The organism is Alphaproteobacteria bacterium, from assembly GCA_017308135.1.
Lineage (GTDB): Bacteria > Pseudomonadota > Alphaproteobacteria > CACIAM-22H2 > CACIAM-22H2 > Tagaea.
Map to the genome: position 1 here is coordinate 457,080 of JAFKFM010000010.1, position 57,097 is coordinate 514,176.

General features: G+C 64.6%; 53 protein-coding genes (2 of these 53 only partly in view). 30 read left to right on the plus strand and 23 right to left on the minus strand.

Annotated features, from left to right (window positions below; all coding sequences use genetic code 11):
* The 4 genes in view from J0H39_19015 to J0H39_19030 are tightly spaced (at most 25 nt apart) and all read right to left on the minus strand, a layout consistent with a single transcriptional unit that may run on beyond the window.
* Positions 1–321 carry the start of a carbohydrate ABC transporter permease gene (locus J0H39_19015; GenBank protein MBN9498849.1) on the minus strand. 522 nt of this gene lie to the left of the window's left edge, so only the first 321 of its 843 coding nucleotides appear in the window; the start codon lies at positions 319–321; its stop codon lies beyond the left edge, outside the window.
* Positions 318–1,205, minus strand: a complete 888-nt coding sequence (locus J0H39_19020) for a sugar ABC transporter permease (protein ID MBN9498850.1) — start codon at positions 1,203–1,205, stop codon at positions 318–320. Before J0H39_19020 ends, J0H39_19015 begins: the two co-directional genes overlap by 4 nt.
* Positions 1,202–3,229, minus strand: a complete 2,028-nt coding sequence (locus J0H39_19025; GenBank protein MBN9498851.1) for an FAD-dependent oxidoreductase — start codon at positions 3,227–3,229, stop codon at positions 1,202–1,204. Before J0H39_19025 ends, J0H39_19020 begins: the two co-directional genes overlap by 4 nt.
* 25 nt (positions 3,230–3,254) lie before the next feature.
* Positions 3,255–4,526: an extracellular solute-binding protein gene (locus J0H39_19030; protein MBN9498852.1), complete on the minus strand. Its 1,272-nt coding sequence runs from the start codon at positions 4,524–4,526 to the stop codon at positions 3,255–3,257.
* A 315-nt stretch (positions 4,527–4,841) separates the two neighbouring features.
* Between J0H39_19030 and J0H39_19035 the strand changes: the two genes are divergently transcribed.
* From J0H39_19035 to J0H39_19090, 12 genes are all read left to right on the plus strand, one after another.
* Positions 4,842–5,369, plus strand: coding sequence for a hypothetical protein (locus tag J0H39_19035; protein MBN9498853.1), 528 nt, complete (start codon positions 4,842–4,844; stop codon positions 5,367–5,369).
* A 69-nt stretch (positions 5,370–5,438) separates the two neighbouring features.
* Positions 5,439–6,335 carry a LysR family transcriptional regulator gene (locus J0H39_19040; protein ID MBN9498854.1) on the plus strand — a complete coding sequence of 299 codons (897 nt, stop codon included), beginning with the start codon at positions 5,439–5,441 and terminating at the stop codon, positions 6,333–6,335.
* 94 nt (positions 6,336–6,429) lie between these two features.
* Positions 6,430–6,873 carry a formate dehydrogenase subunit gamma gene (locus J0H39_19045; protein MBN9498855.1) on the plus strand — a complete coding sequence of 148 codons (444 nt, stop codon included), beginning with the start codon at positions 6,430–6,432 and terminating at the stop codon, positions 6,871–6,873.
* Positions 6,870–8,387 carry a formate dehydrogenase gene (locus J0H39_19050; protein MBN9498856.1) on the plus strand — a complete coding sequence of 506 codons (1,518 nt, stop codon included), beginning with the start codon at positions 6,870–6,872 and terminating at the stop codon, positions 8,385–8,387. Before J0H39_19045 ends, J0H39_19050 begins: the two co-directional genes overlap by 4 nt.
* Before the next feature lie 10 nt (positions 8,388–8,397).
* On the plus strand, positions 8,398–11,244 hold the full coding sequence (fdhF, locus tag J0H39_19055) for a formate dehydrogenase subunit alpha (GenBank protein MBN9498857.1): 2,847 nt from the start codon (positions 8,398–8,400) through the stop codon (positions 11,242–11,244).
* On the plus strand, positions 11,241–12,068 hold the full coding sequence (gene fdhD / locus J0H39_19060) for a formate dehydrogenase accessory sulfurtransferase FdhD (GenBank protein MBN9498858.1): 828 nt from the start codon (positions 11,241–11,243) through the stop codon (positions 12,066–12,068). The genes fdhF and fdhD overlap by 4 nt, the downstream gene beginning before the upstream one ends.
* Positions 12,058–12,264 (plus strand): formate dehydrogenase subunit delta, encoded by a 207-nt coding sequence (locus tag J0H39_19065; GenBank protein ID MBN9498859.1) that lies wholly within the window; start codon positions 12,058–12,060, stop codon positions 12,262–12,264. The genes fdhD and J0H39_19065 overlap by 11 nt, the downstream gene beginning before the upstream one ends.
* Positions 12,265–12,342: 78 nt before the next feature.
* On the plus strand, positions 12,343–13,512 hold the full coding sequence (locus tag J0H39_19070) for a mandelate racemase/muconate lactonizing enzyme family protein (GenBank protein ID MBN9498860.1): 1,170 nt from the start codon (positions 12,343–12,345) through the stop codon (positions 13,510–13,512).
* A 3-nt stretch (positions 13,513–13,515) separates the two neighbouring features.
* A complete protein-coding gene (locus J0H39_19075) occupies positions 13,516–14,013 on the plus strand; it encodes a nucleoside deaminase (GenBank protein ID MBN9498861.1) in 498 nt (165 codons plus the stop codon).
* Between the two features lie 175 nt (positions 14,014–14,188).
* Positions 14,189–15,211: a flagellar motor switch protein FliG gene (fliG, locus tag J0H39_19080; GenBank protein ID MBN9498862.1), complete on the plus strand. Its 1,023-nt coding sequence runs from the start codon at positions 14,189–14,191 to the stop codon at positions 15,209–15,211.
* Between the two features lie 182 nt (positions 15,212–15,393).
* A complete protein-coding gene (locus J0H39_19085; protein MBN9498863.1) occupies positions 15,394–16,479 on the plus strand; it encodes a DUF2336 domain-containing protein in 1,086 nt (361 codons plus the stop codon).
* Between the two features lie 201 nt (positions 16,480–16,680).
* The gene (locus tag J0H39_19090) at positions 16,681–17,286 is read left to right on the plus strand and encodes a TetR/AcrR family transcriptional regulator (GenBank protein ID MBN9498864.1); all 606 of its coding nucleotides are present in this window, start codon (positions 16,681–16,683) and stop codon (positions 17,284–17,286) included.
* Here the strand turns inward: J0H39_19090 and J0H39_19095 are convergent.
* The 4 genes from J0H39_19095 to J0H39_19110 are packed head-to-tail and all read right to left on the minus strand — an operon-like array spanning position 17,283 to position 21,057.
* Positions 17,283–18,236, minus strand: coding sequence for a 2-dehydropantoate 2-reductase (locus J0H39_19095; protein ID MBN9498865.1), 954 nt, complete (start codon positions 18,234–18,236; stop codon positions 17,283–17,285). The genes J0H39_19090 and J0H39_19095 overlap by 4 nt on opposite strands.
* A gap of 13 nt (positions 18,237–18,249) precedes the next feature.
* Complete coding sequence (locus tag J0H39_19100) at positions 18,250–19,332, minus strand: extracellular solute-binding protein (protein ID MBN9498866.1); 1,083 nt, start codon at positions 19,330–19,332, stop codon at positions 18,250–18,252.
* A gap of 34 nt (positions 19,333–19,366) precedes the next feature.
* Complete coding sequence (locus tag J0H39_19105; protein MBN9498867.1) at positions 19,367–20,206, minus strand: ABC transporter permease; 840 nt, start codon at positions 20,204–20,206, stop codon at positions 19,367–19,369.
* Complete coding sequence (locus J0H39_19110; protein ID MBN9498868.1) at positions 20,203–21,057, minus strand: ABC transporter permease; 855 nt, start codon at positions 21,055–21,057, stop codon at positions 20,203–20,205. Before J0H39_19110 ends, J0H39_19105 begins: the two co-directional genes overlap by 4 nt.
* A 137-nt stretch (positions 21,058–21,194) precedes the next feature.
* On the opposite strand from J0H39_19110, the gene J0H39_19115 reads away from it, so the two are divergent.
* Both J0H39_19115 and J0H39_19120 read left to right on the plus strand, forming a co-directional pair.
* The gene (locus J0H39_19115) at positions 21,195–22,406 is read left to right on the plus strand and encodes an aromatic ring-hydroxylating dioxygenase subunit alpha (GenBank protein MBN9498869.1); all 1,212 of its coding nucleotides are present in this window, start codon (positions 21,195–21,197) and stop codon (positions 22,404–22,406) included.
* Between the two features lie 415 nt (positions 22,407–22,821).
* The gene (locus J0H39_19120) at positions 22,822–25,446 is read left to right on the plus strand and encodes a molybdopterin-dependent oxidoreductase (protein MBN9498870.1); all 2,625 of its coding nucleotides are present in this window, start codon (positions 22,822–22,824) and stop codon (positions 25,444–25,446) included.
* Here J0H39_19120 and J0H39_19125 read toward each other — a convergent pair.
* From J0H39_19125 to J0H39_19155, 7 genes are read right to left on the minus strand one after another with little or no spacing between them, the layout of a single operon-like run.
* On the minus strand, positions 25,443–26,798 hold the full coding sequence (locus J0H39_19125; GenBank protein MBN9498871.1) for a Rieske 2Fe-2S domain-containing protein: 1,356 nt from the start codon (positions 26,796–26,798) through the stop codon (positions 25,443–25,445). The two genes, J0H39_19120 and J0H39_19125, sit on opposite strands and share 4 nt — an antisense overlap.
* Positions 26,795–27,700 (minus strand): polysaccharide deacetylase family protein, encoded by a 906-nt coding sequence (locus J0H39_19130; protein MBN9498872.1) that lies wholly within the window; start codon positions 27,698–27,700, stop codon positions 26,795–26,797. The genes J0H39_19125 and J0H39_19130 overlap by 4 nt, the downstream gene beginning before the upstream one ends.
* Positions 27,697–28,164: an ureidoglycolate lyase gene (locus J0H39_19135; GenBank protein ID MBN9498873.1), complete on the minus strand. Its 468-nt coding sequence runs from the start codon at positions 28,162–28,164 to the stop codon at positions 27,697–27,699. Before J0H39_19135 ends, J0H39_19130 begins: the two co-directional genes overlap by 4 nt.
* Entirely contained in the window at positions 28,161–29,534 is a 1,374-nt protein-coding gene (locus J0H39_19140; protein MBN9498874.1) for an MmgE/PrpD family protein, read from the minus strand. The genes J0H39_19135 and J0H39_19140 overlap by 4 nt, the downstream gene beginning before the upstream one ends.
* Positions 29,531–30,532, minus strand: a complete 1,002-nt coding sequence (locus J0H39_19145) for an isopenicillin N synthase family oxygenase (protein MBN9498875.1) — start codon at positions 30,530–30,532, stop codon at positions 29,531–29,533. The genes J0H39_19140 and J0H39_19145 overlap by 4 nt, the downstream gene beginning before the upstream one ends.
* Positions 30,533–30,546: 14 nt before the next feature.
* Positions 30,547–31,611, minus strand: a complete 1,065-nt coding sequence (locus tag J0H39_19150) for an ABC transporter ATP-binding protein (protein ID MBN9498876.1) — start codon at positions 31,609–31,611, stop codon at positions 30,547–30,549.
* Entirely contained in the window at positions 31,611–33,983 is a 2,373-nt protein-coding gene (locus tag J0H39_19155; protein ID MBN9498877.1) for a xanthine dehydrogenase family protein molybdopterin-binding subunit, read from the minus strand. The genes J0H39_19150 and J0H39_19155 overlap by 1 nt, the downstream gene beginning before the upstream one ends.
* A gap of 168 nt (positions 33,984–34,151) precedes the next feature.
* Between J0H39_19155 and J0H39_19160 the strand changes: the two genes are divergently transcribed.
* Complete coding sequence (locus tag J0H39_19160) at positions 34,152–35,177, plus strand: succinylglutamate desuccinylase/aspartoacylase family protein (GenBank protein ID MBN9498878.1); 1,026 nt, start codon at positions 34,152–34,154, stop codon at positions 35,175–35,177.
* Here J0H39_19160 and J0H39_19165 read toward each other — a convergent pair.
* Positions 35,174–36,721, minus strand: coding sequence for an ABC transporter substrate-binding protein (locus J0H39_19165; GenBank protein ID MBN9498879.1), 1,548 nt, complete (start codon positions 36,719–36,721; stop codon positions 35,174–35,176). The genes J0H39_19160 and J0H39_19165 overlap by 4 nt on opposite strands.
* Positions 36,722–36,994: 273 nt before the next feature.
* Between J0H39_19165 and J0H39_19170 the strand changes: the two genes are divergently transcribed.
* The 6 genes from J0H39_19170 to J0H39_19195 are packed head-to-tail and all read left to right on the plus strand — an operon-like array spanning position 36,995 to position 42,233.
* Positions 36,995–37,798 (plus strand): amino acid ABC transporter permease, encoded by an 804-nt coding sequence (locus tag J0H39_19170; protein MBN9498880.1) that lies wholly within the window; start codon positions 36,995–36,997, stop codon positions 37,796–37,798.
* A gap of 34 nt (positions 37,799–37,832) precedes the next feature.
* Positions 37,833–38,666 (plus strand): transporter substrate-binding domain-containing protein, encoded by an 834-nt coding sequence (locus tag J0H39_19175; GenBank protein ID MBN9498881.1) that lies wholly within the window; start codon positions 37,833–37,835, stop codon positions 38,664–38,666.
* A gap of 17 nt (positions 38,667–38,683) precedes the next feature.
* A complete protein-coding gene (locus J0H39_19180; protein MBN9498882.1) occupies positions 38,684–39,574 on the plus strand; it encodes an amino acid ABC transporter permease in 891 nt (296 codons plus the stop codon).
* The gene (locus J0H39_19185; GenBank protein ID MBN9498883.1) at positions 39,571–40,818 is read left to right on the plus strand and encodes an FAD-binding oxidoreductase; all 1,248 of its coding nucleotides are present in this window, start codon (positions 39,571–39,573) and stop codon (positions 40,816–40,818) included. Before J0H39_19180 ends, J0H39_19185 begins: the two co-directional genes overlap by 4 nt.
* 18 nt (positions 40,819–40,836) lie before the next feature.
* The gene (locus tag J0H39_19190) at positions 40,837–41,445 is read left to right on the plus strand and encodes a peroxidase-related enzyme (GenBank protein MBN9498884.1); all 609 of its coding nucleotides are present in this window, start codon (positions 40,837–40,839) and stop codon (positions 41,443–41,445) included.
* Positions 41,446–41,459: 14 nt separating this feature from the next.
* Positions 41,460–42,233 (plus strand): creatininase family protein, encoded by a 774-nt coding sequence (locus J0H39_19195; protein ID MBN9498885.1) that lies wholly within the window; start codon positions 41,460–41,462, stop codon positions 42,231–42,233.
* Here the strand turns inward: J0H39_19195 and J0H39_19200 are convergent.
* Together J0H39_19200 and J0H39_19205 are read right to left on the minus strand one after the other, a co-directional pair.
* Positions 42,230–42,964: an amino acid ABC transporter permease gene (locus J0H39_19200; protein ID MBN9498886.1), complete on the minus strand. Its 735-nt coding sequence runs from the start codon at positions 42,962–42,964 to the stop codon at positions 42,230–42,232. The two genes, J0H39_19195 and J0H39_19200, sit on opposite strands and share 4 nt — an antisense overlap.
* A 32-nt stretch (positions 42,965–42,996) precedes the next feature.
* Complete coding sequence (locus tag J0H39_19205; protein ID MBN9498887.1) at positions 42,997–43,821, minus strand: transporter substrate-binding domain-containing protein; 825 nt, start codon at positions 43,819–43,821, stop codon at positions 42,997–42,999.
* 159 nt (positions 43,822–43,980) lie between these two features.
* Here J0H39_19205 and J0H39_19210 point away from each other — a divergent pair, with 159 nt between their 5' ends.
* From J0H39_19210 to J0H39_19225, 4 genes are read left to right on the plus strand one after another with little or no spacing between them, the layout of a single operon-like run.
* Complete coding sequence (locus J0H39_19210) at positions 43,981–45,228, plus strand: FAD-dependent oxidoreductase (protein ID MBN9498888.1); 1,248 nt, start codon at positions 43,981–43,983, stop codon at positions 45,226–45,228.
* A gap of 2 nt (positions 45,229–45,230) precedes the next feature.
* Positions 45,231–45,431: a sarcosine oxidase subunit delta gene (locus J0H39_19215; GenBank protein MBN9498889.1), complete on the plus strand. Its 201-nt coding sequence runs from the start codon at positions 45,231–45,233 to the stop codon at positions 45,429–45,431.
* A complete protein-coding gene (locus J0H39_19220; GenBank protein ID MBN9498890.1) occupies positions 45,428–48,064 on the plus strand; it encodes a (2Fe-2S)-binding protein in 2,637 nt (878 codons plus the stop codon). The genes J0H39_19215 and J0H39_19220 overlap by 4 nt, the downstream gene beginning before the upstream one ends.
* A gap of 4 nt (positions 48,065–48,068) precedes the next feature.
* Positions 48,069–48,395 (plus strand): hypothetical protein, encoded by a 327-nt coding sequence (locus tag J0H39_19225; GenBank protein MBN9498891.1) that lies wholly within the window; start codon positions 48,069–48,071, stop codon positions 48,393–48,395.
* Here J0H39_19225 and J0H39_19230 read toward each other — a convergent pair.
* Entirely contained in the window at positions 48,370–49,353 is a 984-nt protein-coding gene (locus J0H39_19230) for an isopenicillin N synthase family oxygenase (GenBank protein MBN9498892.1), read from the minus strand. The genes J0H39_19225 and J0H39_19230 overlap by 26 nt on opposite strands.
* Before the next feature lie 101 nt (positions 49,354–49,454).
* On the opposite strand from J0H39_19230, the gene gcvA reads away from it, so the two are divergent.
* On the plus strand, positions 49,455–50,381 hold the full coding sequence (gene gcvA, locus J0H39_19235; protein MBN9498893.1) for a transcriptional regulator GcvA: 927 nt from the start codon (positions 49,455–49,457) through the stop codon (positions 50,379–50,381).
* Here the strand turns inward: gcvA and J0H39_19240 are convergent.
* The 3 genes from J0H39_19240 to hisC are packed head-to-tail and all read right to left on the minus strand — an operon-like array spanning position 50,371 to position 52,567.
* The gene (locus tag J0H39_19240) at positions 50,371–50,934 is read right to left on the minus strand and encodes a thiamine pyrophosphate-binding protein (protein ID MBN9498894.1); all 564 of its coding nucleotides are present in this window, start codon (positions 50,932–50,934) and stop codon (positions 50,371–50,373) included. The two genes, gcvA and J0H39_19240, sit on opposite strands and share 11 nt — an antisense overlap.
* The gene (locus J0H39_19245; GenBank protein ID MBN9498895.1) at positions 50,931–51,452 is read right to left on the minus strand and encodes a decarboxylase; all 522 of its coding nucleotides are present in this window, start codon (positions 51,450–51,452) and stop codon (positions 50,931–50,933) included. Before J0H39_19245 ends, J0H39_19240 begins: the two co-directional genes overlap by 4 nt.
* On the minus strand, positions 51,449–52,567 hold the full coding sequence (gene hisC, locus J0H39_19250) for a histidinol-phosphate transaminase (GenBank protein MBN9498896.1): 1,119 nt from the start codon (positions 52,565–52,567) through the stop codon (positions 51,449–51,451). The genes J0H39_19245 and hisC overlap by 4 nt, the downstream gene beginning before the upstream one ends.
* A gap of 151 nt (positions 52,568–52,718) precedes the next feature.
* Between hisC and J0H39_19255 the strand changes: the two genes are divergently transcribed.
* Both J0H39_19255 and J0H39_19260 read left to right on the plus strand, forming a co-directional pair.
* Entirely contained in the window at positions 52,719–53,405 is a 687-nt protein-coding gene (locus J0H39_19255; GenBank protein ID MBN9498897.1) for a hydrolase, read from the plus strand.
* Positions 53,406–53,407: 2 nt separating this feature from the next.
* Positions 53,408–55,270, plus strand: coding sequence for an amidohydrolase (locus tag J0H39_19260; GenBank protein MBN9498898.1), 1,863 nt, complete (start codon positions 53,408–53,410; stop codon positions 55,268–55,270).
* Here the strand turns inward: J0H39_19260 and J0H39_19265 are convergent.
* Positions 55,267–56,151, minus strand: a complete 885-nt coding sequence (locus J0H39_19265; protein ID MBN9498899.1) for a LysR family transcriptional regulator — start codon at positions 56,149–56,151, stop codon at positions 55,267–55,269. The two genes, J0H39_19260 and J0H39_19265, sit on opposite strands and share 4 nt — an antisense overlap.
* A gap of 235 nt (positions 56,152–56,386) precedes the next feature.
* Between J0H39_19265 and J0H39_19270 the strand changes: the two genes are divergently transcribed.
* Together J0H39_19270 and J0H39_19275 are read left to right on the plus strand one after the other, a co-directional pair.
* On the plus strand, positions 56,387–56,917 hold the full coding sequence (locus J0H39_19270; protein ID MBN9498900.1) for an N-acetyltransferase: 531 nt from the start codon (positions 56,387–56,389) through the stop codon (positions 56,915–56,917).
* A 159-nt stretch (positions 56,918–57,076) separates the two neighbouring features.
* Positions 57,077–57,097: part of a filamentous hemagglutinin N-terminal domain-containing protein coding region (locus J0H39_19275; GenBank protein ID MBN9498901.1), annotated on the plus strand (this coding region is incomplete at its 3' end). The annotated region continues 368 nt past the right edge of the window; the window shows 21 of its 389 annotated nt.

Here is a 57,097-nt window from a genome sequence, read left to right on the forward strand (position 1 = left end):
TTTGCCGACCCCGCCATGCTGGGACATTCGCGAAAAGGCCCAAGCGGCGGGCAGCGACACGGCGAGAACGAGGGCGATCGAGCCGATCGTCACGGCAAGCGAGTTGATCAAGCCGTCCGTGAATTTCGGCCAGTTGCGGAACAGATCGGTGTAATTGCCGAACGTGGGTTCGAAGATCACGATCGGCTTGTAGGAGAAGATGTCGCGCGGCAGCTTGAACGACGACACCGCGACCACGATGATCGGGAAGATCGCCAGCAACACGAAGAAGGCGATCGTCGCGAGCTGCCACGGCGTGGCGCGTTCGGCTTGGTCGTTCATGCGGCTTCCTTCGGGGCGAAGGATTCGCGATAGAGCCGCACCATCGCCCAGGACGACACCACGGCGGTCAGCAGCAACATCAACCATGCGATCGATGCGGCGCGGCCGAACTCCCAATAAACGAAACCGATCTTGTAGAGATGCACGGACAGGATTTCCGACGCGTCCACCGGACCGCCTTTGGTCAGGATCCACACCACGCCGAAAGCACGGAAGGTGATGATGATGCGGAACACGACGGCGATCAAAAATGCGGGCCGGATCATCGGCCAGGTCAGATAACGGAAACGCTGGAACGGCGTGGCGCCGTCGATCTCGCCCGCCTCGTAGATCTCGCGCGGGAAGGCGGCGCGCACGGGATAGAGCATGACCAGCACATGCGGCATGCCCGCCCAGAACTCGATCAGTGCCACGACGATCAGTGCCGTGCCCGCCTCGGTGAGCCACGGGATACGGCCCAAGCCCATCAGATTGGTGACGTAGTTCACCGGGCCGACATTGAAGTCGAGCAGATAGGCCCAGATCGTCGCCGTGACTGCGTGGCTCATCGCGATGGGCGCGATCAGGCAGGCGATGGCAAGCCCGCGCATCGGAATGCGGCGGATCAGCAGGCAGGCGAGCAGCAAGCCGACCGCGGCCTCGAGCACCACGGCGATGGCGACGAAGATCAGCGTGCGCAAGGCCGCCGCCCAGAACGAGGCGGAGCCCAGCGTGCGCATGTAATTCACTTCGCCGATCCAGCGCGGATCGCGGCCGATCGAGTAATCGGTGAAGCTCAGCGCCAGTGCCACGATCTCCGGCAACGCCACGATCGCGGCGAGCAGGGCGTAAAGCGGGGCGACCAGCGCCCACGCGTGCAAGGCTTTGGACGGTGCTTTGATCACGAGGCGGCGAGGATCAGATGATCTTTATAAGGCCGGCCTTTGAGGTCGGCGGCGGTCGGCTGCGGCGCCTGCGGAATGGCGAAGCGCTCGATCGGGCCTTCCCAGAAACGCGTCGATCCATTGGCCAGGCGATAAACGATCGCCACACCGACCGATGTGGCGAAGCAGGCGGGTTCCGACGACAAATCGGCTTGGTCCGCGATACGGGCCAGCAGCAATGCACCCCGCTGCCGGGCGAGGGCGACAAGCCCGTCCGCCAAGAAGGCAAGGCGGATCGATTCGCCGTCGTTCAACGTGCAATGCGCCGCCGTCAATCGCTGGAATCCGGAGAGCGTGACGGCATCGGGAAATTCCGGCGCGGCGGTCTGCGTCATTTGGCCGGGCACGAACTTGGCGGCGATCGGCGACGCGGCTTGCGCATCACGCGGCGGAAGTACGGCTTCCAGCGTGCCCCAGGCGCCATCGATCGTTTGGGCGGCGATGCGCAGATCCGCACCAAGATGCATGGCGGCGAGGGGCGTGTCGCTGGTCAGCGCCGCCCAGCTTTTCCACTTCGTGCGGCGGCGCAGGGCAAGCTCGATGCGCGCCGGCGTCGTCAAACGCGCCACGACGAAATTGCCGTCGCGCGTTTGCGCCAAAGCGAGATCGCGACGCGGCGCGTTGGCGCCTTGCGGAACGCTTTGCGCGGGCAGCGGCAATGCTTCGTCGCTGAAGCGCAGGCAGCGCAAATAATCCCCGTAATCGGCGAGATCGAGCGATTGCTTGCCGGCGACGATACGCTCGCGCAGCGTGCCCGTGTCGATTTCGGTTAGCGATTTCCCGCTACGCGCGGCCAATGCGGCGGCGATACCGGCGCCGTAGCCGGTCTGCGCGCAGGTCGCCATGACCCGGTAGGAGCTCATCGCCAATTGCTCGCCCGAGACCGAACGGCCGGGGCACAAGATATTGTCCGATCCCGCCGGGATCAGCGCGGCCAGCGGGATGTGATAGGGCTCGACCATATCGGTGATGCCGGTACCCGCGCGCTTCTCGGTATCCGTCCAGTGATAATCGAGGTGATAGGTGCCGACCGCGATCGCGTCGTCGCGCAGCAGCGACGTGCGCGCATCGTCATCGGTGATCGTGTAGCGCCCGACGACGCGGCGGCCTTCACGCTGGCCGATATTGCGCGAGACGGAAGCGAGGACGTGCGTGGCCAGCGGCTTGCCGCCGAAGGCGCCATGGCGGCCGCGATAGCCGCGCGTTTGCAGATAATAGATCAAGCCCATCATTTGGCGGCGGGCATGGATTTCGGCCTGCGACAGGCTGAACCCATCGGCGGCGTCGAAGCCGACGACTTTCATTTTCACTTCGACGCGCCCGTCGGCGAAGCAATGCAGCGATGTCATCGGCAGATTGTCGTCGTTGTCGAAGCGCGGGCAGGAATCCGGCAGGAACGGCGTGACCGGCCTATGGGTGTCCCACAGCGTGAAATAAAGGCTCATCGGCAATTGCTTGCGCGGGCCCAGATGCAGCGTCTCGAGCCCGATCATATCGGGGATAGTGGCGTTGCCGGTCGCATCGATCACCACACGCGGGCGCACCTCGACCAGCGTGGCGCCGCAAGACACCAGCACCTTCTCGACATGGCCGTTGGCGGCTTGCGCGTCGATCGCGCGGGCGTGGAGCCAGACTTCCACGCCCTTTTCGGCGACCATTTCCTGGAGATAGAAGGCGCAGATCTCCAGATCGTAAGCGCGGCGATCGTCGTTGGGATCATAGGGATCGATCCGGCCGCTCTTGCGCAGTCTTGCGATCAGTTCGGCGAACAGATCGTTGACGCGTTCGCTGTCGCCGCAGAACCCGGCGACACCGCCGGCGGTACCCTGGCCGCCGAGCGCGTTGGTCGGCTCCACCAGCACGACGGAGGCGCCGTCGCGCCGTGCCGCCATCGCGGCGAAACAGCCGGCCATGCCCCCGCCCAGGACGAGGACGTCGATCTCGCGGGTCTTCAGTCCCGCCTGGGCGATTTTATAGTCGGACATGGCGCGGCCGTTCCTAACCGTTGCGTTAGCGGGCGGGACGCTTCTCGGCGACGATCGCCGTGATGCGCGCTTCGGCGGTCTTCAGGGCTTCGGCGATCGGCTTGCGGCCGGTGATCGCCAGCACCGTTTCTTCCGCCACCACGGCCTGGACCTGCGGCGTGCCGTCGAACGCGGGGAAGATTTCGACCGCATTCGCAAGCGCGACGGCGGAAGCCGCGGCGTAAGGCGCGTCGGCCTTGAAGCGCTCGTTCTCCAGCGTCGAGCGGCGGGCCGGACCGTTGCCGTTGATCGCCATCTGCACCTGCGCGGCCTTCGACGAATAATACTGCGCGAAGCGCCATGCGGCGCCGCGGTTCGCGGCGGGGCCGTTGGCGGGCAGGGCGACGGCCCAGAACGCGACCTTCGCGGGGCCCGCGGCACCCGGGGCGCCGGGGATCGGGAAGAACCCGACCTGGCCCGCGACGCGCGAGCTGCGCGGATCGTTGAAGCGGTTATAGTAGTTGTCGCCGAACAGCACGAAGCCGAGCAGGCCTTCGCGCATCAGGTTTTGCGTTGCGACCGTATCGGTCGTGGCGAAGTTCGGCGCCAAGCCGCCGCCGTCGTAAAGCTGCTTCATCTTTTGCAGCGTCGCGGCGTTTTGCGGGCTGTTGATCAGCACGCGATAGTCCTTGGTCAGCACGTCGCCGCCGAAGGCCTTGAACACCAGCGTCATGTCGTCGTCGGCCGCGACCTTCAGGCCGAACCCGTAGACGCTGGCGCCATCGGCGCGCTTGCCCGCGACCTTCAGGGCCGCATCCATCAATTCGGCGAAGCTGCGCGGTTCGGCGACACCCTTCTCGGTGAAGATCGTTTTGTTGAAATGCACGATCTGCGGGTTGGAGCGGATCGGCAGGCCGACGAGCTGGCCTTTGAGCGTGAACATGTCGCGCATCGGCTTGAAGATGTCGTCCTTGTCGTCGATCGCGGGCGACAGGCTTTCGAGCGGCAGCAGCTTGGCGAGCGTATCCTCGGTCGCCCAGTCGTTGATGACCATCACGACGTCATAGGCGCCCGAGGACGAGGCCATCGCGCGCTGGAAGTTCTGGCGCATCTGCGGCCAGGGGACGGTGTCCCACACGACCTTGATGCCGGTTTCCTTCTCGAACGCGACCTGAAGATTGCCTTCGGTCGCACCCGGACGGCCGGTGAAGGCGTCTTGGTGGGCGGAGTTGGCGAAGATGCGGATGGTTTCGGCGGCCGTAGCGGCGGCCGTGCCCATGGCGAACGCGAGAAGCGTCGCGGCGGCGAGATAGCGCATGGTGTTTCCCCCGACGAGATTGGTTTGTCTGTGCCGCCGATCATTTGTGACAAGACGCATGATGTCAAGGCTAACATGTTAGTCCTGACGAGTTTTATTTATATGTTTTATATCAATAACTAAATGCTAATTTCTAATGTCGAATCGAGATGTATTTTAGATGGGCTCGGCACGACTCCCGGGTCACAATTCGGCACGCTTCGTTACACCGCCGTGGCCGGCGGGCATGCGACATTCCCCTCGTTAAAGTCGATGTTTTTCGATCCGCAGCAGAACGCTGCTTTTTAACGGCGCCGAAGCGCCAAGGAGTGTCCGATGTCCGTTTCTTCGTTGAATGCCAGCAGCAGCTACAACACGGCGTTGGCGGCAGCGCTCGCCAAAAACAGCAAATCGTCCAGCTCGACAAGCGACAGCACATCCGCGACCGGCACGACGGCCGGTTCGTCGAGCACCACCGGCGCACCGTCCGATCCCAAGGCGATGCGTGCCGCACTCGACAAGCAGATCGCGGCGGATGTGCAATCCGGGAAGGTCACGCAAGACGACGCCGACAAGATCACGGCCGCCCTCGACAAGTTCGAAGCGAACATGAAGGCTAACGGGCCGCAGGGGGGCGGGCGCCCCTCGGGACCGCCGCCGGGCGGTGGCGCCGGTGGTCCGCCGCCGGGTGGCGGGGCCGGTGGGGCGAAGGGGGCGTCGGGATCGTCGTCCAAATCGGCGCTCGAGGAATTGACCGAGTTGCTCGAATCCTCGACCGACGAGGAGGACGAGGAAGATTCGACCGATCTGTCGAGCTATCTCGCCGATTTGATGAATTCGAAGAAGGTCGATATCACCGCTTGATGCGCCCTGCGCGGCGGTGGCTTCGCCGCCGCCGCCGCGCTACGATCCTGCCCGGAAGCGGAACGGGGCATGATCGACAAGCTCGAATTTCTGATCGCCTTGGCGCAGGAGAAGCATTTCGGCCGTGCGGCTGAGGCGAGCCGCGTGACCCAGCCGACGTTTTCGGCCGCGATCAAGCAACTCGAGGACACGCTGGGCGTGCTGCTGGTCAATCGCGGGGCGCGGTTCCACAGTTTCACGCCGGAAGGCGAGCGCGTGCTGGAATGGGCGCGGCGCATCGTCGGCGATTCCCGCGCCATGCGGCAGGAGATCCGCGCCCTCAAACACGGGCTCGCCGGGCATCTGAAGATCGCGGCCGTGCCCACGGCGCTGGCGATGGTCGCGTCGCTGACCACGCCGTTCCGCCAGCGCCACCCGGAAGTGACCTTCACCATCGTCTCGCGCAACTCCGTCGAGATATTGGGCCTGCTCGAAAATCTCGAAATCGACGCCGGCCTCACCTATGTCGATAACGAACCGATCGGCAAAGTGCAGACCGTGCCGCTTTATCGCGAGCATTACGTGCTGCTCACCTCGGCCGATGCGCCGTTGGGCGATCGCGAAACGGTGACATGGGCCGAGGTCGGCAAGATCCCGCTGTGCCTGTTGACGCAGGACATGCAGAACCGTCGCATCGTCGACCATATGCTGCGCGCGGCGGGCGAGCCCACGCCGCCCACGTTGGAGTCGAATTCGATGATCGTGCTGTTCGCCCATGTGCGCACCGGGCGCTGGGCCAGCGTGATGCCGGCCAAGCTCGCCGAGACTTTGGGGCTGACGCAGACGATCCGTGCGATCCCGATCACCGGCGACGAAACCCATCCGACGATCGGCCTTGTGGTGCCGCATCGCGAGCCGATGACGCCGCAAACGGCGGCACTGGTGGTGGAGGCCAAGCTATTGGCACAAACTCTAGGTGCGTCCTGATCGGCTGATAGGTTTTTGCTATCGCACCATGGGATTGATTTATTGACCCTTTTCGGGCTCCGGGCGGATGATTCACGCCGGGAGGGAGCCCCGAATGACCTGGGACAACGCGCGCGCCGACGCGATCATCGAAGCGCATAAGGCGTTGGACGGGGCGGCGCTGCCCATCCTCCACGCGCTGCAAAAGGAATTCGGCTATATCGACGATGCGGCGATCGAGCCGGTCGCCAAGGCGCTGAATCTCAGCCGCGCCGAAATCCACGGTGTCGTCACGTTCTATCACGATTTCCGCGCGACCAAGCCGGGCCGCCATGTGCTGCGCGTTTGCCGCGCCGAGGCTTGCCAATCGCGCGGTGCCGATGCGTTGGTCGAACACGCCAGCGCCCGCGCGAAGGGCCACGACGCGGCGCTCACCCTCGAACCGGTTTTCTGTCTCGGTCTGTGCGCGACGGCACCCGCCGCGATGCTCGACGGCGAGCTTCATGGGCGCCTCACGCAAACGCGGCTCGATACGCTGATCGACGGGTGCGTGCGATGAGCGGTTTGCGTTTTTTCCTGCCGCGCGATGCGGGCACTTTGGCGGTCGGCGCCGATGCCGTCGTCAAGGCGTTGCACGCGGCGGCGCAAGCGCGTGGTCTAGCCATCGATCTCGTGCGCACCGGCTCGCGCGGGCTTTACTGGCTCGAACCGATGCTGGAACTCGAGACACCGCAAGGGCGCATCGCGTTCGGCCCGGTCGAGGCGGATGAGGTTGCTTCGATCCTCGATGCGGTGATCGCCGACAAGCCGCATGCGAAGTCGTTGGGCGCGACGGATGCGATCCCGTTCCTCGCGCGCCAAACGCGTTTGACGTTCGAACGCTGCGGTATCGCCGATCCTTTGGCGCCGGTCGCGTTCAAAGGTCTGGAGCGCGCACGTAGCTTGGGCGCGCAAGCGACGATCGACGCCGTAACGCGATCGGGTTTGCGCGGGCGGGGCGGGGCGGGGTTCCCGACCGGCATCAAGTGGAACACGGTGCGCGCGGCGGAAGGCGATCGCAAATACATCGTCTGCAATGCCGACGAAGGCGATTCCGGTACCTTCGCCGATCGCATGTTGATGGAAGGCGATCCCTTCGCATTGATCGAAGGCATGGCGATCGCCGGCTTCGCGGTCGGTGCGGCGAAGGGTTTCGTCTATATCCGCTCCGAGTATCCGCACGCCATCGCGACGATGGACGCCGCCTTGCGCATCGCGCGTGCGAACAAGCAGCTCGGCGCCGATTTCGATATCGAGATCCGCGTGGGGGCTGGCGCTTATGTCTGCGGCGAGGAAACGGCGTTGCTCGAAAGCCTGGAGGGCCGGCGCGGCACGGTGCGCGCCAAGCCGCCTTTGCCCGCCCATCGCGGCCTGTTCGGCAAGCCCACGGTCGTCAATAACGTGATCTCGCTCGCGACCGTGCCGTGGATTTTGGCGAACGGCGCCGACGCGTATCGCGATTTCGGGATGGGCAAGTCGCGCGGCACGATGCCCATTCAATTGGCCGGCAACGTCAAACATGGCGGCCTGTACGAGACCGCCTTCGGCGTGACGTTGGGTGAATTGGTCGACGACATCGGCGGCGGTTCGGCCTCGGGCCGCCCCGTGCGCGCGGTGCAGGTCGGCGGGCCGCTTGGCGCCTATTTCCCGCGTGCGTTGTTCGACACGCCATTCGACTACGAAGCCTTCGCCGCGCGCGATGGTTTGATCGGCCATGGCGGCATCGTCGTGTTCGACGACGGCGTCGATATGGCCGCCCAAGCCCGGTTTGCCATGGAATTCTGCGCGCATGAATCCTGCGGCAAATGCACACCGTGCCGCATCGGCTCGACGCGCGGGGTGGAAACGATCGACAAGATCGTCGCCGGGCAGGATCGCGCGGCGAACACCGCGCTGCTCGAAGATCTCTGCCAGACGCTGAAATTCGGTTCGCTTTGCGCGCTGGGCGGCTTCACGCCCTATCCGGTGCTGAGCGCGCTACACCATTTCCCCGAAGATTTCGGCGCAGGCGCCAAGCGCGCCGCCGCTGAGTGAAGGACCGATCATGGGCCTGATCCACGAAACCGATTACGGCACGAAGCCGAGCGCTTCGGCGAAGACCGTGACGCTCACCATCGACGGTACCAAGATCGAGGTGGCCGAGGGCACGTCGATCATGCGCGCGGCGATGGAGGCGGGGATCCAGGTCCCGAAGCTCTGCGCCACGGATACGCTCGACGCGTTCGGTTCGTGCCGCCTGTGCCTTGTCGAAATCCAGGGTCGTAACGGCACGCCCGCCTCCTGCACCACGCCGGTCGCGGAAGGGCTCGTCGTTTCGACCCAGACGCCGCGTTTGAAGCAGCTTCGGCGCGGAGTGATGGAGCTTTATATCTCCGATCACCCGCTCGATTGCCTGACTTGCGCCGCCAACGGCGATTGCGAATTGCAGGACATGGCGGGCGCGGTGGGATTGCGCGAAGTCCGCTACGGCTACGAGGGCGAGAACCATCTTGGTCTCGCCAAGGACGAGAGCAATCCTTATTTCACCTTCGACTCCTCCAAATGCATCGCGTGCTCGCGCTGCGTGCGGGCGTGCGAGGAAACACAAGGCACCTTCGCGCTGACCATCGAAGGGCGCGGCTTCGGCTCGCGCGTCTCGGCCGGGGCGGGCGAGACGTTCCTGGAATCGGATTGCGTGTCCTGTGGTGCATGCGTGCAGGCCTGCCCGACCGCGACGCTGACCGAAAAATCGGTCATCGAGATCGGCCAGCCCGAGCATTCCGTCGTCACGACCTGCGCCTATTGCGGCGTGGGGTGTTCGTTCAAGGCGGAGATGCGGGGCGAGGAAGTCGTGCGCATGGTGCCGTACAAGGACGGCAAGGCCAATCGCGGCCATTCTTGCGTCAAAGGCCGCTTCGCCTGGGGCTACGCCACGCATAAGGATCGGATTTTGAATCCGATGATCCGCGCCAAGATCACCGATCCGTGGCGCGAGGTGAGCTGGGACGAGGCGATCGCGTATGCGGCGTCGGAATTCAAACGTATCCAGGCGAAATACGGGCGCAATGCCGTCGGCGGTATCACGTCCTCGCGCTGCACGAACGAAGAAACCTATCTGGTGCAGAAGCTCGTCCGTGCGGGCTTCGGCAACAACAATGTCGATACCTGCGCGCGCGTTTGCCATTCGCCCACGGGCTATGGATTATCGACGACCTATGGCACCTCGGCGGGTACGCAGGATTTCGATTCCGTCGAACACGCGGATGTCGTCGTCGTGATCGGCGCCAACCCGACCGACGGGCATCCGGTCTTCGCGTCGCGCTTGAAGAAGCGTCTGCGCGAAGGAGCAAAGCTCATCGTCATCGATCCGCGCCGCATCGATTTGGTGCGCACGCCGCATGTCGAAGCCGCCCACCATCTGCCGCTGCGCCCCGGCACGAACGTCGCGATCTTGACGGCGTTGGCGCATGTGATCGTCACCGAAGGCCTGGTGGACGAAGCGTTCGTGCGCGCGAATTGCGATCTGGCGGCGTTCAATCGCTGGGCCGCCTTCGTCGCCGAAGAGCGCAACAACCCCGAGGAAGTCGCCAAATTCGCCGGCGTGCCCGCCGAAACCATCCGCGAAGCCGCGCGGCTATACGCGACCGGCGGCAACGCCGCGATCTATTACGGATTGGGCGTGACCGAACATAGCCAAGGCTCGACCTCGGTCATGGCGATCGCGAATCTGGCGATGGCGACGGGCAATATCGGCCGCCCCGGCGTGGGCGTGAATCCGTTGCGCGGTCAGAACAACGTGCAGGGGGCCTGCGACATGGGCTCGTTCCCGCACGAGCTGTCGGGCTATCGCCACGTGTCCGACGACGGTGCGCGCGCGATGTTCGAATCCCTGTGGGGCGTGTCGCTCGATAAGGAACCGGGCCTGCGCATTCCCAACATGTTGGATGCGGCCGTGGATGGTGCGTTCAAGGGGCTCTACATCCAGGGTGAGGATATTCTGCAATCCGATCCCGACACGCATCACGTCGCGGCGGGCTTGGCCGCGATGGAATGCGTGATCGTGCAGGACCTGTTCCTGAACGAGACCGCGAACTACGCCCATATTTTCCTGCCGGGTTCGACCTTCCTGGAGAAGGACGGCACCTTCACCAATGCCGAGCGGCGCATCCAGCGCGTCCGCAAGGTGATGGCGCCGCGCAACGGCCTGGGCGATTGGGAAGTAACGCTTGCCTTCGCCAAGGCGCTGGGCTTCACGATGGGTTACGCCCATCCCGGCGAAATCATGGACGAGATCGCGGCCGTGACGCCGACGTTCAAGGGCGTGTCCTACGCCAAACTCGACGAACTCGGTTCCGTCCAGTGGCCTTGCAACGACAAGGCGCCGGAAGGCACGCCGGTCATGCATATCGGCGGTTTCGTGCGCGGCAAGGGCCGCTTCATGATCACGGAGTACGTCGCGACGGACGAGCGTGTCGGCCCGCGCTTCCCGCTGCTGCTGACGACGGGCCGCATCCTCAGCCAATACAATGTCGGCGCCCAGACGCGCCGCACGGCGAATGTCGTTTGGCACGAGGAAGACCGGCTGGAAATCAATCCGCACGACGCGGAGGAGCGCGGCATCCGCGATGGCGATTGGGTCGCCGTGCGCAGCCGGGCGGGCGAGACGGCGTTGCGCGCCTTGATCACCGATCGCGTCGCGGCGGGCGTGGTCTATACGACGTTCCACCACCCGGACACGCAAGCCAATGTCGTGACGACCGATTATTCGGATTGGGCGACCAACTGCCCCGAATACAAGGTGACGGCCGTGCAATGCATGCCGTCCAACGGACCCAGCGATTGGCAGACACGCTATCGCGAACACGCCGACCAATCGCGGCGTATCGCCAAACCGGCGGAGGTGGCGGAATGAGCGACGCCTTCAAGCCCGCTTATCGCGTTTCCAATGAAGTGTGGCGCGGTGACGCCCGGCGACAGGGTGCGCGACAGGTGCCCGAGGAAACGGCGATCGCCTTCACCTATGATCGCGTGACGCAGGCCGTCATGATGGCGAGCCCCGCCGATCTCGAGGATTTCGCGCTCGGCTTTTCGCTGAACGAAGGAATCGTCGCGGCGCCCGGCGAGATCGAGGAAATCGAGATCCGCCCGACGGACGAGGGGATCGAATTGCGCATGGCGCTGGCCGAACCGCGCGCCGGCGCTTTCGTCGAACGGCGCCGTTATATGGCGGGGCCCACGGGTTGCGGCTTGTGCGGCATCGACAGTTTGAAGGAAGCGACCAAGACGCCGCCGGTCGTGACCGCCGATCCGCGCGTGACGCGTGCGGATATCGCTGCGGCGGTCGCGGCCTTGCCGGCAGCACAATCGCTGCATCGCCTGACCCACGCCGCACATGGCGCGGCGTTGTGGGTGCGCGGCGAAGGCTTGGTCGCCTTGCGCGAAGATGTCGGCCGCCACAACGCGCTCGACAAGCTGGCGGGTGCGTTGGCGCGCGCCGGTCGCAAGGCCGAGACGGGGATTGTGGTTCTCACCAGCCGCGTTTCGGTCGAACTCGTGCAGAAAGCCGCGATGATGGGCGCCCCCGTGCTCGTCGCCGTGTCGGCGCCGACGGCCTTGGCGATCCGCACCGCCGCGGCGGCCGGGATCACGCTGATCGGGATCGCGCGCGACGACGGGTTCGAAGTCTTCACCCATGCGGCGCGGGTGGTTGCCGGCGAGGCGCGCGATGTCGCATGAAAAGCTCGTCCACATGGCCAATCAGATCGGCAAGTTCTTCGCCCATCAGGGCGAAAATGCGCCCGTCGAGATCGCGACGCATTTGAGGAAATTCTGGGCGCCCAGCATGCGGGCCGAGATCGTCGCGTATCTCGGCGCGGGCGGACAGGGACTCGATCCGCAAGTCCGCCAAGCGATCGAAGAACTGCGCAAGTAAGCGTTCCGCCGCACGAAAACTTGCCCCGTGCGCCCGACACCGGCAATAAGGGTTATCCGCTATCCGGGAGCCCCCTGAATGACCATCCGTATCGTTGACGTCCGCGAAGTCACCAAGCCGATCGCGTCGCCCATCCGCAACGCCTATATCGACTTCTCGAAGATGACGTCGAGCTTGGTGGCGGTCGTCACCAACGTGGAGCGCAACGGCAAAACGGTCGTCGGCTATGGCTTCAATTCGAACGGGCGCTACGGCCAAGGCGGGTTGATCCGCGAACGTTTCGCCGACCGGCTGAAGGAAGCCGATCCCAAATCGCTGCTCGACGCGACGGGCGAAAATATCGACCCGGATAAGGCTTGGGCGGCGATGATGAAGAACGAGAAGCCGGGCGGGCACGGCGAGCGTTCGGTCGCGGTCGGCACGCTCGACATGGCGATTTGGGATGCGGTCGCCAAGATCGCCGGCAAGCCGCTGTTCCGTTTGCTCGCCGAGCGCCACGGCCGCACGGCGAACCCGCGCGTCTTCGTCTATGCCGCCGGCGGCTATTATTATCCCGGCAAGGACAATTCGGCGCTGCGCAAGGAAATGCGCGGCTATCTCGAGCGCGGCTACAACGTCGTGAAAATGAAAATCGGCGGGGCGTCGATCGCCGAAGATCGCGGCCGTATCGAAGCCGTGCTCGACGAAATCGGGCCCAAGAACCAGCTCGCGGTCGATGCCAATGGGCGCTTCGACCTCGAAACCGCCATCGCCTACGCCAAGATGCTGCGCGACTATCCGCTGTTCTGGTACGAGGAAGCGGGCGATCCCTTGGACTACCACGTCCAAGCGTCGCTGGCCGAGTTCTATCCCGGCCCGATGGCGACGGGCGAAAACCTGTTCAGCCATCAGGACGCGCGCAATCTGATCCGCTATGGCGGGATGCGCCCCGATCGCGATTGGCTGCAATTCGATTGCGCGCTGTCCTATGGGCTTTGCGAATACCAGCGCACGCTGGAAGTGCTCAAGACTTATGGCTGGTCGCCGAGCCGTTGCGTGCCGCATGGCGGACATCAAATGTCGCTCAACATCGCCGCCGGTCTCGGCCTCGGCGGGAATGAAAGCTATCCCGATCTGTTCCAGCCTTATGGCGGGTTCCCGGACGGCGTGAAGGTGATCGACGGGCACATCACGATGCCCGATCTGCCGGGCATTGGGTTCGAAGGCAAATCGGACCTCTATGCCGAGATGAAAGCGCTGGCGAGTTGATCCATGTATGTCGATGCCTTCATGACCCGCGCGATCGAATTGTCGGCGCAAGCGCTGACGGAGAAGGGCTGCGAGCCCTTCGGCGCGGTGGTCGTGAAGGACGGCAAGATTGTGGGGGAGGGCTATAACCACGCCGTCCAGCGCCACGATCCGACCTCGCATAGCGAAATCGAGGCGATCCGCGACGCGTGCCGCAATCTCGCGACGGTCGATTTGTCGCAAACCGAGATGTACACGTCGTGCGAGCCTTGCGCCTTGTGCGTCTCGGCGATGCTGATCGCGGGAGTGGAGCGCGTTTATTACGCCGTGACCCTCGAACAATCGGACGCGGCGTTGGCGCATCTCGGTCAAGACAAGCGGCCTTACGAAATGGATGCAGCCGCGCTGCGCATTCAAGTCGGCTTGCCGATGGCAGCGCGCCGCATGGCGTCGGAATCCCGTCGCGCCGACGACGCCAAAGCGATCATCGAAGCCTGGGCGCGGGCGCAAGAGTCGCGCTGACGCCTTTTGCATTTCGCGAACGCAAATTTTACGGAGAAGCGGCAATACGCGGTCACGGCCGGAAATTTTCGACCATAATTTGACAATGGACATATTCATCGACCATATTGGTCCTTGGCGCTACGCGCGTAATTCCTTCCTCGATCCTGACGGCGTTCAAATCCGCCCCGGCACGATGCGCATTCTCGACGATTACCGCGCCCTGTCGGGGCAGGAGAAAGCAGCGATCCTCCTGCTGTCGCTGGGCGAGGAAGTCGCGAGCAAGCTCTTCGCGCTGATGTCGGACGACGAGATCAAGGAATTGTCCCAGACCATGGCCGGGCTGGGCAATGTCAACGCGTCGATCATCGAACGTCTGGTCATCGAGTTCGCGGATCAGATTTCGGCGACGGGCTCGCTCGCCGGCACGTTCGATTCGGCCGAGCGCTTCCTCGGCAAGGTCCTCGACAAGAAGCGCGCATCGGACATTCTCGACGAGATCCGCGGTCCGATGGGCCGCACGATGTGGGACAAGCTCGCCAACGTCAACGAGTCGATCCTCTCCAACTATCTCAAGAACGAATATCCGCAGACCGTCGCGGTCGTGCTGTCGAAGATCAAAGCCGACCATGCGGCGCGCGTGCTGGCGACGATGCCCGACGCTTTCGCGATGGAAGTCGTCATGCGCATGCTGCGCATGGAAAGCGTGGGAAAAGAGGTTTTGGAGGACGTCGAGCGCGTTCTGCGCACCGAATTCATGGCGAATATCGCCAAGCAGAACCGTCGCGACACGCACGAAATGATGGCCGAAATCTTCAACGCCCTCGATCGGACGACCGAGGCGCGTTTCACCACGGCGCTGGAGGAACGCAATCGGGATTCCGCCGAGCGGATTCGCGCGCTGATGTTCAAATTCGAGGATCTCTCGCGCCTCGATCCCGGCGGGGTGCAAACATTGCTGCGCGCCGTCGATAAGTCGAAACTCGCCCTCGCTTTGAAAGGGGCGAACGAGGGGCTACGCGACCTGTTCTTTTCCAACATGTCCGAGCGCGCGGGCAAGCTTTTGAAAGAGGAGATCGAGGCGTTGGGACCGGTCCGCGCACGCGACGTGATCGAAGCGCAGGGCGCCATGATCAACACGGCGAAGGATCTCGCGGCACGGAACGAGATTGTGTTGTCAAAAGGTGGAAAAGGCGGCGATGACGATCTCATCTATTGAACCGGGCGCGGCGCCGCGGCCGCTCCGTCATCCGATCCGACCGATCGCGCGTATGAGTGCGTCGTGCTTCGCATTTCGCAAAATTGACGGCGAAAAGATTCCTTGTCGCGTTGCGGCAAATCAACTAGACAAGCCCCTGAATCTATTGGAATACGGGCGGCGCCCTTCCGGGAATACGGTCGATGACCAGTGAGAGGCTGATGCACCAGCTGCGGGAGATCCTATCGTCGATCTCCAACGACCGCAGCCAATCGAATGTTGGTGTCGCCGCCGCCCTCGCCAAGCTGATTTTGGAACTGGGCGTCTCCGACAAGGTCTCGCGTTTCAGCATTCTGTTGATCGAGCTGGTCAAGGCGATCATCCGCGAAGTCGAAAAGCCGGTGCGCAAGATGCTGGCCGACGAACTCGCGTCGGACTCGCGCGCGTCGCGCGGCATCGTGCGCGCCTTGGCCGAGGACGATATCGACGTCGCTTGGCCGATCCTGCTGCGCAGCAAGTCGCTCGAGGATACCGACTTGATCGAGATCGCGATCAAGGGATCGATTCGCCATCGTTTGGCGATCGCGCAGCGCGAATTGGTCGAGGAAGTGGTCAGCGCCGCGGTGATGGCCTTCGGCGAACCGGAAGTCGCCAAGTCGCTTCTCGCCAATTCCGGCGCGCGCATTTCCGAACGCACTTTCGTGCGCATCGCCGAACTCGCCAAGGAGTGGGGCGACATGCAGCCGCCGCTGTCGGCGCGTCCCGACCTGCCCGCCGTGATTGCGCTCGAAATGCTTGAATGGGCGATCGACGGGGTGCACGAGAAACTCTATGCCGCGATCGGCGGCGACAAGGCCAAACTGCGGCGTATCGTGCTATCGGCCCTGGACGGCGAGAAGATCGCCGGCGACCTGGCCGAAGCGTTGCGCGAGCGGCTCGACGCGTCCGCCGCGGGCGGCGTGCGGGTCGGCGAAGAGGATCTGGCTTTGATCCTGAACACGCTGCCCGACGATCGGCGCGATTTGAAGGAACTCGCGGTCAGCGAATTCCTGTCGGAACCGTTGAAGATCGTGCGCGGCACGGTGCGCAGCGGTTCGCCCGAACAATTCGCCGTGCTGTGCCGTGCGGCCGATATCTCTAAACGCATGTTCGAAAGCATTTGCGATCAGCTCGGGCCCGCGAGCCTGTTCGAGCGTTCGGGCTGGCTGCTGCAAGCGACGAAGGCGTTCCAGTCGATGAGCGTGTCTCAGGCGCAGATGGCCGCTTCGTCGGTCGCCCGCAAATTGTGAGCCGAATCGGGCGCGCTTTTTCCACGCGATGCAACCGAATCACTAATTCGCAAAATGCTAAAGGAATTCTGGACGTGACCACGCGTTGGGCATAAATTCTGTGGCCAAGTGGTGTCTCGAGAGGAAAAAGTGTCTGCGGAAGTGAGAGCGCTGAAGCAACCGCGCCCGGTCGGACGCCCCAGTCTTGCAGAGGCTGAAGATGTGCGCCGACTCCTGCTCGATGCGGCGCTGGCGCTGATCGAGGTCGAGGGTGTGGAAGGCTTCTCGCTGCGCGAATGCGCGCGCCGCGCCGGCGTTTCCCACGCCGCACCGGCCCATCATTTCGTCGATAAAGCGGGTTTGTTGACCGAATTCGCCGCCGAGGCGTTCGACGAGCTCGGCCGCACGATCGAGCGGCGCACGCTGCGCACGGCGGGGGCGCCCGCCAAACGCTTCCGCGAGACGGCGTTGGGCTATATCGAATTCGCGATCGCCAATCGCTCGCGCTTCCAGCTGATGTTCCGATCCGATGTCGTGGACGTCACGTCGATTCGCCTGCGCTCGGCGTTCGATGCGTGCCATCAGCGCATCTACGGCGCGATGGCCGAATTGCTCGTCGGCGCCAACGGACCCAACGAGCGCTCGGTCGCCAAGATGACCATGGCATGGGCGGCGATCCATGGTTTCGCCGTGCTCGCCCTCGACGGCGGCTTCGGCGCGGTGTTCCCGGGCAAGGGGACCGATCATGCGCGCGGCGGCACGCGCGCGATCATGGATCTCGCCGCCGGCACGGTCCGCGAAGTCGAGAAAGCCCTGAAATCGGCCTAGGCGTAAGCCTTCATCCGCGCCGAGAGTTCGTCGAGCACGGGCGTGGCGACGCCGGTCAGTCGGCCGAATTCGCGCGGCGCTTCGACCAGCGGACCGATTTCCAATTTCCGGCCCGCTTCGAAATCCTGCAGCATCGAGGATTTGAAATCACCCAAACGGCGCATGGCTTCCAGCCGCGCCTCGACGTCGATATCGACCGCGCAGCCGGCGGCGGTGGATAGCGCCATGATCTCGCGCATCACGGCCGCGCCCATCGCGCGCCAATGCGGATCGTCGAGAATGGCCGTCACGCCCGCGCGCACCAATACCGAAATCGGGTTGAAGCTGGCATTGCCCAGCAGCTTCGTCCACATCGCGTGACGACTGTCGGACGCGATCTCGACATTGAGGCCGGCGGCGCGCAGCGGGATCGCCGCGCGTTCCGCGTTGCCCGCACCGGCGGCGACATCGCCGATCACCAGCCTTTCGCCGGTCGGCCAGGCGAGATGGCCGGGGGCGGGGCGCGACACGGCCATGTAGACGACCGTGCCGACGATGCGCGCCGGATCGAAGCGCTTCGACAACATGCCGCCCGGATCGACGGTTTCCAGAATCGCGCCGTCGCGTGCGCCGCCCTGGCGCTGGAAATACCACCATGGCAGCCCGTTGATCGCGGGCAGCAACAGCGTGTCCGGCCCCATCAATGGCATGAACAGATCGACGGCTCCCGGCCAATCATGGGCTTTCAGCGCGCCGATCACCATGTCTTGAATGCCCGCCGCGGCGGGATCGGCGACGACGCGCGGGGCGGATTTCTCGATCCTTCCCGCGCGCGTCACCGTGAAACCGTCGCGCGCCAACGCGGCCTTGGTGGCGCCGCGCGCGACGACGACGGGGTCGTGCCCCGTCAGCGCCAGCGCATGCGCGATCGCGCCGCCGATCGAACCGGCCCCGACGATCGCGATGCGCATGCTTACTCCGCGGTTACTTCGCGCTGGTGATCATCCGCGACCAGCGCTGCGTCGCGTCGTCGAGATTGAACTTGGTGAAATCGACGGACACCATGTTGGCGACGTCGGCCTCGGAGAGCAAGAACATCTCCTTCAGCAGCGGATCGTTGACCAGCGCGTCGCGCGCGCGGTTGTTGATCGGCACCACGCCGCGTTCGGTCGCCAGACCGAATTGCGTGTCGTAGGAAATGTACTCGTTGATGAAGAATTCGGCCGCACGCGCGACCGGCGTGCCCTTGACGACGCCGAGCCAGCCTTCCTTCGACAGGCCGCGCTTTGTCGGCCCGACTTTCGGATGGGTGAACTTGACCGGCAAACCGGCGCGGCGCATCTGCACGGCGAAGCCAGCGTGCATCGTCGACGCCATGATATCGCCCGAGTTCATCAGCGTGACCGCTTGCGCGCCCACGCGCCAGAACTGGAACGGGTTTGCCTTGCGCACGAATTCGAGACCGGCGGTGATGTTCTCCTGCGAGCCGCCTTCGTCGATCGACGCGCCGACCAGCAATTGCGAGATGCCGGCCTGCGAGATGTCGATGATCGCGATCTTGCGCTGGAGGGCGGGATGCAGCAGGTCGCGATAACGTTCGGGCCCCGGCACGCCGGCGGCGGCGAAACGCTCCGGATGCCAGACGATGCCTTCCTGCGTGGCCCAGCTTGCGACCTTCCATTCGTCGGCGAGGGTGGGCAGCAATTCCTTGCGGTTCGGGATGTTGTCGAGATTGATCTTCTGGATGAAGCCCGCCTCGTACGTGTCGACCCAGGTGAGGTCGGCCATCTCGACCACGTCGAACGGGGCGGCTTGGCCGCGCGCGGCGATCAGCTTGGCGAGATTGTCGCGCGGCGGGGCGGTCACGTATTCGACCTTGGCGCCGAGCGCTTCGAGCTTCACGCCCGCGTATTTGTGCACGGCGCGATCCCAGCCGCCGCCGAACGTGGCGACGCGCAACGTCTGGCCCGCGAAATTCGGGGTTTGCGCGCGGATCGCCGGGGCGGCCAGAAGGGCCGAAGCGGCGGTTGCACCAGCAAGGAACGAACGTCTGCCGAGTTTGCGCATGGAAACCTCCTGGAGGGGAAAAGGGGGATGAGGGTCAGCCGCCGCCCGAGCGCGTGAGCTGGTCGAGACCGATGGCGCGTTGCAGGAAATAGATCGCGGCGAACGAGCCGACGATGATGTAGGTCGAGATCGCGAGCAGCGACGGATCGAAGTCGTATTCCATCAGATTGAAGATCTTCGCCGCGAAAGGCTGCATGCCCGGCCCGCCGAGGAACAGCGAGACCGGCACGTCGCCGAACGAGACGAGGAACGCGTACATGGCGCCCGCGTAAACGCCGGGCATGATCAGCGGCAGCGTCACGCGCCGGAAGGTGCGCATACGCGAAGCACCCAAACTCAACGCCGCTTCTTCCAGGCGCAGATTGAAACGCTGCAACACCGCGACGACCGAGCCGATCACATAGGGCGTCGCCAAGAACAGATGCGCGATCAGCAGGCCCGGCAGCGTGCCGACCAAGCGCAGGCCGAACACGTCGCCGATGAGATAATAGAGTTTCAGGAACGAAACCCCGATCACCACGGCGGGAATTTGCAAGGGCGCCCGGAACAGCGCGGCGACGATCGCCTTGCCGCGGAACTCCGCGCGCACGAGCCCCAGCGCCGCCGGCACGCCGAGAATACAGGCGAGGAACGCGGTCGTCAGGCCAAGGCCGATGGCGAGTGCCAGCGACTGGAACAGGTCGGGCGCGATCTGGAAATACCAGCGCGTCGAGAACTCCTGCGGCGGGAAATTGAGGAAGGTGCGATTGCCGCCGTCGAACGATGCGCCGACGACGACGACCAAGGGTGCGAACAAAAACACGAAGGCGGCGGCGATCCAAGTGACGGAGGCAACACCGCGCGCGCGGGCGAGGGCGCGATAACGGTTCATCATGCCACCGCACTCCGGCGCTTATCGAGCTTGCTCATCGCCAGCACCGACAATCCGTTGATGGCCAGCGTCACGAGCATGAGAACCGCGGAGATCGTGGCGCCCATGCCGTAGCGCGTTTGGTTGATGACCGTCTGCTGGATCAGCACGGGCAGGGTGTAGACTTTGCCGCCGCCGATCAGCGCCGCCGAGGTGAAGGCGCCCATGCACAGATTGAAAACGATCAAGCCGGTGACGACGAGGCCGGGCAGGCTCAGCGGCAGGATCACGCGCGCGAAGACGCGCCAGCGCGGCGCACCGTGGATCTCGGCCGCTTCCTCCAGCGAGCGCGGGATCGTTTGCACCACGCTGTAGAGCAGCAGGATCGAGAACCCCATCGTGAAATGCATCAGCCCGATGACCACGCCGCCGGGATTGCCGACGATGGCGATGGGCGAGGACACGATGCCGGTCCACATCAGGAAGCGATTGAGGAATCCGCCGCTGGAAAAGATGATGATAAGGCCGAGCACCTTGATCACGATGGTGATGAAGGACGCGGCGATGATCCCGGCGAGCAGTACTAGCGTCCAGCGCGACTTAAGCCGCGCGAGGACATAGGCGATCGGAAAGCCGACCAGCAGCGTGAGCAACGCGACCGTCAGCGACAGGCGCACCGTCAGCAGCAGAGAGTCGAGATAAAGCGGATCGGTGAAAAAGCGCTCGTAATTCGCCAGCGTGAAGTCGGTGCCCATCCGGCCCAAGCGCAAATCGCGGAAGAAACCGCCGCGCAAGAACGCGATTTGCGACGCGAGCAGCAAGCCCAGCGACAGCAGCAGCGACGGCAGCAGGATCCAGTGCCAGCGCGCCTTCATGTCAAACGCGCTTTCATGCGAGATTTCCGTTCATGCCCGAGCCCCGTTCATGAAGCTTTCCCAGCAAAACGCGGACCAAATCTAACTGGCCTTGGTCCGGAATTGGCATACATTTCCGGGGGAAGATGGAGGGGGCGATGACGGTAGCGGCGGAAGCCATCGAGCGGATCCTGGGCAAGGCGGCGCTGGACGAGTTGCGCAAGCCGATCACGCAGGCATGTGGCCTGCCGGGAGCCGCCTATACCAGCGAAGATTTCTTTAAGCTGGAACAGAAAAACCTATTTGCGCGCACCTGGATGTGCCTGGCCTTCGCCAGCGACGTGCCGAAACCGGGCGATGCTATCCCGCTCATGGCGGCAGGACTTCCGCTCATCCTCGTGCGCGACCGCGCCGGCGCGATCCGGGTGTTCCACAATGTGTGCCGGCACCGCGCCGCCATGATGGTGACGGAGCCCTGCTCGAATTTGAAGCAATTCGCCTGCCCCTATCATGCGTGGGCCTATGATCTCGACGGGCGATTGAAATCGACGCCGTTTTTCGACGGTACCAAGAATGGCAACGAACGCGCCGGGCTCGACATGTCCGATCTCGGCCTCGTGCCCGTGCGGACGGCGGTTTGGCATCACTGGGTGTTCATCAATCTCGACGGCAAGGCGGCCCCTTTCGAGGAACATGTCCGCCCGCTCGAGGATTTGATTCAAGGGGCCGATATCGGCGCCACGCGCATCGCCCATCGCGAGGATTGGGAATGGCGCGGCAATTGGAAAATGCAGAACGACAATTGGGAGACCTATCACCACGTTTGGGTTCACAAGAACGTCTTCACCAAGATCACCGACGATTTGGATCTTGCGACGGGCGAACCGATCGCGGAACCCATTCCGCTCGGCACCGTCGTCACGCTGAAGCGGCGCGGCGATCAGGATTTCTATCCCGCCGCCGGCCAATTGCCGTTGATCCCGTTCCCCGAAGGCAAGAAGCGCGTGCGTTGCACCAGCGTCGTGTTCCCGAACATGACGCTGACGCTGCAATCGGATCATCTCGCCTCGGTCATCGCCGATCCCGTCGCGGCCGATCGCACCGTGTCGAAGATGGGTTTCTTCTTTGTGGGCGACGCGGCGACCGCGCCCGAATTCGCCGAGCAGCGCAAGAAGACGCTGGCACGCTGGCTTGGCGAAACCGGACAGATGCGCGACTATGGCGGCATCCGCAGCCAGGATATGAAGATCTGGGAACAGCAGCAGATCGCGCGCCAATCGCCGGTCGCGGACAAGGTCGTCTTCTCGCCGGTGTGGGAGAAGAACGTGCACCATTTCCAGCGTATGCTGGTCGATGTGATGAGCGCCTAACTCACGGGAGCGGGGACATGGCCGGAGAGATCAAAACCGCATCGGGCAAGGTCGTGAAGATGAACACGCGCGCGGGCGCGGTTCTGCCCGATATCGACATGTATCGCGACCGTCTGTGGACGGAAGCCGATAAGCTGATCCAAGCGCTGGGGCGGCGCGAGATCACGCCCGACGATTACATCGATGGCGTCCGCGCCCTTCATCAGTCGATCGATCTGGTCACCGAGTTGAAGCCCTTCATCGACAAGGCGCTGGCGGAGAAGACCGACCAAGTTTTGAACCAGATGACCACGCCGGCGAAGTCGTGGACCATGCAGCTACTGTATCTGGAGCCGCACGAGGTCCATCCGCCGCATGCCCATCACAACTTGATCTCCACCCAGGTCGTGCTGCACGGCAATGTCTACGCCCGCGAATGGGACCGCGTCGCGCGTCTTGGGCCGGACACGATCCTGCTGCGCACGCGCACCGATCGCTGGTTTGGCGTCGGCGATCGCTTCGAAACGACCGAGGTTTCCAAGAACGCGCATTGGTTCTGCGCCGACGACAAGCCCGCCGTGATGCTGAATTTCTACATCCTGGGTTTCCAGGATTGGACTTTCGATCCGCCGGGTACACGTGGACGGCGGATGCTCGACCCGACTTTCGGCGTCCAAGGCGACGGCATGATCGTCGCCAAGGAATTGACGCTGGAGGAAGGCTATCTGCGCTTCGGCGATCTGCCGATCGACAAGGTTCCGCTGCCGCGCCGCGCCGTCGCGTGACGCTGACCTCGACGCATTGGGGCGTCTATCGGACCCGTACAGGGGACGATGGCGTGCCGGCGCTGACCCCGTTCGAGCGCGACCGTAACCCGTCGTCCATCGGCCTCGGCATGGTCGAGGCCGCCATGGGGCCGGCGCGGGTACGCCGGCCGGCGATCCGTAAAGGCTGGCTCAAGCACGGGCCCGCGAGCCGCGACGGACGCGGCGCCGAACCCTTCGTCGAAGTGCCGTGGGACGAAGCGCTCGATATCGTCGCAGACACGCTACGCGCGACGATCGCCAAGTACGGCAACGGCGCGATCTATGGCGGCTCCTATGGCTGGTCGAGCGCAGGGCGTTTCCATCACGCCCAAAGCCAGATCCATCGGTTCCTCAATACGCTCGGCGGCTACGTCGCGCATCGTGACAGCTACAGCCTGGGGGCGGGGCGCGTAATTCTGCCGCGTATCCTGGCGCCGCTGGGTGCTTTGAACCGCGACGCGTCCGCCTGGGCCGGGCTCGACGGCAATTGCCGGTTGTTCGTCGCTTTCGGCGGCTTGCCGATCAAGAATGCGCAGGTCAATTCCGGTGGGGTCGGCGATCACGATGCGGCCGATTGGATCGCGCGCCTGGCGCGATCCGGCACGAAGTTCGTCAACATCTCGCCGTTGCGCGGTGATCTTTCCGCCGCCGCCGCCGAATGGCTTCCCTTGCGCCCCGGCAGCGACACGGCGGTGATGCTCGCTTTGGCGTACGAAATCGTCGCGGCCGGGAAGCACGACGCGGCATTCCTCGCCACGCATTGCGCAGGGGCCGAGCGCTATCTCGCCTATCTGCGCGGCGAGACCGACGGCGTGCCGAAATGCGCGGAATGGGCGGCGGCGATTTCCGAAATTCCAGCCGCGCGCATTCGCACATTGGCGCTGGAGATGGCGGCGACGCGCACGATGATCGCGGCGAGTTGGTCGTTGCAGCGCGCCTGGAACGGCGAGCAACCCTATTGGGCCGCGATCTGCCTTGCGGCCGTGCTGGGACAAATCGGGTTGCAGGGCGGCGGGATCGGCTTCGGCTACGCCGCGATCAACGGTGTGGGCCATCGCTCGACCGGTTTCGCCGGCCCGACCTTGCCGCAAGGCAAGAACGCGATCGACGATTTCATTCCCGTCGCGCGCATCGCCGACATGCTGCTCGATCCCGGCGGCGAATACGATTATGACGGCGCGCGCCGGCGCTATCCCGACATCAAGCTCGTCTATTGGGCGGGCGGAAATGTTTTCCACCATCATCAGGACATCAATCGCCTGATCGCGGCGTGGCGCCGGCCCGAAACGACGATCGTGCACGAGCAATTTTGGACGGCGCATGCGCGCCATTGCGATATCGTGCTGCCCGCGACCGTGCCACTGGAGCGCGACGATATCGGCGGCGCCAACGACGATTCCTATCTGATCGCGATGAAGCGCGCGATGGCGCCGGCGGGCGAAGCGCGCGACGATTACGCGATCTTCGCCGATCTGGCGGCGCGGCTGGGCACGGCCGACGCGTTCACCGAAGGCCGCGACGCGGGCGCATGGCTGCGCCATCTCTATGCCGAATGCCGCGCCGTACATCCGTATTTGCCGGCGTTCGACGAATTCTGGAAAACCGATTTCGTCGAGTTGCCGCCGCGCTCGCCCCAGCGCACGATGTTCGACGCGTTCCGCGCCGATCCCGTCGGCGCCAAGCTCGCCACGCCGTCGGGAAAGATCGAACTCTATTCCGAGACCATCGCCGGTTACGGCTACGCCGATTTTCCCGGCCATCCGCATTGGCGCGCGCCGGAAGAATGGCTCGGCGCCGCGTCGACCTATCCGTTGCACATGTTGTCGAATCAACCCGCGACGCGGCTGCACAGCCAATACGATCCGGGCGGCGTCAGCCGCGCTGCCAAGATTTCGGGCCGCGAACCGATTTCGATATCACCGGCGGATGCGGCCGCGCGCGGTATCGTTGCGGGCGATATCGTGCGCGTGTTCAATGCGCGCGGAAGCTTTTTGGCGGGTGCCCGGATCGACGACGGTTTGCGGCCGGGCGTCGTCGTGATCGCGACCGGCGCTTGGTACGATCCGCTGGAACGTGGGGTCATTGGCACGCTCGATGTGCACGGCAACCCCAACGTCGCGACCGCAGACCGGCCGGCGTCGCGCCTGTCGCAAGGCTGCGCCGCGCAGACTGCCTTGGTCGAGGTCGAAAAATACGAAGGCGCGGTCCCGCCGGTCCGCGCCTTCGATCCGCCCGACTTTGCGTCGCGCGATTAGGTTTTCGAGTCCGGGAAAGCCTCGCCCAACGCCGCCTTGATTTTGGCGCTGCGTTCCTCGCCCAGTAGATGGTCGTGGGCGAAGTAGATTTCGGCGACCTGCTTTTGCAACAACTTCATCAGGCCTTCGTCGTCGTTCGACTTTGCCACACGCAGCACCGTATCGCCGCCATAGGTCGGGAAGGGGTTCTGCGCCGTGCCGGCGATTTGCGCGATCTTCTCGCCGCGCGCGACGGTACGGATGTCGCGGCGCAGCTTTCGGCGCAGCATCGCGATGCCCTCGTCGGTCTTGCCGAGATACTCGCGCGAATGGATCGCGATCGGGCCTTGGCTGACCCACACGTCCCAATCGCCGGGATCGCTTTGGCGCTTTTCCATCGAGCGATGCGCGGTCTGGCCGTAGAAATCGACCTTCTCCCAGCCCACATCGTCGCGATTGCCCAGGCGCAGCACTTCGTCCTTGTTGTTGAAGTGGCGCCAGCCGAATTTCCGGCTGTTGGTGTTGTCGATCGGCACGACCCATTTCGTCAGACTGGTACGGCCGAAGAAGCGTGGCGCCTCGAATTTCTGGAACATGCCGCCGTTCTGGGCGAGGTTCGGCATCAGATAATCGTGGAAGCGCAGCATCACCAGATCGCCCACGCGCCGCGCATGGCTGTAGACGATGGCGCCGTCGCGCTGCACGTAGTTTACGACCGGCAATTCGACGAAATGTTCGAGGCCGGGGAATTGCGGGCCGTTGACGCGCCCGTGCAGGAACACCGAATGGAACGGATCGATCGCGTTCTCGGTTTCCTGCAGCCAGTTGCACGGCGAATGGATCGAGTAGGGGATCAACTCGTGATCGGGCAGATCGAATGAATCCAAATACGGGAACTCCGGCACCTGATCGGGCGGGCCCATATAGGCGAAGATCAGTCCCTTCACTTCGCGCGTCGGATAGGCGGGCTGACTGATCGAATTGCAGATATTGCTGGTCGGCGGTTCGCCCGGCGTTTCCAGGATCGTGCCGTCGACGTCGAAATGCCAGCCGTGATAGCAGCAGCGAATGCCGCGCTGTTCGATGCGCCCGAATTCGAGCGACGCGCGCCGATGCGCGCACGCCTTATGGACGAGGCCCACACGGCCTTCGCCGTCGCGGAACACGACCAGATCTTCGCCCAGAATACGGATCGGCACGGGGAACTTGCCGAGCTGCGAGGCGAGCGCCACGGGGAACCAGAAGCGGCGATGATATTCGCCGCCCGGCGTGCCGGCGTCGACCTGCGTCAATTCGAGATCGGGCTCGGCCGGCAAGCGGACATCGTAACCACGATAGGGGCCGCGCGCCCAACGGGTTTCTTCGGTGCTCATGAATTGGCTCCTGACGCCGGATGCTTGGCGATCCAATGCTTGGCGATATCGATGCGGCGGCAGAACCAGACATGGTCGTGGCCGCGCGCGTAGTCGAGGAAACGGCGGAAGGCTTCGGCGCGGCCCGGCCGCCCGGCCAAGCGGAAATGCACGCCGACCGACATCATCGCGTTGCCCTCGCGATAGAGGCAATCGAAGCTGTCCTTGAGATAGCTGAAGAACTCCTCGCCGTTGCCGAACCCCGCCGGGTTGGCGAACTTCGTGTCGTTGGTGTCGATCGAATAGGGAATCACGAGATGCGGCTTGCCGTATTCGCGGTTCCAATAGGGCAACTCGTCGGCGTAGGAATCGCTGTCGTAGACGAAGCCGCCGTCTTCGAGCAGCAGCTTGCGCGTGTTGACCGACGGGCCCGTGCGGCAATACCAGCCGAGCGGGCGTTCGCCGAACGAGGCTTTCAGCGACGCGACGGCGCGCTTGATATGCTCGCGCTCGGTCGCCTCATCGAGCAGCCAATGCTTGATCCAGCGCCAGCCATGGCTGCAAACGTCGTAGCCCGCCGCTTTGATCGCGGCGACGGCTTCCGGATTGCGTTCCAGCGCCAGCGCGCAGCCGAACACGGTCGCGGGCAGTTTGTATTCGTCGAGGATGCGCAGGATGCGCCAGAAGCCCACGCGGCTGCCGAACTCGTAGACCGATTCCGCGTTGAGGTCGCGCACACCGGGCGGCATCGACGGTGTGGCTTCCAGCAACTGCGTTTCCGAATTCGGATCGCCGTCGGGGATCGAGTATTCGGAGCCTTCTTCGTAATTGAGGACGATATTGATCGCGATACGTGCCTTGTTCGGCCATTGCGCGTCCGGCCGCTTATTTGCGTAGCCGATCAGATCGCGGGCATAGGTCATGGGAACACCACTTCGATCGCTTCGGCGAGTTTGCGTTCGTCGACATCGGCGCTGGTGCCATCGCGGCTGAGCAGCGAGGCGACCGACGATTCCTGCGCTACCGCCGCCACGCCCGCATGCCACACGCCCTTGTGATAGCCGAAGGCTTGGTTGGGGGAGGCAATGAAGGCGCGGCCATTGGCGAGGTCGGGCGTATCGCCGCCGGGAAACACGACCAGCGAGAGTTCGCCGCCGAGCGGAATGAAAAACTGCGAGCCGTGCAGATGCCGCTCGATATCGCGGATCGCGCGCGGGCCCTGGCGCGCGGGGCAGGAGATCAGCGTCGCGTTGACCTTCGCGTTCGGGCGATCGTCGCCGAAGGGGGCGAACGGGCCTTCGCGCAAACCGCCTTTCGGGATTTCGCGCACGAAGCCGAACGGCGCAAACGCCTCCGACGTCAATCGTTCGGCGACGAGGCGGATCACGCGGTCATCTCCATCAACGCGCGCGCATTCGGCAGGGCTTCGAGATTCTCGATCGTCGCGATAAGACGATCGATTTTCGCCGGCGGCAGCACGTCCTTCACCGTCTCGCGGAACTTGGCGACGACGCGCGCAGGTGTGAGCATCCGCGTGCCCGTGCCGTCAGCCTCCTCGACATAGGTCGAAAGTTTTCGCCCGTCGGCGAGCGCAATCTCGACCGTGCCGTCGAATTTGATGGCGCCGTCGATCTTCGCGGGCACATGAACGATCTTCTGCGCCAAGCCCAGGATATCGGCGCGCTTATAGGCCTCGCCTTCGTAATGCGCGTTGATCAACGCGCCGTCGGTCAGCGTCGCGGCGACCGCGTAGAACAGGCTGGCGCGCGCATGGGTGGACGTACGGGGGGCGAGCTTCGCCGCGCGTGGCTCGGCGATCTGGCCGATGAAACCCTCGGGCACAGTCAGCGTGACCGACGCGATATCGGCATTGGCGACTTTATGCGTGGCTTTGAGGCGTGCCGCTCCTTCGATGAAAGCGTGGATCGAATGGGCGCAGGGGTACAGCTTGTACGCCGTTTGCAAAGTCACCCAATGTTTGCCGAGATCGCGGATCGTCGTATCGAAATCGAACTTCGTGTCGGCGGGCAGCAGCGCATGGAACAAGCCGTAGCGGCCGTCGAACGCGGTCGCGGGGCCGGTGAAGCCGTTCTGCGCCAAGCGCGCGGCGATGATGCCGGCATGCGCCGCCCAGCCGGGATGGAAGGTCTTCGACCAGGTTCCGTCGGCATAGGCTTCGAGCACGCCGGAACCCTGGCTCGCCGTCACACCGAAGGCGCAGGCGATCTGTTCGGGCGTCAGGCCGAACAAGCGCCCGGCGGCGGCGGCGGCGGCGGGTGTGCCCAATACGCTGGTCGGGTGCAAACCCACGCCATGGAAGGCGCCCGGGGCGGCGAGGCCCAAGCGGCAGCCAAGTTCGTTGCCGATGGCGATGCCCACGATCATCTCGCGCCCGTTCGAGCCGGCGGCCTCGCCCGCCGCCAGTACCGCCGCGACCGTCGGCGCACTCGGGTGCATCACGGATTCGTTATGCGTGTCGTCGAAATCCATTGCATGGGCGAGCGTGCCGTTCACCAACGCGGCCGTCGCGGCGGAGAATTTCACGCCGCTTTCGCCCAAGGCCGTCGCTTCCGATCCGGTGCCGAGTGCGTGCGCGGCTTTGCGGATCGTCACGCCGATCGGCAGCGGGATCGCGGCGATGGCGATGCCCAGCGTGTCGAGCAGCCGGTATTTGCAATCGGCGACGACGGCGGCGGGCAAGTCTTCGAAGCGCAGCTTCGACGCCCACGCCGCCAGAACGGGACCGATCGGGTTCAACGCTTCACCATCTTCATGCGCATATGCTCGCCCGCCAGGATCGACGGGTATTTCGGCGGATTGCCGGGGCCGGTGCAGCTTTCGATGCACGTGATCTCGGCGTCGTAATTCGGATGGCAGAAGAAGGCGATCGATTGGCGCCGGCTCATCGCGGCCTTGAGGTCCGGCGGGTTCGCCACGCGATGTAGCGTCGAGCGCCAGCGATCGTTGGTCCAGCGCGCCATCATGTCGCCGAGATTGATGATCAGAGCGCCGGGGATCGGCTGCACGTCGCTCCACGTGCCGTCGGCGAGTTTCACCTGCAAGCCGCCGGGGCCGGCGGTCGGCAACAGGATCGTCAGGCTGCCGAAATCCGTATGTTCGCCGGTGCGCAACTGACCCGGCAAAGGCGGGGCTTCCAACGGCGGATAATGGTTCGAACCGAGCACGCTGAAATGATGGTCGATCTTGTCGCGGAAATAATTTTCCGGCAGATCGAGGCCGAGGGCGAAAATCCGCATCAGCGTATCAGCGAGGGTTTCGAACGCGCGATAAAGCTCGGTGAACACCGGCTTGTACTCGGCGGGCGTTTCCGGCCAGACATTGGGCGCGTAGCAGCCTTGCGCGGCTTCCACGTCCTTCAATGCGGGAACGATCGGTGCCAACGTGCCCAGCATGAACTGCTCGCGCAAATCTTTCGGCACGTTCAAATTCAGCGTGGCGCCGAGGCCCTTGGATTCCATCGCTGCATAGCCGCGCGGGGCGACTTCGCCGACCGGCTTCGACTTCATCTTGATTTCGGTCGGCTGGTCGAAGAAGTCGCGCGACACGGCGAAAGCCTTGTCGGTCAGCTTCGCGTCGATCCCGTGGCCGGAGACGCAGAAGAAGCCGACTTCCTCGCAGGCTTTGGCGACGGCGCGCGCCACACCCAACTTGTCGCTGCCGTCGATGAAGGGCGCGATATCGATGACCGGCACGCCGCGCGCGCGGGCATCCATTTTCTCAGCCGTCGCTCCCATGATCGTCTTCTCCTTCAGCGCGTCAGCAAAACGGAATGTTCGGGTTTCCACACGGCGCGCACCGCGGCCCCGGGTTCGACCGTGGGCGTGTTGGGATGCGCTTCGATGGCGATCGGCTTCGCGGTCCCTGCGTCGATCTCCAACCGGATGCGGTTGCCGGCGAACATCCGGCTTTTGACGATCCCCGCGATGGCGTTGTGGCCCGCGGGCACCGGAACGCCCGCACCGATCAGCGACATTTGCTCCGGCCGCACGCCGATCGAAACGGTGCCCGAAGCGCCCGTGTCGGGTACGCGCAAAATCGTGCCCGCGACCGTCACGGCCAGCAGGCCGTTCTCGGTGCCGTGCGCGGCCCCGTCGAGCAGATTGATCTGCCCGACGAAGTCCGCGACGAAGCGCGTGGCGGGGCGTTCGTAGATTTCGCTCGCCGTGCCCATCTGTTCGATGATGCCGTCGTTCATCACCGCGATGCGATCCGACATGCTCATCGCTTCGGTCTGGTCGTGCGTCACGTAGACGGTCGTGATCTTCAACGTGCGATGGATGGCGCTGATCTCGTTCTGCATCGCCTCGCGAAGTTTGAGGTCGAGCGCACCGAGCGGCTCGTCCATCAGCAGCACGCGCGGCGAATGCGCCACCGCGCGCGCGACGGCCACGCGCTGCTGCTGTCCGCCGGACAATTGCGTGGGATAGCGGTTTTCGACGCTCGGCAGGCGGATAAGCTCGAGAAGCTCCTTCACGCGCTTGGCGATATCGGCTTTTGGCAGGCCACGCTCGGCGAGCGCGAAGCCGATATTGTCGCCGATGGTCATATGCGGAAACAGCGCGTAGTCCTGGAAGACCATGCCGATCTCGCGCTTCTGGGGCGGTAAGTCGGTCACGTCGTCGCCGCCGAACAGGATGCGGCCCGTGCTCGGCTCGATGAAGCCCGCGATCAAACGCAATGTCGTCGTCTTGCCGCAGCCAGAGGGCCCGAGCAGCGTCAGGAACTCGCCTTGCGGTATCTCCAAGTCGATCGGGCGCAAGGCGGTGACGCCCGCGTAGGTCTTCGATACGCCATTGAGCGATACGCTGGACATCAATTCGAACCTTTGGTTTGCCGCGCGTCGTCGATCGCCTTCCACACGCGATAGGGGGTCGCCGGCATGTCGATATGTTTGACGCCGAGCGGTGCGAGCGCATCCAGCACGGCCGAGATCACGACCGGCGGGGCGCCGATGCAGCCCGCTTCCGCGCAGCCTTTCAGACCCAGCGGGTTGTTTTTGCACGGGTCGGGATTGCGCGCGAGATCGAAGAACGGCAGATCGCCCGCGCGCGGCATCGCGTAATCCATGAACGAGCCGGTCAGCGGCTGGCCGGTCGTTTCGTCATGGACGAAATGTTCGAGCAGCGCTTGGCCGATCCCTTGCGCCAGCGCACCATGCATCTGGCCGTCGACCAGCAGCGGATTGATCTCGTTGCCGAAATCGTCGACGCAGGAATAGCGCGTCACGGCGACTTCGCCGGTATCGGGATCGATCTCGACCTCGCAGGCATGGCAGCCATTGGGGAAGGTCGGCTCGACCGGTTGGAACGTGCCTTGCGCGGAAAGATCGGCGCCGAGCCCGCCGGGCAGACGCTGGCCCGTCTCGCGGCGTTCGTGGAATGCTTTGGCGACGCGCGGCACGTCGATCACGCGATCCGTGCCCGCGATGCGGAAGCCCGCGTCGCGGAATTCGATATCGACGGCTGCGGCTTCCAGAAGTTCGGCGGCCAAGGGCGTGAGACCCTCGACGACCTTGTCGATCGCGCGTTGTAAAGCCGATCCGCCGACGGGCAGCGAGCGCGAGCCGAACGTGCCCACGCCGCGCGCCACGACATCGGTGTCGCCTTGATGGATGCGGATGCGCGCGGGATCGAGACCTAGCCGATCCGCGACGATCTGCGTATAGGCGGTTACGTGCCCCTGGCCTTGGGTCATCGTGCCGAGCAGCACGTCGGCGCCGCCCTCGGCATCGAGGATCACGGTCGCGGCTTCTTCCGCACCGCCCGCCGCGCGCTCGATATAGCAGCCGAGGCCGAGGCCGCGAAGTCTGCCGCGCGTTTCGCTTTCCTTGCGGCGTGCGGCAAAGCCCGCGACATCGGCGAAGGCGACCAGCTTGTCGATCGTCCCCTTGAAATCGCCGCTGTCGTAGAGCGTACCCATCGGCGTGCGATAAGGCAGGGCGGCGAAGGGCACGACATTGCGCCGGCGGATTTCGTCGGGGCCGATCCCGAATTCGCGCGCGGCTTTGTCGAGCGCGCGTTCGATCGCGTAGATCGACTCAGGGCGGCCCGCACCGCGATAGGCGTCGACCGGTGCCGTGTTCGTGAAACGCGCGCGCGAGGTGATGTGGGCGGCGGGTGTGGCGTAGACGCCGATCATGCCGACCAAGCCGATATTGGCGGGCACGGGCCCGAAATAGGAAAGATAGGCGCCGAGATTGGCGCTGACGGCGGCGCGCAAAGCCAGGATCTTCGCGTCCTTGTCGAACGCGACGGCGATGCGCGTGCGCATGTCGCGCCCGCCGGTGTCGGACAGGAACGCCTCGCTACGCGTCGATATCCAGCGCACTTTGCGGCCGAGTTTCTTCGCCGCCCATACGGCCAGGCCCTGTTCGCGCATCACCGTCGCTTTCAGGCCGAAGCCGCCGCCGGTGTCGGGGGCGATCACGCGCAATTGCTTCTCGGGCCAGCCGAACACGTCGGCGGTCAACACGCGGCGCACCAGATGCGGCGCTTGCGTGCCGGTGCGCAACGTCACGCGTTCGCCATCGGGTTCGCCCTGCGCGTTGCGCGGTTCGAGCGGCACGCCGGCGAGGCGTTGGTTGATGACTTCCAATTCGACGATCTTATGCGCGACGGCGAAGGCCGCATCCACGGCGGCCGCGTCGCCCAACGCGATCTCGTAGCCGGGCAGGGCGGCCGCGTCGTCCGGCGACAACACGGGCGTCAGTTCTTCGTAGTCGATCGCCAACGCTTCGACCGCTTCCATCGCGATCGTTTCGGTTTCAGCGACCACGAAAGCGACGGGATCGCCGACATGGCGCACCGTGTCGCGCGCCAGCAACTCGAAAGGCGGCGGCGCGATCTTCACCGGCGTGCCGTCGATCTTGACGGCGGAGAGGGCGGGGATCGGCTTGATGCCGTCGGCGTCGAGATCGGCGGCGGTGAGGATCAGCGCCACACCGGGGATGGCGCGCGCGGCCGTCGCGTCGATCCGCGCGATCTTGGCATGCGCGTAGGGCGAACGCGCGATCACGCCGCGCAGCGTATCCGCCGACGGCAGATCGTCGAGATAGGCGCCTTTGCCTGCGAGCAGCCGCGCATCCTCCAACCGGCGGCGCGCGGTGCCGACGGCGAGGCGGTTTTCGGGCGTGGCGGGACCGCTATCCAATTCGGGAAGGCTCCAAATCGCGTCGTGGATGAACATACATGTGCGTGCACTCCGCGTGCCAAAGTATAGGCGCTTGGATCGGCGGCGGCGCAAGCCGGTTTGGGTTCATCCAAGGATCAAGCAAACTCATGGCGCCGCACGCAAAAAAGACTGAACGGCCGGCTTACGAAATGTCATCGTAGGCGCCTCGACGGGGAGGGGTGAATGACCCAGGCGCGCACGCGGTTGACGACGGATATCGACTACGCCGGCAAGGGCAAGCAGCTCGGCTTTCTGCGCCTCGTCCATTCGGACGATCGCTACGCCTTCGGTATTCTCCCCATTCCGTTGGCGGTGATTGCCAATGGCGAAGGCCCGACGATGCTGCTGACATCGGGCACGCATGGCGACGAATACGAAGGTCAGATCCTGTTGCACGATCTGATCCGCAATCTCGACCCTGCGCGCATCACGGGCCGGTTGATCGTGCTGCCCGCGTTGAATTTCCCGGCCGTGATGGCGGCCTCGCGCGTCTCGCCGCTCGATCAAGGCAATCTCAACCGCGCCTTTCCGGGCGAGGCCGACGGCGGGCCGACCTCGGCGATCGCGCATTACCTGACCAGCGTCGTCCTGCCGATGACGAACGCCGCCGCCGATCTGCATTCGGGCGGCACGACGGGTATGTATGTGCCCAGCGTCTACCTGCACGGCGGCGGCGATGCGGCGTTGCGCAAGCGCAAGCTCGACGGCGCGCGCGCTTTCGGCTTGCCTTACACGGTTTGCGCGATGGCGACGTCGGATAGCCGGTCGATGTCCGCGCAATGCGACCGGATGGGCATTCCGATGGTCGCAACCGAATTCCCGGGCGCGGCGTCGATCGATATCGACGCCCTCGCCATCGGCCGCGAAGGCCTGATGCGCCTGCTGCATCACTTCGGCGTGCTGAAGGAAGCGCCGCCGCGCGCGCGTTTCCACGACACGAAGCTGATCACACCGACGGGGGCGGGATCGCTGGTCATGGCCCCGCTCGACGGTTTGTTCGAGCCTTTGGTGGGCTTGGGCGCGCGCGTGACGAAAGGCCAGCCCGTGGCGCGCATCCATCCGATCGGCGAAATCGAGCGCGCGGCGGCCGAACTGACCGCCCCGCATGACGGGCTGATCATGGTCCGCCGCGCCAACACGCTGGTCACGCGCGGCGATTACGTTTATCGCCTCGCGCGCGATTTCAGCGAGGCGGAATATCTCGCCTAACGCGGCACCACGCTTTCGGCCACGGTCGCTTCGTCGCGGCGCGGCACGTAGCGCAGATCCTTGCGCGTCGCCCAGTAATTCACTTGGTAATGCGACGGCAGGATCACGTTCGCCGCCGCCGCGCGGCGCGTGACTTCGGCGAGCATTTGGCCGCGCTTGACTTGATCGAGTTCCACGTCGGCGTCGTCGAGCAGCTTGTCGGATACCGGATCGATCCAGCTGCCGTAGTTGTTGGCGGCGGTCGAATGGAACGTCTCGCGCATCACCAGCAGCGGATCGGTCGAGGTGTGGCCCCAGCCGACGATCAGGAACGAGAATTCCTTGTTCCGCGCCTGATTGAAATACGTGCCGATATGGGTGGGCTGCACGCTCGCTTCGATCCCGATCCGCGCCAGCATCTGCGCGATCGTCTGCGCTTGGCGCGTGTCGTTGAGATAGCGCCCGTTGGTCGTGTGGATCGCGAGGCGGAAACCGTTCGCGACGCCCGCCGCCGCCATAAGCGCGCGCGCTTTGGCGAGATCGGAGGCGGGATTCTTGAGATCGCCAAGGAAGCCCGGATGGCCTTCGAGCGGGATCTGGCTCGCCTCGACGGCCGCCCCTTCCATCAACCGCGAAACGATCGCCGGGCGATCGACCGCCAGCGCCATCGCTTCGCGCACGCGCGGATCGCGCATCGGATTGGCGATCGCGCCGCCATCCTTGCCCGTGACGAAGGGCGAGGTTTCGCGCGCCACGTCCATCGCCCAAAAGATCACGCGGTTCGACAGCCCGTTGGACAGCGCCACGCGTTCCTCGCGTTGCAGCTTTTCGATATCGCCGGGCGGCACGTCGTTGATCACGTCGACCGCACCGGTCAGCAATGCGGCAAGGCGCGCGGCCGGACTGCGCAGCAAGCGCAGAGTCACGCGATCCCAACGCGGCTTGCCGTCCGCCCAGGCGGGATTGGCCTCGAGCGTTACGCGCTCGCCCGGCACGAACTCGACGAAGCGATACGGACCGGTGCCATTCGCCGACTTGCCGGTGGCGAAGCTTTGCGTCGTCGCGTCCATGCCGATGCGCCGATCGACGATCGCGATCTGGGCGAGATTGGCGGGCAGCAACAGGCCGGGCCGCTTGGTGCGCACGCGCAAGGTCAGATCGTCGACGACCTCGACCGCATCGACGTTGCGCAAGTTCCGGCTATAGGTCGAGGGCGCGCCGGGAACGTTGGGGGCGCGTTCGATCGAGAATTTCACGTCATGCGCGGTCAACGGCGCGCCGTCGTGGAACTTCAATCCCGGGCGGAGCTTGAACTCCCAAAGATTCGGCGGTTCGACGATGCGCCAGGATTGGGCGATGCCGGGCAGGATCTCCTCGTTCGGCCCGACGCGCGCCAGCGTGTCGAAGATATGCAGCATCAACTCGAAGTTCGGGCCGATGGCTTGGGCGTGCGGATCGACATAGGTCGCCTCCGCCGCCATGCCCATGCGCAGTTCGGCCGCGTCGGCGATCGGCGCGCAGAAACCCGCAGCCAGGATTACCGCCGAGAGAAATCGTGCCTTCATCGCCGTCGCCTCCGTTCAAATGCTTTTAATCGCTGCAGGAGTTTATTTGGCTTGCACAGCATGTGCCGTTGCCGTCACACGGGCAAGCGCGATACGGCGCGCCATGAGGGGCGGCGATGACCGCATGAGCCGGTTTTGTGGCGAGAGAATTGCTGGGAAAACCCGCGCGAAGCGGTTGCCGGAAAGGCGTTTTAGTTTCACTGTGATGGCTGTCGGGGGGCGCGATTTGAGCGGCACGGAACAAACGGCCGGACGGAACAGCGAGGCGGCGCGATGAGCGGGGCCATCGCCAAGCCGCGCGACGCGTTCCCGTGGCGGCGCGTGGGCGAGACGGCGCAGTTCCTGTTGTTCGCCGCTTTCGTGCTGTGGGTCGCGGTGCGCGGCGCCCAAAGCATGGGCTATAATTGGCAGTGGTCGCGCGTTCCCCGCTATCTCTATCGCGAAATCGACGGCGAGATCTGGCTCGGCCCCTTGCTGAAGGGGATGATCGTCACGCTGCAGATCAGTGCTTTGGCACTGCTGCTGACCGTCGTCATCGGCTTGATCGTCGCGGTGTTGCGCCGTTCGAACTCGATCGCCGGCGAAGGCCTGTCGCGAGTCTATATCGAAGCGATCCGCAACACGCCGCTGCTGGTGCAGCTCTACATCTTCTATTTCATCCTGTCGCCGATCCTGGGCATCGATCGCTACTGGACGGGCGTGCTGTGTCTCGCCGTGTTCGAAGGCGCCTTCGCCGCGGAGATCTTCCGCGCCGGCATCGAAGCCGTCGCCAAGGGGCAATGGGAAGCCGCGCGCGCGATGGGCTTACGCCCCGCGCAGATCTATCGCTTCGTCGTGCTGCCCCAAGCATTGCGCATCGTGCTGCCGCCGCTGACGGGGCTTGGCGTCTCGCTCGTGAAGCATTCGGCGATCGTGTCGGTCATCGCGGTGTTCGACCTGACCAACGAAGGGCGCAACGTCATCGCCGATACGTTCATGACGTTCGAAATCTGGCTGGTCGTCGCCGGTCTTTATCTCGCCGTCACCGTCGCGATGTCGCAGGCGGTGCGGATTCTCGAAGCCCGTCTCAAAAGTTGAGACGGAAAACCATGTCCCACAAAAGGAGGGGAGCATGTTCGGATTGAGGAAATTGGCCCTGACGGCGATCGCCGTCGCGGCGGTGATGGCGCCGGTGGCGTCCAAAGCGCAGGACGCGCGCGCGGCGTTGTCCGCGACCAGCGCCATCGAGGAGATCAAGAAGCGCGGCGCGCTGCGCGTCGGCCTCTCGACCTTCGTGCCGTGGGCGTTCCGTTCGAAATCGGGCGATCTGATCGGCTACGAAGTCGATGTCTCCAAGAAGCTGGCCGAGGATATGGGCGTGAAGCTCGAACTCGTGCCGACCGCGTGGGACGGCATCATCCCCGCGCTGATCGCCGGCCAGTTCGATTTCATCATCGGCGGCATGACGATCACCCCGGCGCGCAACCTGACCGTCAACTTCACGTCGCCCTATTCGGCGACGGGCGTGGACGTCGTCGCCAGTAAGAAGCTGGCCGACGGCTTCAAGACGATCGCCGATTTCAACAAGCCGAACGTCACGCTGTCGGCCCGCCGCGGCACCTCGGCCGCGACGACCGCGCAGCGCCTGTTCCCGAACGCGACCTTGCGTCTGTTCGATGACGACGCGCCGGCGCTGCTCGAAGTCACGAACGATCGCGCGCATGCCTGGATCAGCACCGTGCCGAAGCCGGCCTTCGCCGTGCTCGACAATCCGAACGCGCTGTTCCGTCCCTTCGCCGAGCCGCTGGTCGGCCAGGCCGACGCGATGGCCGTGCGCAAGGGCGATCCGGACTCGCTCAACTTCCTCAACAACTGGATCCAAAGCCGGACGATCGATGGCTGGCTCGCCGAACGTCAGGCCTATTGGTTCAAGGCGCGCGATTGGCGCGACCAGCAGGCCCAGTGAGTTCGAATACCGCCACCATGGCGCCGCCGGTCGAAAACCGGCGGCGCTTTCGTCTTCTCGACGCGGTCATTCTGGCCGTGGTGGCGGCCGCGTGCGCCTATCTGATTTGGCGCGCGAACACGGTCCTTAACTACAATTGGAATTGGTCGCGGGTCTGGCCCTTCATCCTGCGCTACGACGAAGCGAAGGAAGCTTGGGTCCCCAATCTGATCCTGATCGGCCTATGGACGACCATCCGTATCGCCATCTGGTCGGCGATCGGGGCGGCGATCATCGGCGCGGTGATGGGCCTTGCGCGCATCTCGCAATCGCTGTTCTTCCGGCTGGTCGCCGGATCCTATGTCGAGCTGGTGCGCAATATGCCCCCACTCGTGTTCGTCTTCGTCGTCTATTTCTTCCTGACCAGCCAGATCGTCCCGCTGATCGGCATCGACGTGGCGTTGCGCAACGCGTCGCCCGCCACGATCGCGACGATCGAAATGCTGTTCGGTCCCGCGCGATTGCTGCCGGCCATCCTGTCGGCGATCCTGTGCATGGCGCTGTTCGAAGGCGCCTACGTCACCGAGATCGTGCGCGGCGGCGTGCAATCGATCGAACGCGGTCAATGGGACGCGGCCAAGGCCATGGCGTTGACGCGCGTGCAAACGCTGCGCCTCGTCGTGCTGCCGCAGGCGATCCAGCGCACGCTGCCCCCTCTCGCGGGGCAGTTCATCTCGCTGGTCAAGGACACGTCGATCGTGTCGCTGATCTCGATCCAGGATCTGACGTTCCTGGGCAACGAAGTCGCGGCGACGACCACGCGCCTGTTCGAAACTTGGATCATCATCGCGGTGCTCTATTTCCTGCTGTGCTGGTCGCTGTCGCTGGCCTTTGCGCGGCTGGAAACGCGGATGGGCAAGCACCGATGAGCGCAGGCAGGGCGGCGATCGCGGTCGCCGGCGGCGGCGTGGTCGGGCTTTCCTGCGCCTTCGCCCTGGCCGCGCGCGGGCACGAGGTCGCACTGTTCGACCCAACGCCGGGGCGCGGCACCTCCTGGGGCAATGCGGGCGGGATCACGCCGGGCTGGGTGTCGCCGTTGGCAACTTGGTCCACATTGCGCGCCGTGCCGTCGATGCTGACCGATCCTTTGTCGCCGCTGGCGATCCGCCCCGGCTATCTGCCCGCCTTGTTGCCCTGGCTGCTGCGCTTCGCGATGTCGGCGCGGCGCGCGGAAGATATGTCGAAGGCGCTGGCGGCGCTGACGTTGACCTCGATGGCCGATTGGCGCGAATTCGCGGCCGAGGCACAGGTCGATCACCTGATCCGCGCCCAAGGCCTGCTTTACGTTTATACGAGCCAAGCGAGCCGGGACGGGGCTGAAGCCGCGCACGCGTTTCGCCGCCGGCGTGGCGTGACGCTGGAGGAATTCGACGCGGCTTCGTTGCGCCGCTTTGCGCCGATGCTGTCGGAAAGCTACCGTCACGCGGTCTACGCGCCCGGCGCCGGGCACTTCGCCGATCCGGGTGCGCTGTGCGACGGGCTCGCTGCCGCGTTCCTGGCCAAAGGCGGGCGGATCGAGCGTGCGAAGATCGTCGACGTGGCGCCGATCAGCAACGGGATCGCGCTGGTGACCGAAAACGGCCTGTTCCACGCCAAACAATTCGTGCTGGCGCTGGGTGCGCATTCGCAAACCCTGGCGACCAAGCTGGGGGCCCGCGTGCCGCTGGATGTCGAACGCGGCTATCACGCGCATTTGCCGTCGCCGGGCGTCGAACTGCCAGCACAGATGATCGACGGGGAGGGCAAATACGCCGTCACCTCGATGAACACGGGGCTTCGCCTGGCGGGCACGGTCGAGTTCGCGGGGCTCGATGCCGCGCCCGATATGCGCCGCGCCGAAAGGCTGATCGGCAATGCCAAAGCATTGTTGCCGGGCTTGAACGCGAACGATGCGACCTATTGGATGGGCTTTCGCCCGTCTTTGCCCGATGGCTTGCCCGTGCTGGGCCGATCGCCCGCCAGCCCCAAGGCGATCTTCGCTTTCGGGCATGCGCATCTGGGCACGACGCTGGCCGCGATCACCGCGAAGATCGTGGCGGCTTTGATCGAAGATCGCGATCCCGGACTCGATTTGCGGCCTTATGATCCGCTGCGATTCCGGCACTGGTTCTAACAAACGACGGAGTGGACGATGACGGCGTGGATCCAAATGCTGCAATACGACGAGTCGACCGGCTATCTGCGCGAGCTCTACGACCGCGTGAAGGGCCCGGGCGGCAAGATCGACAACGTGATGAAGGTCCACTCGCTGCGCCCGCACACGATGGAAGGGCATAGCGCGCTGTACAAAAGCGTGTTGCACCATACGGGCAACACGCTGCCGGTCTGGTTCCTCGAGTGCCTCGGCGTCTATACGAGCCTCGCCAATAAATGCGATTACTCGGTCGCACATCACTTCGCCGGATTGACGCGTCTGTTGAAGGACGAGGCGAAGGCGCAGAAGATCTATAAAGCCTTCGTCGCCGTGCAGCCGGAGAAGATGTTCGACGGTAAGGAACTGGCGCTGTTGCGCTATGTGCGCAAACTGACGCTCGAACCGCAGACCATGGCCGAGAGCGATATCGTCGCGGCGCGCACCGCCGGGGCGAGCGACGCCGAGATTTTCGAGGCCAATCAGGTTTGCGCCTATTTCAATTATTCCAATCGCCTGCTCAACGGTTTGGGCGTGACCACGCAAGGCGACGTACTTGGCTTTTCGCCGCCCAACACCGACAAGCTCGACGATTGGGAGCATGTTTGAGGTAGACTGACGGAATGCGCCTCGAACTCCAGACATGGCACAAGGTGCGGGACTATCTGTCCCGCTCGAAGGGCATCGTGGTGCCGATCGGTTCGACCGAGCAGCACGGGCCCGAAGGCTTGATCGGTACCGACCATCTGTGCCCTGAAGCGATCGCCCGCAAGATGGGTGCCGATAGGGGCGTGCTGGTGGCGCCGACGATCCAGGTGGGAATGTCGCAATTCCATCTCGACTTTCCGGGATCGATGTCGCTGCGCCCTTCGACCTTGATGGCCGTGGTGCGCGACTACATTGCCTCGCTGTCGCGCACGGGGTTCGAGCGCATCTATTTCCTGAACGGCCATGGCGGCAACGTGGCGCCGGTGCGCGCCGCGTTTCAAGAATTCTTCGCTGAGTTGTCTATGACCGGCCGCGACAAGGATGTGCGGGTGCGCTGCAAGCTGAAAAGCTGGTGGGAGCTGCCGCGCGTCGATGCGCGCCGCAAGGCGCTTTACGGGGCGAGCGAAGGCTTCCACGGCACGCCGTCGGAAATCGCGATCACCCAGGCCGCGTGGCCCGAGGCGATCCAGGAATTCCAATTGCCGCCGCCGCCCTCGCATGGGCGCAACGATCTGCTGGAACATGCGGGCGACAATTACTACGAGGCGGCCGATTATCGCCGCCGCTTCCCCGACGGCCGCGTGATCTCCGATTCCGCGTTGGCCACGCGCGCGGCGGGCGAGGAATTCATCGCCCTGGGGGCCGAAGATCTGTTCGAGGAATTCGAGCGCTTCCGCAATTCCGATTAGCGCGTTTCGGCGGCCATCCGCGCTTCCAAGCGCCGCACCAGCCACGACACGACCAGGATCAGCACGAGATACTCGAGTACCAGCATCGTGTAGATCTCGAGCGGCCGGTACTCGATCAGCACCAATTCCTGCGCGCGCCGTGTGAGTTCCTGGAACCCGACGACGGAGATGAGCGAGCTCATCTTCAGCACATAGACGAATTGGTTGCCCAGCGCCGGCAGGATCTTGCGGATCGCCTGCGGCAGCACGATTAAGCGCATCGTCTGCCAGCGCGAAAGGCCGACGCTGAACGCGGCTTCCGTCTGGCCCTTGGGTACCGATTGGATGCCGGCGCGGAAAATCTCCGCCTCGAACGCCGAGTCCGAAATCGCCAGCGTGGCGATGCCCGCGACGATCACCGAAAACTGGATGCCCGCCACGACCGGCAGGCCGTAATAGACCCAGAGCAGCAGCACCAGGATCGGCACGGCGCGGAAGGCTTCGACATAGCCGCGATTGAACAGGCGCAGCGCCCGGTGCCGCGACATGCCGGCGATGGCCAAAGCCGCCCCCAGCACGACCGAAATGACGATCGCGACGAGCGATATCCCGATCGTGGCGATCAGGCCTTCGGCGAGGAAGGCGATATTCTTGAGGCCGCGCGGATCGAACGGCGAAACGACGTACCAGCCCCAGTTATAGGAATTCTGCGCGCAGCCCGAAAGAGAAAGCGCCGCGGCCGAAACCGCCAGCGCTTTCCCCCAACTCGGATTTTGATTGGAGCTTAGGCCTTGGGCAGCCACTTGTTCTCCAGCCTTTCGAAGAAACCTTCGCGCATCTTCAGCGTGACCCAGGTGTTGACGTAGTTCAGCCAAATGGGATCGTCCTGCGCCATCATGAACGCGGCGGGACGGCGGTTGCGCGGCTCGACGCTGGCGGGCAGCAGGGTCAGCGCGTCGAAGCGGCGGATCAGCGACGAGGCTTCGACGTTGCTGGTGAGTGTCAAATCCGCGCGGCCGGCCAGCACTTCCTGGAAGCCGGTCGCCGGGGCCTGAACCGAGACGAGGCGCGCCTTGGGGAAATGCGCCTTGGCTTGGTCTTCGAACGCGGTGCCCATCGAGATGGCGACGCGCACGCCTTCGGCGTTGATCGATTCCCAGGTGCTGAACTTGGCGGCGGCCGATTTCGCGACGACCGGGATCGAGCTGAACTCGAAATAGGGCAGGGTGAACGCCGCACCGCGCGCGCGCGGCATGGTGACCGACGCGCCCGAGAAGATGTCGAAGCGGTTGGCGCCGATGCCGGCGACGATCTGCGCCCACTCGGTCTGCACCCATTCGACGCGCACGCCGCTATCGGTCGCGAGCTGGGTCATCGCTTCGACGTCGAAGCCCTGATACGAGTTCGTCGACGTGTCGCGGAAGCTCATCGGGTTGAAGTCGCCGGTCGTACCGACGCGCATCGTGCCGCGCTCCAGGATCTGGTGCAGGCGGGACTTACCGCCCGCGGCGGCGGGGGCTTGGGCCTGGGCCTGCTGACCGGCGACGGTCAAGGCGGCGGCACCGACGACGCCCGTGCCGAGCACGCGGGCGAGATCGCGGCGATTCATCGTTTTTCTCCTCTTTTGATTGGCGACGGAAACCTCGAGGCGAGAGTAGACGGCATACGCGGCGCGTCAAGGTATTCGGTGCGTGTCATGAGTCGCGGTCATCGCGCGATGAGAACGGCCGTATGGCGATACGCCGCCCGCTTGTGCACACTGACCGGCATGGGCGCTTATTCCTTCGCCGATCTATTGCGACACGCGTTCCGGGGGCCGGGCTCCGCCGAGCGCGCTTGGCAGGAACGGCCGTTGAAGGACCGTTACGACGCGATCATCGTCGGGGCGGGCGGGCATGGCCTCGCCACCGCCTATAACCTCGCCGCGCGACATGGTCTGCGCGACGTGCTGGTGCTGGACAAAGGCTGGCTCGGCGGCGGCAATACGGGGCGCAACACCGTTACGATCCGCGCAAATTATCTGCGCGAGGAATCGATCCGCTTTCATGCCGAAGGCTTGAAGCTGTGGCGCGAGCTTTCGGGCGTGCTCGGCTACAACGTGATGTTTTCCGAGCGCGGTCAGCTCGACCTGATCCAAACCTGGGCGAAATTGCGCGACGTAAAGCGCCGCCAATCGACGCTGCGTCTGGCGGGCGTGCCGTTCGATATCGTGTCGCCCGCCGAAGCCAAGCGGCGCGTGCCCATCCTCGATCTCGACGGCGAGAAGCGCTTGCCGGTTCTCGCCGCGACCTGGCATCCGACCGCGGGGATCGCGCGCCACGACGCCGTCGCCTGGGGCTACGCGCGCGCGGCGAGCGCGCTGGGCGTCAATATCGTCCAGAACTGCGAAGTGCGCTCGATCGCGCGCATGGGCGGCAAGGTTTCGGGCGTGGAAACGGCGCGCGGCTTCATCGCGGCCGATAAAGTGGCGCTGGCCGTGTCGGGCCATGCAAGCGTGCTGGCCGCGACGGCGGGCTTGCGCTTGCCCATCGAGACCGTGCCGTTACAGGCGTTCGTGTCCGAGCCGTTGAAGCCGATCCTATCCTGCATCGTCAACTCGCCCGCGCAGGTCTATCTCTGCCAAAGCGACAAGGGCGAATTGGTGATCGGCGGCGGGTCGGACCCCGTACCGTCTTACGTACAGCGCGGCGATTTCACGACGATCGAACGCGTGACCGCGCATCTGATCGAGTTGTTTCCGATCCTGGGCCGCGTGCGCATGTTGCGCCAATGGGCGGGCGCGATCGATCTGTGCCACGACACGTCGCCCATCGTGTCGAAAACGCCGATCGACGGGCTTTATCTCGATATCGGCTGGGGCTCGGGCGGGTTCAAGGCGATCCCGACGGCGGGCCGCGAGTTCGCCGATTTGATCGCCAAAGATACGCCCAGCGATCTGATCGGCGGTTTCACCTTGTCGCGGTTCGATCGCGGAAGGCCGCTTTACGAAACCGCCGGCGCCTCGAACAGGGACTGACGATCATGCGCCTGGTCCCTTGTCCGAATTGCGGCCCGCGCGAACAAGCGGAGTTCGTGTGCCTAGGCGAAACCACGCCCCGCGAGATCTATTTACGCGACAACACGAAGGGGCCGGTGGAGGAACTCTGGTGGCATAAACATGGCTGCCGCCATTGGCTGAAGCTCGCGCGCAACACCGCGACCAACGAGTTCGCGTCATGAGCGGTTATCGCCTCAAACCGATTCCGCCGGGCGAAGTAGTCGAGTTCGAATTCGGCGGCCGCCCGTTAAACGGGCGTCGCGGCGAGCCGCTGGCGGCCGCGTTGCTCGCATCCGGTGTTCAAATCGTCGCGCGGAGTTTCAAATATCATCGGCCGCGCGGCATCGTCGGTTACGGCCGCCACGAGCCCAACGCCCATGTCGGCACAGCGAAGGGCAACGCGCTGGCGACGAGTTTGCGCGTCGAAGCCGGGCTTGAAGTCTGGCCGTTGAATTGCTGGCCGTCGGTCGATTTCGATTTTGGCGCATTGGCCGATCGCTTCGGCGCGCTGCTGCCGGCGGGGTTCTACTACAAGACCTTTATGGGGCCGGGCGGGCGGTTCTGGCCGATTTTCGAGCCGATGATCCAGCGCATGGCCGGGATCGGCAAGCTGCCGATCGACACAACGCCGATGCGCGTCGAGAAGCGCTACGCCCATTGCGAAACGCTGGTCGTCGGCGGCGGGATCGCGGGCCAGCAAGCTGCGCGCGAAGCGGCGCAAGCGGGAGGGCGCGTCTGGCTGATCGACGACGGCGACGTGCCCGAGATTTCGGGCGTCACCGTGCTGCGCAATACGCTGGTGATCGCGCGCCACGAGGGCGGGTTGTTCGTCGCGGTCGAGCGCAACCCGAACGCCGCGATCGAGGCGCGGACCTGGAAGATCCGCGCCGCGAAAGCGATCCTCGCGACCGGCACGGTCGAACGGCCGATGATCTTCCGCGACAACGATCGGCCGGGGGTGATGCTGCTCTCCGCCGTACGGCGCTACGCGCGCGACCACGGCGTGGCGGCGGGGAATTCCGTCGTCGTGTTTACCAACAACAATAGCGGCCATCGCCACGCGCGCGAGTTGACCGAAATGGGCATCGCCGTGCCGGCGGTGATCGATCTGCGCGACGGCGAAGCAGTCGTCGCCGCGCTCGGTTGTCCCGTAAGAGGTGCACGTGTCGCGAAGCTCGACGGATCGGGCGCGCGCGATATTGACTGCGACGTGATCGCGATGGCGGGCGGGTTCACGCCGCTTGTTCATCTGCACAGCCACGCGGGCGGCAAATTGCGCTATGCGCGCGAATTCGCGGCGTTCTTGCCCGACGGCGCGCATGATGGCGCGGAAACGCGCATCGACTTGCCGCAGGATCATCTGCTGGCGCGCTGGGAAGCGCCCGAGGCGGGCGGCAAGGCTTTCGTCGATTTCGGCGCCGACGTTACCGCCGCCGATGCGCGCCTCGCCGCGCGCGAAGGCTATGACGGCGTCGAGCTGTTGAAGCGCTACACCACATTGGGCATGGCGCCGGACCAGGGGCGCCTGTCGAACATGAACGCGCTCGACATTCTGGCGCGCGAGAAGGGTGTGACGCCCGATCTGGTCGGCACCACGACCTTCCGCCCGCCTTTCGTGCCGACCGAGTTCGCGGCCTTGGCCGAGCCCGTGGGCAAGCTGCTGAAGCCGTCGCGGACGACCACGCTGACCGCGTGGCACACGCAGGCGGGTGCCGTGATGTATGAAAGCGGCGCCAATTGGCGCCGGCCCGGCTATTACCCGCAGAACGGCGAAAATCTCGACGCCGCGTGCGCGCGCGAATGCTTCGCCGTACGCAATGCGGTCGGCGTCTACGATTCCTCGCCGCTCGGCAAGTTCGAGGTGATCGGCCCCGACGCCGCCGCGTTCCTCGATTTCGTCTATGCGACGCGGCTATCGGATTTGGCGCCGGGGCGCGGGCGCTATGCGCTCCAGCTTCACGAAGACGGCCGCCTGTTCGATGACGGGATCGTGTTCCGCCTGTCGCCCGAACGCTATTTCGTCACCACCACGACCGGCAATGCCGATGCGTGTTTGCAGCGCTTCGAATATTGCCGCCAAATCCTGCGCCCCGATTTGCAGGTACATGTCGTGCCGGTGACCGAACAATGGGCCGATATCGTCGTCTGCGGTCCGCAGGCGCGCGCGGCTTTGGCGAAGGCGGGGATCGCGCCGCCGCGCGACCTCGGCTTTATGGGGATGGCGGAAATCGAGCTGTTCGGCCGGCGCTGCTTGATCGCGCGCGCGGGCTTCACCGGCGAATTGTCGTTCGAGATCTTGCTGCCGAATTCGGCAGCCCCCGCCTTGTGGGATCGGATGATCGCAGTGGGGGCCGTGCCGGTGGGGTCGGAGGCCAATCACGTGCTGCGCATCGAGAAAGGCTTCATCTCGGTCGGCCACGAAGGCGACGGGATCGCCGGGCCCGACGACCTGGGCCTTGGCTTTGCCGTTCACGCCGCCAAGCCGGACTTCATCGGCAAGGCGGCATTGTTACGCGACCGCGCGGATACGGCGCCGCGCCCGCAGCTGGTCGGGCTGCTGTCGCGCGATCCGGATTTCGTGTTGCCCGAAGGGGCGGCGATCCTGCGCGACGGCGGCGAGGCCAGGGGGCGGGGCTATGTCACCGCGTCGTGCCATAGCGGCGCGTTGGGCCGGTCGCTCGCGATGGGATTGCTCGAGAACGGCCGCGCATTGATGGGCCAAACCGTTTCGGTGTCGCTGCCGGGCGGCGATGCGGGGGCGATTGTGGTCAAACCCGCTTTCTATGACCTCAGCGGAGGGCGCCAGCGTGTCTGAGGTCTTGACCCTCGTGCTGGGTGCCAAGCCCGGTCCCGGCGCCATTCCGGTGGCGCCCGATCAATGGCTGATCGCCGGAAAAGCGCCCGATAGAACGCTCTCAATCGACTTGAGCGACGCCTATCAATCATTTGAAATAAAAGAAAATATTTGGGCGCAAGGGATCGCGCTCGACTTCGCCAAGCTGCCGGAAGATTTCGCCGGGCGGACGCGCCTGGGCGAAATCTCCGTGCTGCTGTCGCGCGACGGCGACAACTGGATCCTGCGCTGCGAACGCTCCTACGCCGAATGGGTGGAGACGTGGCTCAGGACGCGCCCTGGCGGTACTTGAACGCCTTGTCGAAGCGCTGGACGATGTACTCGCCGCAAGTGATCGCCGGGTATTTCGCCTGATCCTTGTCGTCGAGCAGATCGCGCGGATCGACCACCGTGTCGGGATGCGGGTCGAAGAACACGGCGATCGAATAGCGCTCGCGGCCCGACGCGTTCACCACGCGATGGGGGTTCGACGAGAAGCGCCCGTTCGTCCAGCGATGCATAAGGTCGCCGACGTTGATGACCAGCGTGCCGGGGATCGGGTGCGCGGTCACCCAGCGCCCGTCGGCAGCCAGCACCTGCAACCCGCCGACCATGTCCTGGGCCAGCAGCGTCAATCCGCCGTAATCGGTGTGCGGCGCCACGCCGAACTGCAACTCGCCCATATCCGGCGGCTGGGGCGGGTAGTAGATCGCCGAGCCGCGCGCCAAGGGCTTGGCGAAGGCGCTTTCGAAGAATTTGGGATCGCGGCCGAGGCTCGACGCCAGGCCCTTCAGCAAGCGCTGCCCGCAGGCGCAGATGCCGAGATAATAATCGTAGAAGGCTTGGCGCAAATGCGCGGGTGCCGCCGGCCAGTTGTTCGGCCCCATCAACGGCTTGCCGGCGGCGACGTCCGGGTCCTTCTCGTCGAGTTCGAGGCCCCAAAGGAAGCTTTCCTTTAGGTCGATCTTGGCGCCGGCATACATTTTCGCCTGACCGACGGCCAGAAAGCCGCGATGGCGTTCGTTGATCTGCGCGGTGCGCTTGGTCGCTTCGTCCTGCGCGAAAAACGCCTTGCTGGCGGCGAAGGCGCCGTCGACGATTTCCTGCGGCACACCGTGATTGGAAACGTAGAAGAAACCGATCCGTTCGGCCGCCTCGCGCATCGCCTTGCCGGTTTCGGCGATCACGGCCGGATCGTCGCTAACCAGGGCGGCGGCGTCGATCACGGGGATGTCGTCGCGGGAGATCGTGTTGACTTTCGCGTAGGCCATCGGGGCTCTTCCATCGAAATCGTTCATGTGGGATGCTTCTTGCATACCCAATCCGTAAGACTATCTCGCGGATTCCCCCTGTCTACAATTGAGTGTTATTCATGTCCGGCTCCCCCTTGCTTCATTTGCCGCCCATCGCAGCACTCCGCGCGTTCGAAGCGGCGGCCCGGCTCAAGAGCTTTACGCTGGCGGCGGAAGAGCTTGGCCTGACGCAAAGCGCCATCAGCCACCAAGTGCACGGCCTCGAAGATCATCTCGGCTTCGAACTGTTCCACCGCGAGCCGCGGCGAATTGTCCTGACCGTGAAGGGGGAGGCGCTGGCCGTCTCCGTCCGCGAGGGGCTGGGCATCGTCGCGCGCACGATCCGCGAACTCACGCGCGCCGATACGGGGCCGCGTTTGGTCGTGTCGACGCTGGCGGGCTTCGCGGTCAAATGGCTGTTCCCACGGCTGATCCGCTTCGACGAACTTCATCCGCAGATCGAGCTTGAGATCGCCACTTCCGGCCAGATGGCGGATTTCTCGGCGAACGAGGCCGATGTCGCGATCCGCTACGGCCTCGGCCACTACCCCGGCCTGCATGTCGAGAAGATCCTGGGCGAGGAGATGTTCCCCGTCTGCGCGCCAAAGTTGATGCAAGGGCCCAAGGCGTTGCGCAAACCCGCCGATCTCGCGCGCGTACCGTTGTTGCACGACGACATTCTGCGCCTGGGCGGGCGCGAGCCCGGCTGGGCGACATGGCTGGACGCGGCGGGCGTGACCGGAATCGATTTGTCGAAGGGCCGCCGTTTCGGCCAATCGAATATGTCGATCCAGGGTGCCATCGAAGGTCTTGGCGTGGCGCTGGGGCGCGGGCCATTGGTGATCGACGATCTAAAGGCCGGGCGCTTGGTGAAGCCCTTCGAGATCAGCGTGCCCAGCGGCTACGACTATTACTTCGTGTGCCCGGCGCGCATGCTGGACAAGCCGAAGATCGCGGCGTTCCGTAAATGGCTGCTGGACGAAGCGAAGGCGACCGCTAGCGCGTGAACGCCGCCTTGAAGCGTTGGCGCGTTTCGGCGCCGTGGATGAAGGCGTAGTCCTGCTTGCTGGGGGCACCGGCGGTGACTTTCAGCGCGCGGAAGATCGGTCCTTCGCCGGCGACGATCGTATCGAGTTCGGCCTCGAATTCGGCCAGCGTTTCGATCGTGCCGGTATTGGCGATCCCGGCCCCCTTGGCGATCGCGGCGAAATCGACCTTCGCGGCCGAGGGCAACGGATGGCTGCCATTCGCCTCGTAAACGCCGTTGACGCAAACGAGATGCACGAAATTCTTCGGGTTCGCGTCCGCCACGGTGGCGAGCGAGCCCAGATTCATCATCAAGCTGCCGTCGCCATCGAGCACGATCACGCGCTTGTCCGGCCGTCCCAAGGCGAGACCGAGGCCGTGCGAGGATGCGATGCCCATCGCGCCGATCGACACGTAGTTCAAATCGCGCGGCGCGAGGCGCATCCAATCGAATGCGGCCTGATAGGTCGCGACGATCGCTTCGTCGCGTACGCGCTTGGCCAAAAGGGCAAGGCATTCGTCGCGGCGCATCATGGCGCGGCTCCGTCGGCGAGCGGCGATGTGCCGATCAGCACGCAAACCGGCCGCGAATTCTGGAAGGCGCGCTCGAAAGCCGGCGCGATCTTGGCTTCGTCTTCTTGCGTTTCGATCAACACGTGATCGACACCCAGCGCATCCAAAATTGGCTCGATCGCGCTGACCGAGACCTTGCCGGATTTGGACGGCAACACGCCGGGTTCCTTGCCTTGCAATCCCACGAGCATCGCGATCGGCTGTTCGTATTCGACGCCGACGGCGCGCAGCGCGTTGACGGAATCCATCAGCCCGGTCTGCTGCATCATCAGGATCGAGCGCTTGCCGGCGAAGCCAAGGCCCGCGCAAATGCCGATGCCTTCGTCTTCCTTGCAGATGCGCACCAGGCGGATGTCGTTCTGGCGCGCGAGCGGCCAGAGCAGCCCGTCGCTCGTCACGATATCGGGCAAAGCGACGACGAACTCGATACCGGCCGTTTTGAGGGCGGCGAGGATCGCGGAACCGCGTGGTGCGCTCATGCCCCACCATTCAGCAAGCGGGCGAGGGCAGCGAGCACGGCGTCCGTATCTTCCGCCGTGCCCACACCGATGCGCAGCTCGTTCATGTAATCCGGATCGCGCCAATCGCGGACCAGGATTCCTTCCTTCGCCAACGCCGTCATCATCGGCGCGGACGGGCCGTTCAACGTGATCGACACGAAATTGCCGGTGGACGGCCACGTCTTCAGACCGAGCGCCACAAGTCCTTCGGTCAGCCGCTTGCGTTCGACCGCGATCTTGTCGAGCGAGGCTTTGAGATGCGCTTGATCGGCGAGGGCCGCGACCGCCGCCGCTTGGCTGGGCGTGGGCACGTTGTATTGCAGACGGCAGCGGCGCAAGGCTTCGGCCACGGTCGCGTCGCCGCAAATCGCGTAGCCGACGCGCATCGCCGCGAGGCCATAGGCCTTGGAGAACGTCCGCGTCGAAATCCACGGGCCTTTGCGCTTGCGCAGCAGCTTCAGCGCGTCGGGCCCGCCCGCATGATGGCCGAACTCGGCATAGGCCTCGTCGAGCAGCAGCAACACGTTTTCGGGCACGCCATCGATCAGCGCTTTCAGCGCTTCTTCGGTCATCATGCCGCCCGACGGCGGGTTGGGCGTGCAGGCGACGACCAGCTTCGTGCGGTTGCCGATCGAACGCAGCGTGGCGTCGACGTCGCAAGCGCCGTTCTTGTCGATGCGCGCGCGCACCGGCTTGGCGGCGGCGAGCTTGGCCGACAGCGCGTAGCGCGGGAAGCTCGGGGCGGGGACGACCGCTTCGTCGCCGGTTTCCAGCGCGATGACGGTGGTGAAATGGATCAGCTCGTCGCTGCCGCAGCCCAGAATGACCAGCGACGGATCGACGCCAAAATGCTTGCCCACCGCCTCGGCGAGCTTGCGTCCGCCGATATCGGGATAGCGGTTGACGTCGTGCATCGCCTCGATCGCCGCCGCCATCGCCATGGGCGAAGGCGGATACGGGTTCTCGTTAAGATGCAGAAGGCGCGGCCGCGTGCCGGGATTTTCGAAATCGTGGAAGGTCTGCGGCTGGCGATAGGCGGGCAACGCGCGGATCGCGGCGGTGGACCAGCTCAAAGCGTCTGGGGCGTCGGTCATGTCGCATCGACGTTAGTCGAGGCGTTCCGGCCTGTCGAATTAGATCATTTCGGGGGCGCCCCGCCGAAATTCATGGCAGCGGTTGACCGCGACCGGACTGTGCCGCTTCAATGCCGCTCCGATCGAATCCCCCCTTCCAAAGGACAGCGCCATGGCCGATCCGAAACTCGAACTTCTGACGTCGAAGAATTCCCAACTCATCGTCATCGACCATCAGCCGCAGATGGCGTTCGGCGTGACGTCGATGGACCGCCAGTTGATGAAGAACAATGTCGTGGCGCTGGTGAAGTCCGCGCGCGTGTTCGGCGTATCGACGATTCTGACGACGGTCGAAACGCAAGCTTTCTCCGGCTACACCTATCCGGAAATCCTCGATGCGGCCCCCGACGCCAAGCTTCTAGAGCGCACGTCGATGAATTCCTGGGACGACCAGAAGGTCCGCGATGCGCTGAAGGCGAATGGGCGCAAGAAGGTCGTCGTCGCCGGGCTGTGGACGGAGGTGTGCAACACGACCTTCGCGCTGTCGGCGATGCTGGAAGGCGGTTACGAGATCTATATGGTCGCCGACGCGTCGGGCGGCACGTCGAAGGAAGCGCATGACTACGCCATGCAGCGCATGATCCAAGTCGGCGTCGTGCCGGTGACCTGGCAGCAGGTGCTGCTCGAATGGCAGCGCGACTGGGCGAACCGCGCCACCTACGATGCCGTCATGGCGATCGTGAAGGAACATTCCGGCGGCTACGGCATGGGTGTCGATTACGCCTATACGATGGTTCACAAAGCGCCGCAGCGCGCCAAGGATAAGCACGAGACGCTGCCGCCGGTCGCCGCGCGTTGAGCATGACCGTCGATCTGATCCTGCATAACGGCCGCTTCGCCACGCTCGACGCCGCCAATCCCGATCCTGGAGCCGTCGCGATCAAGGATGGGCGCTTCGCCTTCGTCGGTGCGGCGCGCGAAGCGATGGCACTGGCGGGGCCGAAGACCAAGACGATCGATCTGGGCGGGCGGCGCGCGATCCCCGGGCTGATCGACAGCCACATGCATGTGATCCGCGGCGGGCTCAACTACAACATGGAGCTGCGCTGGGACGGCGTTGCCTCGCTCGCCGAAGCGATGCGCATGCTGAAGCGCCAGGCGCAGGTGACGCCGGCCCCGCAATGGATCCGCGTCGTCGGCGGCTTCGTCGAGCATCAATTCGCCGAGAAGCGTCTGCCGACGATCGACGAGTTGAACGCGGCGGCACCCGATACGCCGGTTTTCATCCTGCATCTCTACGACCGCGCGCTGCTCAACGGGGCGGCGTTGCGCGCCGTCGGCTACGACAAGGATACGCCCAACCCGCCGGGCGGGGAGATCGTGCGCGACGCGAAGGGCAATCCCACGGGTCTGCTGCTCGCCAAACCCAACGCGACGATCCTCTACGCGACGCTCGCCAAGGGGCCGAAACTGCCGGCCGAGTACCAGAAGAACTCGACCCGGCATTTCATGCGCGAAATGAATCGCTTGGGCGTGACCGGCGTGATCGATGCGGGCGGCGGGTTCCAGAACTATCCCGACGATTACAAGATCGTCGAGGAACTGCATCGCGAGAACGCGCTCACCTTACGCATCGCCTATAACCTGTTCACCCAGAAGCCGAAGGGCGAACTTGCCGATTTCGACGGCTGGTCGAAAATCGTGAAGCCCGGCGACGGCGACGATCTCTATCGCCATAACGGGGCGGGCGAGATGCTGGTTTACAGCGCCGCCGATTTCGAGGATTTCCGCGTCGAACGGCCGGACATGCCCGTGAATATGGAAGGCGATCTGGAAGCGGTCGTCGGCCTGCTCGCGCGCAATCGCTGGCCGTGGCGTCTGCACGCGACCTATAACGAGACGATCACCCGCGCGCTCGACGTATTCGAACGTGTGGCGAAAAATGTGCCGTTCGACGGCTTGCATTGGTTCTTCGATCACGCCGAAACGATCGACGATCGCAACATGGACCGTATCGCCGCGTTGGGCGGAGGCATCGCGGTTCAGCATCGCATGGCCTATCAAGGCGAATATTTCGTCGAGCGTTATGGTGCGGCGAAAGCCGAAGCCACGCCGCCGATCGCCAAGATGCTCGCGAAAGGTATCAATGTCGGTGCGGGTACCGACGCGACGCGCGTCGCGTCCTATAACCCGTGGGTCTCGCTGTCGTGGCTCACGACCGGGCGCACGGTCGGCGGTCTGCGGCTTTATCCGCCCGCCAATCGCTTGGACCGCGCCACGGCGCTGCGGCTCTGGACGCAAGCGAATACCTGGTTCTCGAACGAGCAGGGCAAGAAGGGCCAGATCAAGGTCGGGCAACTCGCGGACCTCGCCGTGCTCTCCGCCGATTATTTCGCCGTACCCGAGGACGAGATCGCGGGAATCGTGTCGGTGCTCACGCTGCTCGGCGGCAAGCCCGTGCATGGCGACGGCGATTTCGCCGATCTCGCGCCCGTTCTACCGCCGCCGATGCCCGATTGGTCGCCGGTGCGTGAGTTCGGCGGCTATCAGAAGCGTGCGTCCTATCGCGCCACGCCGGGTGAAGTTGCGCGCACGCAAGCCTGCGGCTGCGCCAATGCCTGCGGCGTGCACGGCCATGCCCATGCCTCGGCGTTCGGGGCCGTTCCGGCGGACGACGCGAAAAGCTTCTGGGGCGCGCTCGGCTGCGCCTGCTGGGCGTTCTAACGGGATTTGAGCGCCAGCAACGCATCGCGCACGGCTTTCAGGCCGCGCGTGAGGCGCTTGTCGCGCCGCATGACGACCGCGAGCGTGCGCGAAAGGCGCGGCGACAAAGGCCGTGTCACGAATTCGCCCGCGCGCGGTGCGCGCAGCGCCATCGCCGGCAGCACCGCGCAGCCCAGGCCTTCCTGTGCCATCGCCTTGATCGCTTCGGTGCTTCCCAGCGAAAGCACGGGATCGAACTTCACCTTTTCGCGCGCGAACCACGTGTCGATCAGGCGGCGGGTGTTGCCGCCGGGTTCGTAAAGCAACATGGGCAGTTTGGCGAGGGCCGATGCGCTGGCGCGCGCGGGCAGCGGGAAACCCTTGGGGGCCGCCGCCACGATCTCGTCCTTCAGCACCGGCACGATGTCGAGCATGCGGCCCGCGACCGGCAGCGTCGTCAACGCGATGTCGAGAAGATTGTCCTCCACGGCCTTCACGATATCGGCAGCGTTGCCGGTGGCGACGGTGATTTCCAGCGACGGGAATTTGCGCCGCAACGCGCCCAGCAATGGCGGCAGCAGAAAGATGCACGCCGTAGCGCCCGTGCCGATGCGCACGCGCCCCATCGTACCTTGGCCGTGGCGCGCGACCGCGTCGAGCGCGTCGTCGACCGCGGTTTCGATGCGCGGCGCGTGCGCGAGCAACTCCGCACCTGCCGCGGTCGGTTGGGCCCTGCGGCCGACGCGTTCGATCAGCGTGACGCCCAAGCGCTTTTCAAGCTGGCGGATCTGCAAACTGATCGCGGGCTGGGTCAAGCCCATCCGCTCGGCGGCGGCGGTGAAGCTGCCGCGCTCGATGACGATGGCGAAGCTGCGCAGCAGGTCGAGGTCGAGGCGTTTCATAACAAAGAAATTCTCATGATCCGCATAACGAAACAAATCTTCTTTTATGAAATGGCTCTTGCCAGATTGGGGCATGACGAAGTCCCAGACGCCCTTCGGCTGGCTGTTCGAAGCCGGACTCTATTTCGCCGCGTCGCCCCATTCCTATTTGCGGCAACGGGCGGCCCTGGCCGAACTCGACGGACGTTTGCGCGCCGATATCGGCGTCGGGGCCGATTTTGCGGAGCATGCGGCGATGACAAGTTTGGAAATACGCGACGCAGGCACGGACGATCTTCCCGCGATCGCGGCGATCTACGCGCATCATGTTTTGAACGGCGTGGCGTCGTTCGAGGAAGTACCGCCTTCGATCGACGAACTCGCCCAGCGGCGCGCGAATGTGCTGGCGCTGGGCTTGCCCTATCTCGTGGCGATCCGCGATGGGCGCGTCGTCGGCTATTGCTACGCGACGGCCTATCGGCCGCGACCGGCCTATCGCCATACGGTCGAAGATTCGGTCTATGTGGCGCCGGGCCTCGGCGGGCAGGGGATCGGTTCGGCGCTGTTGACCGCCCTGATCGCGCGTTGCGAGGCGGGACCCTGGCGCCAGATGATCGCGGTTATCGGCGACAGCGCGAATGCCGGGTCGATCGGTCTGCATCGACGGTCGGGATTCCGCCCTGCCGGGGTTTTTCAGTCCGCAGGCTTCAAATTCGGGCGCTGGGTCGATTCCGTTCTGATGCAGCGTGCTTTGGGAGCCGGGGATTCGACGCTACCCCGCTCATAAAAATTCTCCCAACATACTGTTTTTTATTATTAAAATATGACCGAAGCGAGTTCGTTAAAGTCCTATACAAATCCCGACATATAGGTAAATCTTATTCCGGAAGCCGCAAGGATCGAGAAAATCTGCGGATTGCCCGAGAAACAGGGGCTTGGCGTAACGATGACGGAAACCCAAACCAGC

Excerpts from the sequence above, each read along its gene's own strand:
- J0H39_19100 (MBN9498866.1), bottom strand. The coding sequence starts at position 19,332 with ATGCGCAAACTCGGCAGACGTTCGTTCCTTGCTGGTGCAACCGCCGCT.
- J0H39_19160 (MBN9498878.1), top strand. The coding sequence starts at position 34,152 with ATGACCCAGGCGCGCACGCGGTTGACGACGGATATCGACTACGCCGGC.
- J0H39_19070 (MBN9498860.1), top strand. The coding sequence starts at position 12,343 with ATGACCATCCGTATCGTTGACGTCCGCGAAGTCACCAAGCCGATCGCG.
- J0H39_19210 (MBN9498888.1), top strand. The coding sequence starts at position 43,981 with ATGGGCGCTTATTCCTTCGCCGATCTATTGCGACACGCGTTCCGGGGG.
- J0H39_19270 (MBN9498900.1), top strand. The coding sequence starts at position 56,387 with ATGACAAGTTTGGAAATACGCGACGCAGGCACGGACGATCTTCCCGCG.
- fliG (MBN9498862.1), top strand. The coding sequence starts at position 14,189 with ATGCGCATTCTCGACGATTACCGCGCCCTGTCGGGGCAGGAGAAAGCA.
- J0H39_19040 (MBN9498854.1), top strand. The coding sequence starts at position 5,439 with ATGATCGACAAGCTCGAATTTCTGATCGCCTTGGCGCAGGAGAAGCAT.
- J0H39_19065 (MBN9498859.1), top strand. The coding sequence starts at position 12,058 with ATGTCGCATGAAAAGCTCGTCCACATGGCCAATCAGATCGGCAAGTTC.
- J0H39_19245 (MBN9498895.1), bottom strand. The coding sequence starts at position 51,452 with ATGAGCGCACCACGCGGTTCCGCGATCCTCGCCGCCCTCAAAACGGCC.
- J0H39_19120 (MBN9498870.1), top strand. The coding sequence starts at position 22,822 with ATGGGACCGCGTCGCGCGTCTTGGGCCGGACACGATCCTGCTGCGCAC.
- J0H39_19255 (MBN9498897.1), top strand. The coding sequence starts at position 52,719 with ATGGCCGATCCGAAACTCGAACTTCTGACGTCGAAGAATTCCCAACTC.
- J0H39_19230 (MBN9498892.1), bottom strand. The coding sequence starts at position 49,353 with ATGGCCTACGCGAAAGTCAACACGATCTCCCGCGACGACATCCCCGTG.
- J0H39_19075 (MBN9498861.1), top strand. The coding sequence starts at position 13,516 with ATGTATGTCGATGCCTTCATGACCCGCGCGATCGAATTGTCGGCGCAA.
- J0H39_19025 (MBN9498851.1), bottom strand. The coding sequence starts at position 3,229 with ATGTCCGACTATAAAATCGCCCAGGCGGGACTGAAGACCCGCGAGATC.
- fdhF (MBN9498857.1), top strand. The coding sequence starts at position 8,398 with ATGGGCCTGATCCACGAAACCGATTACGGCACGAAGCCGAGCGCTTCG.
- fdhD (MBN9498858.1), top strand. The coding sequence starts at position 11,241 with ATGAGCGACGCCTTCAAGCCCGCTTATCGCGTTTCCAATGAAGTGTGG.
- gcvA (MBN9498893.1), top strand. The coding sequence starts at position 49,455 with ATGTCCGGCTCCCCCTTGCTTCATTTGCCGCCCATCGCAGCACTCCGC.
- J0H39_19220 (MBN9498890.1), top strand. The coding sequence starts at position 45,428 with ATGAGCGGTTATCGCCTCAAACCGATTCCGCCGGGCGAAGTAGTCGAG.
- J0H39_19175 (MBN9498881.1), top strand. The coding sequence starts at position 37,833 with ATGTTCGGATTGAGGAAATTGGCCCTGACGGCGATCGCCGTCGCGGCG.
- J0H39_19185 (MBN9498883.1), top strand. The coding sequence starts at position 39,571 with ATGAGCGCAGGCAGGGCGGCGATCGCGGTCGCCGGCGGCGGCGTGGTC.
- J0H39_19240 (MBN9498894.1), bottom strand. The coding sequence starts at position 50,934 with ATGATGCGCCGCGACGAATGCCTTGCCCTTTTGGCCAAGCGCGTACGC.
- J0H39_19095 (MBN9498865.1), bottom strand. The coding sequence starts at position 18,236 with ATGCGCATCGCGATCGTCGGGGCCGGTTCGATCGGCGGCGCGATCGCG.
- J0H39_19195 (MBN9498885.1), top strand. The coding sequence starts at position 41,460 with ATGCGCCTCGAACTCCAGACATGGCACAAGGTGCGGGACTATCTGTCC.
- J0H39_19265 (MBN9498899.1), bottom strand. The coding sequence starts at position 56,151 with ATGAAACGCCTCGACCTCGACCTGCTGCGCAGCTTCGCCATCGTCATC.
- J0H39_19035 (MBN9498853.1), top strand. The coding sequence starts at position 4,842 with ATGTCCGTTTCTTCGTTGAATGCCAGCAGCAGCTACAACACGGCGTTG.
- J0H39_19125 (MBN9498871.1), bottom strand. The coding sequence starts at position 26,798 with ATGAGCACCGAAGAAACCCGTTGGGCGCGCGGCCCCTATCGTGGTTAC.
- J0H39_19165 (MBN9498879.1), bottom strand. The coding sequence starts at position 36,721 with ATGAAGGCACGATTTCTCTCGGCGGTAATCCTGGCTGCGGGTTTCTGC.
- J0H39_19030 (MBN9498852.1), bottom strand. The coding sequence starts at position 4,526 with ATGCGCTATCTCGCCGCCGCGACGCTTCTCGCGTTCGCCATGGGCACG.
- J0H39_19085 (MBN9498863.1), top strand. The coding sequence starts at position 15,394 with ATGACCAGTGAGAGGCTGATGCACCAGCTGCGGGAGATCCTATCGTCG.
- J0H39_19180 (MBN9498882.1), top strand. The coding sequence starts at position 38,684 with ATGGCGCCGCCGGTCGAAAACCGGCGGCGCTTTCGTCTTCTCGACGCG.
- J0H39_19155 (MBN9498877.1), bottom strand. The coding sequence starts at position 33,983 with ATGTTCATCCACGACGCGATTTGGAGCCTTCCCGAATTGGATAGCGGT.
- J0H39_19190 (MBN9498884.1), top strand. The coding sequence starts at position 40,837 with ATGACGGCGTGGATCCAAATGCTGCAATACGACGAGTCGACCGGCTAT.
- J0H39_19170 (MBN9498880.1), top strand. The coding sequence starts at position 36,995 with ATGAGCGGGGCCATCGCCAAGCCGCGCGACGCGTTCCCGTGGCGGCGC.
- J0H39_19050 (MBN9498856.1), top strand. The coding sequence starts at position 6,870 with ATGAGCGGTTTGCGTTTTTTCCTGCCGCGCGATGCGGGCACTTTGGCG.
- J0H39_19045 (MBN9498855.1), top strand. The coding sequence starts at position 6,430 with ATGACCTGGGACAACGCGCGCGCCGACGCGATCATCGAAGCGCATAAG.
- J0H39_19130 (MBN9498872.1), bottom strand. The coding sequence starts at position 27,700 with ATGACCTATGCCCGCGATCTGATCGGCTACGCAAATAAGCGGCCGGAC.
- J0H39_19260 (MBN9498898.1), top strand. The coding sequence starts at position 53,408 with ATGACCGTCGATCTGATCCTGCATAACGGCCGCTTCGCCACGCTCGAC.
- J0H39_19115 (MBN9498869.1), top strand. The coding sequence starts at position 21,195 with ATGACGGTAGCGGCGGAAGCCATCGAGCGGATCCTGGGCAAGGCGGCG.
- J0H39_19145 (MBN9498875.1), bottom strand. The coding sequence starts at position 30,532 with ATGGGAGCGACGGCTGAGAAAATGGATGCCCGCGCGCGCGGCGTGCCG.
- hisC (MBN9498896.1), bottom strand. The coding sequence starts at position 52,567 with ATGACCGACGCCCCAGACGCTTTGAGCTGGTCCACCGCCGCGATCCGC.
- J0H39_19205 (MBN9498887.1), bottom strand. The coding sequence starts at position 43,821 with ATGAATCGCCGCGATCTCGCCCGCGTGCTCGGCACGGGCGTCGTCGGT.
- J0H39_19150 (MBN9498876.1), bottom strand. The coding sequence starts at position 31,611 with ATGTCCAGCGTATCGCTCAATGGCGTATCGAAGACCTACGCGGGCGTC.
- J0H39_19110 (MBN9498868.1), bottom strand. The coding sequence starts at position 21,057 with ATGAAGGCGCGCTGGCACTGGATCCTGCTGCCGTCGCTGCTGCTGTCG.
- J0H39_19105 (MBN9498867.1), bottom strand. The coding sequence starts at position 20,206 with ATGATGAACCGTTATCGCGCCCTCGCCCGCGCGCGCGGTGTTGCCTCC.